The sequence below is a fragment of the Pseudomonas sp. B329 genome, from assembly GCF_023127835.1.
Taxonomy (GTDB): Bacteria; Pseudomonadota; Gammaproteobacteria; order Pseudomonadales; family Pseudomonadaceae; genus Aquipseudomonas; species Aquipseudomonas synxantha_A.
In genome coordinates this window covers 1-57,671 of sequence record NZ_SPKP01000021.1, presented here as the reverse complement: position 1 = coordinate 57,671, position 57,671 = coordinate 1, and the positions used below count along the sequence as shown (strand labels likewise).

Here is a 57,671-nt window from a genome sequence, read left to right as displayed (position 1 = left end):
CCGGCCACCATCATGACCGACCCGGCCATGGCCGATGCGACGTACATCGAGCCGATCAAATGGCAGACCGTTGCCAAGATCATCGAGAAAGAGCGTCCGGACGCGCTGCTGCCAACCATGGGCGGCCAGACTGCATTGAACTGCGCCCTGGACCTGGAGCGCGAAGGCGTCCTGGAAAAGTTCGGCGTAGAGATGATCGGTGCCAATGCCGACACCATCGACAAGGCTGAAGATCGTTCGCGTTTCGACAAGGCCATGAAGTCCATCGGCCTGGCGTGCCCGCGTTCCGGTATCGCCCACAGCATGGAAGAAGCCAATGCGGTCCTTGAGACCCTGGGCTTCCCGTGCATTATCCGTCCGTCCTTCACCATGGGCGGCACCGGTGGCGGCATTGCCTACAACCGTGAAGAGTTCGAAGAAATCTGCGCGCGTGGCCTGGACCTGTCGCCGACCAAAGAGCTGCTGATCGACGAATCGCTGATCGGTTGGAAAGAATACGAGATGGAGGTGGTCCGCGATAAAAAGGACAACTGCATCATCGTCTGCTCCATCGAAAACTTCGATCCGATGGGCGTGCACACCGGTGACTCGATCACCGTAGCTCCGGCGCAGACCCTGACCGACAAGGAATACCAGATCCTGCGTAACGCCTCCCTGGCGGTACTGCGCGAGATCGGCGTTGAAACCGGCGGTTCCAACGTTCAGTTCGGCATCTGTCCGGACACCGGCCGCATGGTCGTGATCGAGATGAACCCGCGTGTATCGCGTTCTTCGGCGCTGGCCTCGAAAGCTACCGGCTTCCCGATTGCGCGCATCGCTGCCAAGCTGGCTATCGGCTACACCTTGGACGAGCTGCAAAACGAAATCACCGGCGGCGCTATGCCGGCGTCTTTCGAGCCGTCTATCGACTACGTTGTGACCAAGCTGCCACGCTTTGCCTTCGAGAAGTTCGCCAAGGCTGATGCACGCCTGACCACCCAGATGAAGTCGGTCGGCGAAGTCATGGCGATCGGCCGCACGTTCCAGGAATCCCTGCAGAAAGCCCTGCGCGGCCTGGAAGTCGGTGTTTGCGGCCTGGACGAGAAGCTCGACCTGAGCAATCCGGAAAGCATGAGCATCCTCAAGCGCGAGCTGACCGTGCCGGGTGCCGAGCGTATCTGGTACGTGGCTGACGCCTTCCGTGCCGGCCTGAGCGTCGAAGATATCTTCGGCATGAACATGATCGATCCGTGGTTCCTGGTGCAGATCGAAGATCTGATCAAGGAAGAAGAGAAGGTCAAAACTCTGGGCCTGTCGTCTATCGACCGCGACCTGATGTTCCGCCTCAAGCGCAAAGGCTTCTCCGACCAGCGTCTGGCCAAGCTGCTGGGTGTGACCGAGAAGAACCTGCGTACTCATCGCCACAAGCTGGATATCTTTCCGGTCTACAAGCGCGTTGACACCTGCGCCGCAGAGTTCGCCACCGACACTGCCTACATGTACTCCACCTATGAGGAAGAGTGCGAAGCCGCGCCGTCGGATCGCGACAAGATCATCATCCTGGGCGGCGGTCCGAACCGTATCGGCCAGGGTATCGAGTTCGACTATTGCTGCGTACACGCCGCCCTCGCCCTGCGCGAAGACGGGTACGAGACCATCATGGTCAACTGCAACCCGGAAACCGTTTCCACCGACTACGACACCTCCGACCGTCTGTACTTCGAGCCGGTAACGCTGGAAGACGTATTGGAAATCTGCCGCGTCGAGAAGCCTAAGGGCGTGATCGTCCAATACGGCGGCCAGACCCCGCTGAAACTGGCGCGTGCCCTGGAAGCTGCCGGCGTGCCGATCATCGGTACCAGCCCGGACGCTATCGACCGTGCCGAAGACCGTGAGCGCTTCCAGCAGATGGTTGAGCGCCTGAACCTGCGTCAGCCGCCAAACGCTACTGTGCGCAGCGAAGACGAAGCCATCCGTGCAGCCAGCAAGATCGGCTACCCGCTGGTGGTGCGCCCGTCCTACGTACTGGGCGGTCGCGCGATGGAAATCGTCTACGAAGAAGACGAACTCAAGCGCTACCTGCGTGATGCGGTGAAAGTGTCCAACGACAGCCCGGTGCTGCTGGACCACTTCCTCAACTGCGCCATCGAAATGGACGTGGATGCGGTATGCGACGGTACTGACGTAGTGATCGGCGCGATCATGCAGCACATCGAGCAGGCCGGCGTTCACTCCGGTGACTCCGCGTGCTCGCTGCCGCCGTACTCGCTGCCGGCGCACATCCAGGACGAGATGCGCGAACAGGTCAAGAAAATGGCCCTCGAGCTGGGTGTGGTCGGCCTGATGAACGTTCAGTTGGCGCTGCAAGGCGAAGACATCTACGTCATTGAAGTCAACCCGCGTGCCTCGCGTACCGTGCCGTTTGTATCCAAGTGCATCGGTGTGTCCCTGGCCATGATCGCTGCCCGTGTGATGGCCGGTAAGACCTTGAAGGAAATCGGCTTTACCAAGGAAATCATTCCAAACTTCTACAGCGTGAAAGAGGCGGTGTTCCCATTCGCCAAATTCCCTGGTGTGGACCCGATCCTGGGCCCAGAGATGAAGTCCACCGGTGAAGTGATGGGCGTGGGCGATACCTTCGGTGAAGCGTTCGCCAAGGCCCAGATGGGTGCCAGCGAAGTGCTGCCGACCGGCGGTACTGCATTTATCAGCGTGCGTGATGACGACAAGCCACTGGTTGCGGGCGTGGCCCGTGATCTGATCAACTTGGGCTTTGAAGTTGTCGCGACTGCCGGGACCGCCAAGCTGATCGAGGCTGCGGGCTTGAAAGTACGTCGCGTGAACAAGGTGACGGAAGGCCGTCCGCATGTGGTCGACATGATCAAGAATGACGAAGTCACGCTGATCATCAACACCACCGAAGGTCGTCAGTCGATCGCGGATTCCTACTCCATTCGTCGTAATGCCTTGCAGCACAAGATCTACTGCACCACCACCATTGCTGCTGGCGAAGCTATCTGCGAAGCGCTCAAGTTCGGTCCGGAAAAGACCGTGCGTCGCTTGCAGGATCTACACGCAGGATTGAAGGCATGATCAAATACCCAATGACCGTCCAGGGCGCCAAGGCCCTGGAAGAGGAGCACGCCCATCTGACCAAGGTTGTACGTCCGAAGCTGAGCCAGGACATCGGTACGGCCCGCGAGCTGGGTGACTTGAAGGAAAACGCCGAATACCACGCTGCTCGTGAGCAGCAGGGTATGGTCGAGGCGCGGATTCGTGATATCGAGGGCCGCATGCAGAATGCGGTGATCATTGATGTCACGACCATCCCGCATACCGGCAAGGTGATTTTCGGCACGACCGTGGAAATCGCCAACGTCGAGACTGACGAAAGCGTGACTTACCAGATCGTGGGTGAGGATGAGGCTGATTTCAAGCAAGGCAAGATCTCTGTCGGCTCGCCGATCGCTCGCGCCTTGATTGCCAAGGAAGAGGGTGACGTCGTTGCCGTGAAAACGCCGAGCGGCGTCATCGAGTACGAGATTGTCGAAGTCCGCCACATCTGAAAGACGGCGCCCGCTACGTGCGGGCGCCATGCTTTGGCAGCTCTCTCAGATGCTTTGGGTGGGCGGCCTGTGGCTTTTGCATATGGGTGTATTACCGGTGCTGGGCCTTATTGGTCTGGCACCGTTGCTGATCGATGAGATCGACAAATTGCTTAGCGCGCTGCTGGTGGGTTTTGCGGCGGCGTGTGTGTTGCTCCAGGCTTTAGTGCTGGTCAAGGCTGAGGGCTTTGAGAGTTTATGGCGGGACATTCGCGGGCAACTGCTGTTGATGTCGCTGTATGCGTGCGCGATGTTTTGCGTGGTGTATATTTGGCTGCCGCAAGCGTTGCGCTGGCAGTTATTCAGCTATCTTGTGCTAGGGTTTTCCGGTTTGGTGCTGGTCATGCAGCCGGCGCCGGGGTGGAGTGGCAGGGCGCGCGAAGCACGCCCGTGACCCTTTTCATCATTTGAAGCGATGAACGTTCGACAGTTGCTTGTTGACGCTGAAGTTCTTGCGATACAGCAGCGCCATTTTGCCGATGACCTGAACCAGGTCCGCTTTGCCCACCTTGCACAGTTCTGCAACGGCGGCCAAACGCGCTTCGCGATCAAGGATATTGACCTTGATCTTGATCAGTTCGTGATCGTTCAGTGCGCGTTCAAATTCGGCTAAAACACCTTCAGTCAACCCGTTGTCTGCCACAATCAGAACTGGTTTCAGATGGTGGCCAATGGATTTGTACTGTTTCTTCTGCTCTTGAGTGAGCGGCATAATCTGACCCCTGCGTCTGATCTTGTAAAAAGCGGCGGCCAGTTTACCCGAGCGAGTCCGGGACCGCCCAGTTAATCACGACCCGTTTTATTTTTCGAGGTGGCCCGTGGCCCGTTCCAAAACCAGCCTTAAGTGGCTACAAGAACATTTCAATGATCCTTACGTCAAAAAGGCGCAAAAGGACGGCTACCGTTCCCGGGCCAGCTACAAGCTGCTGGAGATCCAGGACAAGGATAAACTGATCCGTCCGGGCATGAGCGTTATCGATCTCGGCGCGGCCCCCGGTGGCTGGTCCCAGGTGACCAGTCGTCTGATTGGTGGGCAAGGCCGATTGATCGCTTCCGACATCCTCGAGATGGACAGCATCCCGGACGTGACCTTTGTTCACGGCGACTTTACCGAAGACAAGGTATTGGCCGAGATCCTGGAGGCTGTGGGAAATTCGCAGGTAGACCTTGTGATTTCCGACATGGCCCCCAATATGAGTGGATTACCGGCTGTTGATATGCCGCGTGCCATGTTCCTGTGTGAGCTGGCGCTGGATTTGGCAGGTCGGGTGTTGCGTCCGGGTGGCGATTTCCTGGTGAAGGTCTTCCAGGGCGAAGGTTTCGACGAGTACCACAAGAACATTCGCAAGTTGTTCGACAAGGTGCAGACCCGTAAACCGGACTCTTCCCGTGACCGGTCCAGGGAGCAGTATCTGCTGTGCCGTGGCTACCGCGGTGTTGAAGGCGCAGCGAGCGAAGAGCGTTTTTGAGAAATTCGAGGAGGGCGATAGGTTTTTTTATATCGCTTTCGTCACGAAGCTTTACGAATATTGTGTAGTCAAAGTTTCACAAAGGGTTACAGACGGCGCCTGCCAGAGTTGTAGGTAATGTAGTAAGTTAGGCCGGTGAATATCATGCGAAGCGCGCGCCAGTAGCGGAGCTTGCTTCAGAGGGTAGTTAATTGAACGATATGGCAAAGAATCTGATCCTGTGGTTGATCATCGCGGCTGTCCTGGTGACGGTGATGAACAACTTCTCCAGCCCTAACGAGCCGCAGACCCTCAACTATTCCGACTTCATCCAGCAAGTTAAGGATGGCAAGGTCGAGCGCGTAGCGGTTGATGGCTACGTGATTACCGGTAAGCGCAACGACGGCGACAGCTTCAAGACCATTCGTCCGGCAATCCAGGACAACGGTCTGATCGGTGACCTGGTGGATAACCACGTGGTTGTCGAAGGCAAGCAGCCTGAACAGCAAAGCATCTGGACTCAGCTCCTGGTGGCAAGCTTCCCGATCCTGGTGATTATCGCCGTGTTCATGTTCTTCATGCGCCAGATGCAAGGTGGTGCGGGAGGCAAGGGCGGGCCGATGAGCTTTGGCAAGAGCAAGGCGCGCCTGCTCTCCGAGGACCAGGTCAAGACTACCCTGGCTGACGTTGCAGGTTGCGATGAAGCCAAGGAAGAAGTGGGTGAGTTGGTCGAGTTCCTGCGTGATCCGGGCAAGTTCCAGCGCCTTGGTGGTCGTATTCCTCGCGGCGTGTTGATGGTAGGTCCGCCAGGTACCGGTAAAACCTTGCTGGCCAAGGCGATTGCCGGCGAAGCCAAGGTGCCTTTCTTCACTATTTCCGGTTCTGACTTCGTCGAGATGTTCGTCGGTGTGGGCGCCAGCCGTGTTCGCGATATGTTCGAACAGGCCAAGAAGCATGCGCCGTGCATCATCTTCATCGATGAGATCGATGCCGTTGGTCGCCATCGTGGCGCTGGCATGGGTGGTGGTCATGATGAACGTGAGCAGACCCTCAACCAGTTGCTGGTAGAGATGGATGGTTTCGAGATGAATGACGGCATTATCGTCATCGCCGCGACCAACCGTCCGGACGTACTGGACCCGGCGTTGCTGCGCCCGGGCCGTTTCGACCGTCAGGTCGTGGTTGGCCTGCCGGATATCCGCGGTCGTGAACAGATTTTGAAAGTACACATGCGCAAGGTGCCAATGGGTGACGACGTGGCTCCGGCTGTGATTGCCCGTGGTACGCCTGGCTTCTCCGGTGCCGACCTGGCCAACCTGGTCAACGAGGCTTCGTTGTTTGCTGCCCGTACCGGCAAGCGCATTGTTGAAATGAAAGAGTTCGAATTGGCAAAAGACAAGATCATGATGGGCGCTGAGCGCAAATCCATGGTCATGTCCGAGAAAGAGAAGCAGAACACGGCTTATCACGAAGCCGGTCACGCCATTGTTGGTCGCGTTGTGCCTGAGCATGACCCGGTCTACAAGGTGTCGATCATTCCTCGTGGCCGTGCGCTGGGTGTGACCATGTTCCTGCCGGAAGAGGATCGCTACAGCCTCTCCAAGCGTGCATTGATCAGCCAGATCTGTTCGCTGTATGGCGGGCGGATTGCCGAGGAGATGACCCTGGGCTTCGATGGCGTCACCACAGGTGCTTCCAATGACATCATGCGTGCCAGCCAGATTGCACGAAATATGGTGACCAAGTGGGGCTTGTCGGAAAAACTCGGTCCTTTGATGTATGCAGAGGAAGAGGGTGAGGTGTTCCTCGGTCGTGGTGGTGGCGGTCAAAGTGCCAGCTTCTCCGGTGAGACTGCCAAGCTGATCGACTCCGAAGTTCGCAGCATCATTGACCAGTGTTATGGCACGGCCAAGCAGATCCTCACCGATAACCGCGACAAGCTTGATGCCATGGCTGATGCGCTGATGAAGTACGAGACCATTGATGCCGATCAGATCGACGACATCATGGCCGGTCGCACACCGCGTGAGCCTCGCGATTGGGAAGGTGGTTCAGGTACTTCGGGTACCCCACCCGTCGTTCAGAACGAACGCCCTGAGACCCCGATCGGCGGCCCGGCAGCTGACCACTAAGGTTTGAAATGACTTCTGCTTTGTCCTCTACCCGGTTGCCTTGCGGCAACCGGGTTCTTGATTTGGCCCATACGCATGTCATGGGTATTCTCAATGTAACTCCTGATTCCTTTTCCGATGGTGGCCGTTTCAGCCAGCTGGATGCCGCGTTGCGTCATGCCGAGGCGATGGTGGCTGCCGGCGCGACCTTGATTGATGTGGGCGGCGAGTCCACTCGGCCTGGGGCTCGTGTGGTATCCCCGTTGGAAGAGCTTGAGCGGGTAGCGCCCATTGTCGAGCGTATCGCCCGTGAGCTGGATGTGATCATTTCTGTGGACACTTCAACTCCCGCGGTAATGCGTGAAACCGCGCGTCTGGGGGCGGGGCTCATCAATGATGTGCGTTCGTTGCGGCGTGACGGTGCTCTCGATGCAGCTGCAGCGACCGGCCTGCCGGTGTGCCTGATGCACATGCTGGGTGAGCCCGGTAACATGCAGGACAGTCCTCACTACGACAACCTGGTCGGTGAGGTCACTGGGTTCCTGGCAGACAGGATCGCTCAGTGTGTCGAGGTGGGCATCGCGTGCGAAAAGATCATCCTTGACCCGGGGTTTGGCTTTGCCAAGACCCTGCAACATAATTTAAGCCTGTTCAAGCATATGGAGGCGCTGCATGCCCTTGGTCGGCCGCTGCTGGTCGGTGTGTCGCGCAAGAGCATGATAGGGCTGGCCTTGAATCGCCCGGTGGGTGAGCGCTTGTACGGCGGCCTCGCCCTTGCAGCGCTTGCCGTGACCAAGGGCGCTCGTATTTTGCGTGTGCATGATGTCGCCGAGACGGTGGATGTGGTGCGCATGATTGCCGCTGTAGAATCAGCCGAATAAGAATGATGGAGCACTTATGACTAAAAAATACTTTGGCACCGACGGCATCCGTGGTCGGGTTGGCGAGTTTCCGATTACCCCTGATTTCATGCTCAAGTTGGGTTGGGCGGCAGGCATGGCGTTCCGCAGCATGGGGGCGTGCCGGATCCTGGTTGGCAAGGACACCCGTATTTCGGGTTATATGTTTGAATCCGCGCTTGAGGCAGGCTTATCTGCTGCCGGCGCCGACGTAATGCTGTTGGGGCCCATGCCGACGCCAGCGATCGCTTACCTGACGCGTACCTTTCACGCTGAAGCCGGTATTGTGATCAGTGCGTCGCACAACCCGCATGACGACAATGGCATCAAGTTCTTCTCGGGGCAGGGCACCAAGTTGCCTGACGAGATCGAGTTGATGATCGAAGAGCTGCTGGATGCGCCGATGACGGTGGTCGAATCCAGCAAGCTGGGCAAGGTGTCGCGTATCAATGATGCGTCCGGCCGTTATATCGAATTCTGCAAAAGCAGCGTGCCGAGCAGTACCAATTTTGCCGGGCTGAAGATCGTTGTCGATTGCGCCCATGGTGCGACCTACAAGGTAGCGCCAAGTGTTTTCAAGGAGCTGGGAGCGCAGGTCACTGTACTATCGGCTCAGCCTAACGGCTTGAACATCAACGACAACTGCGGCTCCACGCATATGGAGCAACTGCAGGCGGCGGTTCTGGCCGAACATGCGGACCTGGGTATCGCGTTCGATGGCGACGGTGATCGTGTGCTGATGGTGGATCACACCGGCATGATTGTGGATGGTGATGATTTGCTGTTCATCATTGCCCGTGATCTGCATGAGCGTAACAAGCTGCAGGGCGGCGTCGTGGGTACCCTCATGAGCAACCTGGGGCTTGAGTTGGCATTGGCGGAGTTGGGTATTCCGTTTATCCGCGCCAATGTCGGCGACCGTTATGTGATCGCCGAGCTTCTGGAGCGTAACTGGCTGGTAGGCGGCGAGAACTCGGGACACGTCGTATGCTTCCAGCATACGACTACGGGCGACGCCATCATCGCTGCGCTGCAGGTGCTTCTGGCCTTGCGTCGTCGTGACGAGAGCCTGGCGCAGGCGCGTCAGGCCCTGCGCAAGTGTCCGCAGGTGCTGCTCAATGTGCGTTTTGCCGGTGGTGAAAATCCGATCGAGCACCCTGCCGTCAAAGAGGCTTGTGAGCGTGTTACCCAGGCAATGGCTGGGCGTGGGCGTGTGTTGTTGCGCAAGTCGGGCACTGAGCCTCTGGTGCGTGTCATGGTCGAAGGCGAGGACGAAACCCAGGTTCGCGGCCATGCCGAAGACCTGGCAAAACTGGTAACTGAAGTTTGCGCCTGAATTCGGCTTGCCAGTGATGGTGTGGTTGGGTAACATCTGCGCCCACTTTGACCGACGGGGTACAGCATGCGTCGCACTATGGTAGCTGGTAACTGGAAGATGCACGGTACCCGCGCCAGTGTCGCTGAGCTGATCAATGGCCTTCGTCACTTGGCCTTGCCTAGCGGTGTTGATGTCGCGGTTTTCCCACCTTGCTTGCATATCAACCAAGTGGTTGATGGCTTGAAGGGCAAGTCGATCCAGGTCGGCGCGCAGAATTCTGCGGTGGAGCCCATGCAAGGCGCATTGACCGGTGAGATTTCGCCGAGTCAGTTGGTTGATGCGGGTTGTGCCTATGTACTCGTTGGGCACTCCGAGCGCCGTCAGATGATGGGCGAGCGGGATGCGACGCTCAATCGCAAGTTCGCCGCGGCACAGGCTTGTGGCTTGGTTCCGGTGTTGTGCATAGGGGAGACCCTTGAGCAGCGCGAATCGGGCAAGACTCTTGAAGTTGTCTCGCGTCAGCTGGGCAGCATCATCGAGGAGCTGGGTGTTGGTGCGTTTGCAAAGGCGGTTATTGCTTACGAGCCGGTCTGGGCCATTGGCACCGGACTGACTGCTACACCGCAACAGGCGCAGGATGTGCATGCAGCCATCCGCGCGCAGTTGGCGGCAGAGAATTCTGAAGTCGCGCAAGGTGTGCGGCTTCTATACGGCGGCAGCGTGAAGGCGGCCAATGCGGTCGAACTGTTCGGCATGCCGGATATCGATGGGGGGCTCATTGGTGGAGCTTCCCTGAATGCAGATGAGTTCGGTGCGATCTGTCGCGCCGCGGGAAACTGAAAAAATGCTGGAAACAGTCGTAGTCGTTTTTCATCTGTTGGCTGCCCTGAGCGTAGTTGCTCTGGTTTTGTTGCAACAGGGTAAAGGTGCGGATGCTGGTGCGTCTTTCGGTGCAGGTGCTTCAAATACTGTGTTCGGAAGCCAAGGTTCCTCTACCTTTCTTAGTAAGTTTACTGCTATACTTGCCGCAGGTTTCTTCATAACCAGCTTAGGGTTAGGTTACTTTGCTAAAGAGAAAGCTCATGTGCTGACTCAGGTAGGTTTGCCAAACCCAGCAGTGTTGGAAGTTCCAAAAGCAAAACCGGCTTCTGATGATGTCCCGGTGCTTCAAGAGCAAAAGTCGGCTACTCCAGCGACTGACGTACCTCCAGCTCAAGAGCAGAAGTAAGAAGGGTTGTAAGCGCTGTATTGCCGAGGTGGTGGAATTGGTAGACACGCAACCTTGAGGTGGTTGTGCCCATAGGGTGTAGGGGTTCGAGTCCCCTTCTCGGTACCAATTATCAGGAGAGCCCGCTGTTGCGGGCTTTCTTGTAGGTGGAAGGTTACATTGACCCTGTAAGGGATCGGTCGTATACTTCCGCCCCAGCTTTGTCGCGGGGTGGAGCAGTCTGGTAGCTCGTCGGGCTCATAACCCGAAGGTCGTCGGTTCAAATCCGGCCCCCGCAACCAGTTTTAGCGGAGCCCCTTTTAAGGGGCTTTTTGTTAGCTGGACACTTTCAACGCCGCTGTTCGACGGCGTTTCAAGGATGGGCGTTTCGCCCATTTTTTTATTTTGCACAGCATGCACATACATGCACGAGGGGGTTCAGGTGTCGAGCAAGCTAGAAGAGTTGCAGGCCTTGCTGGCCCCGGTGGTCGTGGCCCTAGGCTATGAATGCTGGGGTATTGAGTTTTCGGCTCAAGGTCGCCACTCAATGTTGCGCGTTTATATCGATAAAGAGGGCGGCGTGCTGGTGGACGATTGTGCCATTGTCAGCCGTCAGATCAGCGGTGTGCTGGATGTTGAAGATCCGATTTCCGTTGAGTACACCCTTGAAGTTTCCTCGCCAGGCATGGAACGCCCACTGTTCACTATTGATCAGTTTGCAAAATTTGCCGGTGAACAAGTGAAGATCAAGCTGCGTTCGCCCTTCGAAGGGCGACGCAACTTTCAGGGCCTTCTGCGCGGTGTAGAAGAACAGGATGTCGTGGTGCAGGTAGAAGACCATGAGTTCCTGTTGCCGATCGATATGATCGACAAGGCCAACATTATTCCCAGTTTTGACTGAGACGCGGATCCCGCGGATCCAATGGCTTGCGAAAGGCGAGGCGTACGATGAGCAAAGAAGTACTGCTGGTTGTTGAGTCGGTATCCAATGAAAAGGGCGTACCGGCAAACGTGATTTTTGAAGCGCTGGAGCTGGCCCTGGCCACTGCTACCAAAAAGCGTTTTGAAGACGAAGTTGATCTGCGTGTGGAAATCAACCGCCACACCGGTGCCTATGAGACTTTCCGTCGCTGGACGGTCGTCGAAGAAGCCGATCTTGATGATCCGGCCATCGAAACCTGGCCGAGCAAGGTTGCGCAAACGCACCCGGGCGCCCAGGTCGGTGATGTCGTCGAAGAAAAGATCGAATCGATCGAATTCGGCCGTATTGCTGCACAGACCGCCAAGCAGGTCATCGTGCAGAAGGTTCGTGAAGCCGAGCGCGCTCAAGTCGTTGACGCTTATCGCGAGCGCCTGGGTGAAATCATCTCCGGCACCGTGAAAAAAGTTACCCGCGACAATGTGATCGTCGACCTGGGCAACAACGCCGAAGCGTTGCTGGCCCGCGAAGACATCATCTCTCGCGAAACCTTCCGTGTCGGCGTGCGTCTGCGTGCGCTGCTCAAGGAAATCCGCACCGAGAACCGCGGTCCTCAGCTGATCCTGTCGCGTACCGCGCCGGAAATGCTGATCGAGCTGTTCCGCATCGAAGTGCCGGAAATTGCCGAAGGTCTGATCGAAGTCATGGCTGCGTCCCGCGATCCGGGTTCGCGTGCCAAGATCGCGGTTCGCTCCAAGGACAAACGCATCGACCCGCAAGGCGCTTGCATCGGTATGCGCGGTTCGCGCGTCCAGGCAGTGTCGGGCGAATTGGGCGGTGAGCGTGTGGATATCGTCCTGTGGGACGATAACCCGGCGCAGTTCGTGATCAACGCCATGTCGCCGGCTGAAGTGGCGGCAATTATCGTTGACGAAGATGCCCATGCAATGGACATCGCCGTTGGCGCAGACAATCTGGCTCAGGCCATTGGTCGTGGTGGTCAGAACGTGCGTCTGGCCAGCCAACTGACCGGCTGGACCCTGAACGTGATGACCGAATCGGACATCCAGGCTAAGCAGCAAGCTGAAACCGGTGACATCCTGCGCAACTTCATCGAAGAGTTGGAAGTCGATGAAGACCTGGCACAGGTACTGGTAGATGAAGGCTTCACCAGCCTGGAAGAGATTGCCTACGTACCGTTGGAAGAAATGCTCAACATCGACGGCTTTGACGAAGACACCGTCAACGAGCTTCGCGCTCGGGCCAAGGATCGTTTGTTGACTAAAGCCATCGCTACTGAGGAAAAGCTGGCAGACGCCCATCCGGCCGAAGACCTGCTCTCGCTTGAGGGTATGGACAAGGATTTGGCGATGGAACTGGCGGTGCGCGGCGTAATTACCCGCGAAGACCTGGCCGAGCAGTCTATTGACGATCTGCTCGACATCGACGGCATTGACGAAGATCGTGCCGGCAAGTTGATCATGGCCGCCCGAGCCCATTGGTTCGAGTAATTAGGCGCGGCCTGAGGAGAGAAGTGCATGACGCAAGTCACGGTGAAACAACTGGCCGATGAGGTCAAAACACCGGTAGAGCGCCTGTTGCAGCAGATGCGTGAGGCAGGTCTGCCGCACACCGCCGCCGATGAAGGTGTGAGCGATAGTGAGAAGCAGTCTTTGCTGACTCACTTGAAGAGCAGCCACAAGGCGAAAGTGGAAGAACCGCGCAAGATTACATTGCAGCGCAAAACCACCAGCACCCTGCGTGTTGCGGGTAGCAAGAGCATCAGCGTAGAAGTACGCAAGAAGAAAGTCTTCGTACAGCGCAGCCCGGAAGAAATCGAAGCCGAGCGCAAACGCGAGCTGGATGAACGTCGCGCAGTAGAAAATGCTGCTCGCCAGAAGGCTGAAGAAGAAGCCAAGCGTCGCGCCGAAGAAGAAGCGCGTCGCCAGCCTGCTGCTGCGCAACCTGCCAACACTGAAGCGGTTGCCGCTCCTGTTGAAGCTGTGCGTGAGGCCGCCCCGATTGCTGCTGCGCCTGCTCCTGCAGCTGACGCCCGCAAGCGCGACGAACCTCGTCGTCCGGACAAACCACGTGCCGACGATAACAATCGTCGCGGTGGTGGTGGCGATGGCGAGCGCAAAAACGCTCCGCATCGTGCCTCGGTCAAAGAGAAAGCGCCTGCTCCACGCGTTGCCCCACGTACTACCGACGAAGAAAGCGATGGCTTCCGTCGCGGTGGTCGCGGCAAGGCCAAGCTGAAAAAACGCAACGCCCACGGTTTCCAGAGCCCAACCGGCCCTGTCGTGCGTGAAGTGAAGATCGGCGAGACCATCACTGTGGGCGATCTGGCCCAGCAGATGTCGGTCAAGGCTGCTGAAATCATCAAGTTCATGTTCAAGCTGGGCACCCCGGCCACCATCAACCAGGTACTGGATCAGGAAACTGCCCAGTTGGTTGCTGAAGAGCTGGGCCACAAAGTGACCCTGGTCAGCGACACCGCCCTGGAAGATTCCCTGGCCGAGTCCCTGAAGTTTGAAGGCGAGGCAGTTTCCCGTGCACCGGTTGTGACCGTAATGGGCCACGTTGACCACGGTAAAACTTCCCTGCTCGACTACATCCGTCGTGCCAAGGTTGCCGCAGGCGAAGCCGGTGGTATTACCCAGCACATCGGTGCATACCACGTTGAAACCGAACGCGGCATGGTCACCTTCCTCGACACTCCAGGTCACGCCGCGTTTACCGCAATGCGTGCCCGTGGTGCCAAGGCGACCGACATCGTGATCCTGGTGGTTGCAGCGGACGACGGCGTAATGCCGCAGACCATTGAAGCTGTCCAGCACGCCAAGGCTGCCGGTGTTCCTCTGGTTGTAGCCGTGAACAAAATCGACAAGCCCGGCGCCGATCTCGATCGCATCCGTAGCGAACTGTCGGTTCACGGCGTGACATCCGAGGAATGGGGTGGCGAGACGCCATTCGTATCGGTCTCGGCGAAAATGGGTACCGGCGTTGACGAACTGCTCGAAGCGGTCCTGTTGCAAGCTGAAGTCCTGGAATTGACCGCTACGCCTTCGGCTCCTGGCCGTGGTGTAGTGGTTGAATCGCGCCTCGACAAGGGCCGTGGCCCGGTCGCGACCGTGCTGGTTCAAGACGGTACCCTGCGCCAAGGCGACATGGTGCTGGTCGGTTCGAACTACGGCCGTGTACGTGCCATGCTCGACGAGAACGGCAAGCCAATCAAGGAAGCAGGTCCTGCTATCCCGGTCGAGATCCTCGGCCTGGACGGTACGCCGGACGCTGGCGACGAGATGAGCGTAGTTGCCGACGAGAAGAAAGCCCGTGAAGTGGCTCTGTTCCGTCAAGGCAAGTTCCGCGAAGTTAAGCTGGCCCGTGCTCACGCCGGCAAGCTGGAAAACATCTTCGAGAACATGGGCCAGGAAGAGAAGAAGACGCTTAACATCGTCCTCAAATCCGACGTCCGTGGTTCCCTCGAAGCGTTGAACGGCGCCTTGAACGGCCTGGGTAACGACGAAGTGCAAGTGCGTGTTGTCGGTGGCGGTGTCGGTGGTATCACCGAGTCCGACGCCAACCTGGCACTGGCTTCCAGCGCTGTACTGTTCGGCTTCAACGTGCGTGCCGATGCTGGCGCTCGCAAGATCGTCGAGCAGGAAGGTCTGGACATGCGTTACTACAACGTCATCTACGACATCATCGAAGACGTCAAGAAAGCCCTTACCGGTATGCTTGGCAGCGATGTCCGGGAGAACATCCTGGGTATCGCCGAGGTGCGTGACGTGTTCCGCTCGCCGAAATTCGGCGCGATCGCCGGTTGCATGGTTGTCGAAGGCACCGTGTACCGTAACCGTCCGATCCGTGTACTGCGTGAAGACATCGTTATCTTCGAAGGCGAGCTGGAATCCCTGCGCCGCTTCAAGGATGACGCTGCCGAAGTACGTGCCGGCATGGAATGCGGTATCGGCGTCAAGAGCTACAACGACGTCAAGGTTGGCGACAAGATCGAAGTCTTCGAGAAGGTTCAGGTTGCTCGCAGCCTCTAACTCGCGCACTTCAGGAGCCACACAGCGCGTGGGCATGTATTTGCCCCGCGCCGTGTCCGGACTCTAAACGCAACGCCCGGTCTGGCTTTTGTCAGGCCGGGCGTTTGCCGCTTTCAGACCCCACGGGTTTCACCGTGTGGCAGTAACAGGTAACAAGACATGGCAAAAGAATACAGCCGTACCCAGCGTATCGGCGATCAGATGCAGCGTGAGCTGGCTCAACTGATCCGTCGCGAAGTCAAAGACCCCCGCGTTGGCCTGGTCACCATCACCGCCGTTGAAGTGAGCCGTGACGTGGGTCATGCCAAAATCTTCATCACCGTGATGGGGCAGGACAACAGCGAAGAAATCGCGCAAAGCATCAAGGTGCTCAACTCCGCCGCAGGTTTCCTGCGGATGCAGTTGGCCCGCGAAATGAAGCTGCGCAGCGTTCCGCAGTTGCACTTCCATTACGACGAAAGCGTCGTGCGTGGCGCGCACCTCTCGGCCTTGATCGAGCGCGCCGTGGCTGAAGACAGTCAGCATCCGTCCACACCTGAAGACGCCAAGGAGTAAGCGGTGGCTCAGGTCAAACGTATCCGTCGCAACGTCAGTGGCATCATTCTGCTCGACAAGCCCATTGGTTTTACCTCCAATGCGGCGCTGCAGAAGGTCCGCTGGCTGCTTAACGCCGAGAAGGCGGGACACACCGGCAGCCTGGATCCACTGGCCACCGGCGTTCTGCCGTTGTGCTTTGGTGAGGCCACCAAGTTCTCGCAGTACCTGCTTGATTCGGACAAGGGTTATGAAACCCTCATGCAACTGGGCAAGACAACCACCACGGCAGACGCCGAAGGTGATGTTTTGCAGGTTCGCGACGTGACCGTTGGTCGTGCGGATATCGAAGCTGCATTACCTGCTTTTCGTGGGCAAATCAGTCAGATACCGCCGATGTACTCGGCGCTCAAGCGGGATGGGCAACCTCTTTATAAGCTGGCACGTGCGGGCGAAGTGGTGGAGCGCGAACCGCGTTCTGTTACTATTGCCCGGCTGGAACTGCTCGCCTGTGAAGGTGACACTGCTCGATTGGCGGTGGACTGCAGCAAAGGCACCTATATCCGTACCCTCGTGGAAGATATTGGTGAGAAGCTGGGCTGCGGTGCTTATGTAGCTGAACTGCGACGTACCCAGGCAGGCCCTTTCACCCTGGCCCAGACGGTCACGCTGGAAGAGCTGGAAGCGGTGCACGCCGAAGGCGGCAACGAAGCGGTTGATCGCTTCCTGATGCCCTCGGACAGTGGTTTGCTGGATTGGCCATTGCTGCACTTCTCGGAGCACAGCGCGTTCTACTGGCTCAACGGCCAGCCGGTACGCGCCCCGGATGCCCCGAAGTTCGGCATGGTGCGAGTACAGGATCATAACGGTCGCTTTATCGGTATCGGTGAAGTGAGCGAAGACGGGCGCATCGCGCCGCGTCGACTGATTCGGTCAGAATGACCGAACGAGGGTGGCTGTTAATAGGCATGGTCACTTCTCATTTATAGATACGGGGGTATGCCCTCGGCCTATTGAGATCACCCCTTGGGTGGTTTCCTGAAAAAAGGATTGCCTCATGGCTCTCGACGTTCAAGAAAAAGCACAAATCGTAGCTGACTATCAGCAAGCTGTTGGTGACACTGGTTCGCCAGAAGTGCAAGTTGCACTGCTGACCCACAACATCAACAAACTGCAAGGTCACTTCAAGGCCAACGGTAAAGACCACCACTCCCGTCGTGGTCTGATCCGCATGGTAAACCAGCGCCGTAAGCTGCTGGACTACCTGAAAGGCAAGGATCTGGGTCGTTATCAGACTCTGATCGGTCGCCTGGGTCTGCGTCGCTAATCAGCGATTGCGCTAGAGGTTGGTTGTCTGCCGTGTGCCAGTGGGATTCCCGCTGGCCCATGGTAGGCTCCCAGCCTCAAGTTTTATCTGGATACACGTTTTACCCTGGACGAGGGTCGGGCCGATTCCCGACATTGCCCAAGAATTTCGCAAGAAGACAAGTTCCCCCAAGAGCCACAAAGAAGGTAGGACACCGTGAACCCGGTTATCAAAAAATTCCAGTTCGGTCAGTCGACCGTTACCCTCGAGACAGGCCGTATCGCCCGTCAAGCCTCCGGCGCAGTGCTGGTTACCGTTGACGACGACGTTACCGTACTGGTGACCGTGGTTGGCGCCAAGACCGCTGACCCGAGCAAGGGCTTCTTCCCTCTGTCCGTTCACTACCAGGAAAAGACTTACGCTGCCGGTAAGATCCCTGGCGGTTTCTTCAAGCGCGAAGGCCGTCCTTCCGAGAAAGAAACCCTGACATCCCGACTGATCGACCGTCCGATCCGTCCGCTGTTCCCAGAAGGCTTCATGAACGAAGTGCAGGTTGTCTGCACCGTCGTTTCCACCAGCAAAAAGACCGATCCGGACATCGCTGCGATGATCGGTACTTCGGCTGCGCTGGCGATCTCGGGCATTCCGTTCGATGGTCCTATCGGTGCCGCTCGCGTTGCTTTCCATGAAAGCACCGGTTACCTGCTGAACCCATCTTACGAGCAGCAGAAAGCTTCGAGCCTGGACATGGTCGTTGCCGGTACCTCCGAAGCCGTATTGATGGTTGAGTCGGAAGCCAAAGAGCTGACCGAAGACCAGATGCTGGGCGCCGTACTGTTTGCTCACGACGAGTTCCAGGTGGTAATCAACGCGGTCAAGGAATTGGCTGCCGAAGCTGCCAAGCCAACCTGGACCTGGGCTGCTGCCCCGGAAGCCACCGACCTGCTGGGCGCTATCCGCTCCGAGTTCGGCGCTGCCATCTCCGACGCCTACACCATCACCGTCAAGGCCGACCGTTACGCTCGCCTGGGCGAGTTGAAGGACCAGGTTGTCGCCAAGTTGTCCGGTGAAGAAGGCCAGCCTTCTGCCAGCGACGTCAAGGCTGCATTCGGCGAAATCGAATACCGCACCGTTCGCGAAAACATCGTTAACGGCAAGCCACGTATCGACGGTCGCGACACTCGCACCGTGCGCCCGCTGAACATCGAAGTCGGCGTGCTGCCCAAGACTCACGGTTCGGCGCTGTTCACCCGTGGTGAAACCCAGGCCCTGGTAGTCGCGACTCTGGGTACTGCCCGTGACGCACAACTGCTGGACACCCTGGAAGGCGAGAAAAAAGACCCGTTCATGCTGCACTACAACTTCCCTCCGTTCTCGGTGGGCGAGTGTGGCCGCATGGGTGGTGCTGGTCGTCGTGAAATCGGTCACGGCCGTCTGGCCCGTCGTTCGATTGCTGCGATGCTGCCGGCTGCCGATGTGTTCCCGTACACCATCCGTGTCGTATCGGAAATCACTGAGTCCAACGGTTCCAGCTCGATGGCTTCCGTTTGCGGTGCTTCCCTGGCGCTGATGGACGCTGGTGTGCCGATGAAGGCGCCGGTTGCCGGTATCGCCATGGGCCTGGTTAAAGAAGGCGAGAAGTTCGCCATCCTGACCGACATCCTGGGCGACGAAGACCACCTGGGCGACATGGACTTCAAAGTAGCCGGTACCGCTAAAGGCGTAACCGCGCTGCAGATGGACATCAAGATCAAGGGCATCACTGAAGAGATCATGGAAATCGCTCTGGGCCAAGCCCTGGAAGCGCGCCTGAACATCCTCGGCCAGATGAACCAGATCATTGGCCAGTCGCGTACCGAACTGTCGGAAAACGCTCCGACCATGATCGCGATGAAAATCGACACCGACAAAATCCGTGATGTTATCGGTAAAGGCGGCGCGACCATCCGTGCGATCTGTGAAGAAACCAAGGCTTCGATCGACATCGAAGACGACGGCTCGATCAAGATCTTCGGCGAAACCAAGGAAGCGGCTGAAGCTGCACGCCAACGCGTCCTGGGCATCACCGCTGAGGCCGAGATCGGCAAGATCTACGTCGGCAAGGTTGAGCGCATCGTCGACTTCGGCGCATTCGTCAACATCCTGCCGGGCAAAGACGGTCTGGTTCACATCTCCATGCTGAGCGACGCTCGTGTTGAGAAAGTGACCGACATTCTCAAAGAAGGCCAGGAAGTGGAAGTGCTGGTACTGGACGTGGACAACCGCGGCCGTATCAAGCTGTCCATCAAGGACGTAGCAGCAGCCAAGGCTTCGGGCGTTTAATCACCCCGCGTTCTAGCTGAAAAAAAGGGACTCTTCGGAGTCCCTTTTTTGTGGGAGAAGGAAATTCCCCTAAAATCAGTTGTTTAGTCGCCTGCAAAAACCGCAACTTGCACGCAGGCACGACCTGCTTCATGCAACTTGCACGATTTCGAAAATCGCTCTGTTTTTTAACTTGTTGTTTTATAAAGATTTTGTCCTGTTATCCCACTTGGCACGCCGCCTGCACTATCCCTGTTAGCGCTGCAGCATGAAGGTTTACGTCTGCAGACTTTTAATAAAACAGGAGTTATTCGTATGAAGAAGTTCGCTCTCGCTACTGCTACCGCTCTGACCCTGGCGATGGGTGCTAACGTAGCCTTTGCTCAGACTTCCCAAGCCCCTATGACTTTGGCGGCCGGTGAAGCGACCAAGGCTAAGGAAAGCGTTTCGGATACTTGGATCACCACTAAAGTCAAAGCCGACCTGCTGACCGAAAAAGGCATTCCGGGTTCGGACATCAAGGTTGAGACCAACAAAGGTGTGGTTTCCCTGTCCTCCGACGTAGCAGTCTCGGATTCGCAGAAAGCCACTGCTGTAGCCATCACCAAGAAAATCAAAGGTGTGAATGCTGTTTCGGCTGACGGTCTGCTGGCTGGCGGCGCTGTCAAAGCTGACGGCATCGACAAAACCAAAGGTGCGGCACACGACGCCAAAGAAACCACCAGCGACACTTGGATCACTACCAAAGTGAAGGCTGACCTGGTTACCGAGAAGGGCATTCCTGGCACTGACATCAAGGTTGAGACCAACAAGGGCGTAGTGTCCCTGTCGTCTCCGACTGCTGTGACTGCATCGCAGAAAGAAACTGCGGTTGCCATCACCAAGAAAATCAAAGGCGTTAAAGCTGTATCGGCCGACGGCCTGAAAGCAGAGTAACGTTAAAGGTTTCGTTTGAACGATATAGCGGCGGCTTAGGGTGAGCTAGTTATCCACCCGATGCACCTCTGGAGTTCATGCGACCGACCACACGGATGTGGTCATTACAGGCCCCGGCACTTGTGTCGGGGCCTGTTCTATTTTGGGGTTGAAACAAAACTGCCAGCCAACCCCCCAAAAAAATGTGGGAGCTGGCTTGCCAGCGATGTTGGCACCTCAGTCATTCAGTTGCACCGAGGTGATGCTATCGCAGGCAAGCCAGCTCCCACATTAGGATAGGCGTTGCTCAGAAGTTACTCGGCATCCAGATGCATTGGGGTGATGACCCGACCATCTTTCTCCGCCTGCCCCAGTTGCGCATCAATGAAGTACACCCGCTCATCTTCCAACTGGCCCTTGTCCACCAAGTAATCCTTGATGGTACTGGCGCGCTCCTGGCCCAGTTGGCGCAGCAGCACATCACTGCCGCTCCAGAACTTGATCACACCCTCTTTGAGCTTCGCCGAGCGCTCATCGCTGCCAAGGTTTTTCCATTCGGCGGGAGGTTGCTGTTTAAGACGGGTGCGGTAGATACCTTCCAGCAACGGTGCTTTTTCTTTCTCGGGCACTTCAAGCAACGAAGCTTGGGCCGGGACTTTGTCGCCACGGCGCTGGAGGATCTTGTAGTAGTTGTACTGGTATTCACGTTCCAGCCGCTGCGCCGCCAGGAACGGCCCATCGCTGCTGGCAGCAGCCGTGCCTTCGATTTCCAGGCGCAGGGTAGGGCGCTCTTTCAGTGCCTTGGCCAAGGTGTTCAGCGCGCCCTCGGCATCTTTGTTCAGCTCACTGGAGCCGGCGGCGAACGAAACATTACCCAGGTCTTCAGAGCCGCCACCCGTCACCAGCCCGCCAATAAACTTGAAGGGCGCGGTCGCTGCGCGGACGACGAGGTTACGCAGGGTCTGCCACACAATCGGCATCACGCTGAATTGCGGGTTGTTCAGGTCGCCACTGACCGGCAGTTCGATCGAGATCTTGCCGTCGCTGTCCTTGAGCAGGGCGATGGCCAGGCGAATCGGCAAGTCCACCGCATCGGAGCTGTCGACTTTCTCACCCAGTTGCAACTGTTCGACCACCACTTTGTTTTCGGCCTTCAACTGGCCCTTGGTGATCACGTAGTGCAAGTCGAGATTCAGCCGGCCCTTGCGGATACGGAAGCCTGCGAACTTGCCCGAGTAAGGTGTCAAGTTGGTCAACTCGACACGTTTGAAGCTGGTCGCGATATCCAGGGCTGCCATCGGATCAAACGGGTTCACGCTGCCCTTGATGGTCACTGGGGCGTAACGGTCTACCTTACCCTTGATATCGACGCTGGCCGGTTTGGCCTGGCGACTATCGATGGTGCCAATCTGGCCGTTGAGCTGTTGAATCGCGGTGGCGAAGTTGGGCGTGAGGCTGAAGTCGGCAAAGTTGGCCGAACCATCGTTAATTGCGATCTGCCCGATGTGGATGCCCAAGGGCTTGTCTTTGCTGGCCGCCGGCTTGGCGGCTGATTTGGCACCACTGTCGGCAGGCTGGGGAATCAGCAAGTCATCGATGTTGGTGGTGCGATCGTCGTTGATCATGAAGCGCGCATACGGCTGCAGCAGGTTGACCTTGTCGATCGACAGGCTCTGACCGTGCTGATAGTTCACACCCTCCAGTACCAGGCGCTGCCACTTGAGGAAGTCGCGGGTCTTGAGGGTGTCCAGGGTATGCAACTGATCGACCTGAGCGCGGCCGGTGATTTGCAGGGCCAACGGCTCGGTGCTCTTGAGGTTCACATCCAGGTTGCCGCCCAACATGCCGCTGCGCAGTTCCAGGCGAATAAACGGGCTGATATACGACTGGGCCACCCGCAGGTCGATGTCCTGGGTATTCACTTTCAGCTTGGCGCTGACCGGGTTGAGGTTAACCTCGCCGGTTGCCTGGATCTTGCCTTGCTTGCCCACGCCACTATCGACCTTCAAGGTGAAGGGGCTTTGGTTGAGGCTGTCGAAGTTCTGCATGTCGACATTCAACGGGCCCAGTTCCAGCGCCACCGCAGGTTTGGCCTGGCGGTCGGCCAGGTGTACCTGATAGTTACGCAGTTGCACATCCTTGAGCATCACTTGCCAGGGTTTGCTTGGCGCTGCCGGTTGGGCTTCAGGTGCGTCGGCGTCGGCGTCGGCGTTGGCCGGTGCCGGTGTTGGCTTGCTTGGCTGGCTGGCGAACAGTTTCTGCCAGTCGAGTTGGCCATCGGCTTCAAGAGCGGCCCAGGTTTCCAGCTTGTTGCTGCGGATTTTGCCGACGACTACCTGCTGCTTGGCCAGGTCTACCGTAGTTTCGCTGACATCCAGGCGTTCCAGGCGTACCAATGGCCGGCCATCCGGCGCCTTGATCGCGAAGGGCGCAATGCTGGCGGCGGTGTTGGTCAGGTTCAGCTCGGTCTCTTTGGCCAGGCTGAACTTATAGTCGGTGCTGAAGTTAAGCACGCCGTCTTCCAGCACCAGCGGCAAGGCGTCACGTACATACGGCCACCAAGCTTTCATCTTGCCGTCGGTGACCTTCAAGGTACCTTCGGAGGTGATCGGTACCAGGCTGACATTACCTTTCCAGTCGATCTGCCCGCCGTCAGGGCCAGCGGCCACCAGGGTCATGTCGGCGTTGTCTTCGGGCAAGGTGCTGAGGTTTTTCAGCTCGAAGTCGAGTTTGTCGTAGAGGAATTCGATAGGTTCGCTGGGGCGCAGGTCTCGGAAATGCAGATTGCCGCCCGCCAGTTTGATGCTGTCGATACGCAGCGGGAACGGTTTGGCATCGGGATCTGCGGGAGTCGGTTCGCTCGGCGGCAGTTTGAACAACTGCGCCAGGTTCAACTGGCCGGATTTGTCGAACAACAGTTCGGTCTTGGGCTGGTCCAGTTGCACATCAGCCAGGTGCAGGGCGCGGGTCCAGAGACTGTCGGCCTGCAGGTTGGCGTAAAAGCGCTGGAAGCCCACTTGTTCTTTGCCCGGCTCACCGATCTTCAGGCCCCACAGCGTGAGTTCCAGGCTGAACGGGTTGAGCTCGATGCGCTCGATTCGCGCCGGCACCGTGGCGTAATTCGCCAACTGTTGGTTGGCAATGCGAAGAGCGATGCCGGGTAAAATCAAAAAGCCCAGCAAGCTGTACAAAGCCAGGGCGGTCAACAAGGCGCCTGCGGCGCGGATCAATCCTTTGGGCATGGGTGACGCCATCTGTGTCGAACGAGAGTGCCTTGGAGTATGGCACGGTAATTCGGTTCCGAAGAACAGTGGCTGCTGGGAAACTTCCTACAAATGCAGGATCAAGGTCTTTAACGGAGGCTGCTGATCTGTGGAAGGAAAGTCTGCCCCGGGTGTCATGACCTGCCAGTCGCGCACTGGGCGGCCGGCTTTTTCTGCGCAACGCAGCACCTGTTCACGCCAGTCATCCATGCTGACTTTCGCCAGGTTGTTACAACAGATCAGTACCCCATTGTCAGCGGTGGTCAGCAGCGCGGGCTTGAGCAAGCTCTGATAGTCGCGCAGCAGGTCGACGGTGCCGAACGCGCTCTTGGCCCAGGCGGGCGGATCAAGCAGGACCAGGTCGTACTGGCGCTGCTCCAGGCGCGGATAGCTCGGCAGCTTTTGGCCGCGACGCTGGGTGATCGGCAGGCCCGCCAGTTGGCGAATGGCCGGGAAGTAATCGGACTGTACGAACTCCATGCTCGGCAATTGTGGGTTGAGCAGGCCGTTTTCACAGCCAACCGCCAGGTTGCCCTCGGCAAAGTCCAGGTTGCACACTTCGCGTGCGCCGCCGGCGGCCGCGCTCAAGCCCACGCCGCAGGTGTAGGCGAACAGGTTCAGCACGCTTTTGCCGGCGCTGTGATCCTTCACCCAACCACGGGTGTTACGCAGGTCGAGGAACAGTAACGGGTCCTGCCCGGCATGGCGCCCCCGCACACGGTAGCTGAGGCCCCACTCGTGGCCGACCAGGTCTTCGAGCGCCGCAGGCTCTGCGCGGTATACCGTGTCTTCACGATCGATACGCGAGTTGCCTCGGGCACGGTCGTTGTACACCAGCAGCAATTCCAGGCCCATGTATTGGTTGATCAGTTGATGCAGGTCCAGAAGGTCTGCGCTGTCCAGCGACTGATGGAAGCTCTGCACCAGCAATTGCGGGCCGTAGCGGTCGATGGTCAAGCCGCCGGCGCCTTCCTGGCTGCCGTGGAACAGCCGGTAGCAGTCTGTACCCTGGGCGTGCAGTTCGTTGATCAGGTCTTGGCGGTGATCGAGGGCGGCGCGCAGCGCCTGATTCAGGGGGGTCATGAAGCGCGCCTTGCTTGCAGAAAAATAAGAAAATCGGGGCGCGGAGTTTAACAGTTAACCCCGGCCTGCACAGGCCGGGGATTATCCTGAGCGCTATCGGTTCAGGCGTTTGTCGATCAACCCGTCTACGACGCTTGGGTCAGCCAGGGTTGAGGTATCGCCCAGGCTGTCCAGTTCGTTGCAGGCGATCTTGCGCAAGATGCGCCGCATGATCTTTCCGGAGCGGGTTTTCGGCAAGGCAGGCGCCCACTGGATCAGTTCCGGTTTGGCAAAGCTGCCAATTTCCTTGCTGACCAGGTCCAGCAAGTGCTTTTTCAGCGTATCGCTGGGCTCGACGCCGTTCATTGGCGTTACAAAGGCATAGATGCCCTGGCCCTTGACGTCATGGGGATAGCCGACCACAGCGGCTTCAGCGACCTGGTCATGCAGCACCAGGGCGCTTTCGACCTCGGCGGTGCCGATGCGATGGCCGGACACGTTGATCACATCATCGATGCGACCGGTGATCCAGTAGTCGCCGTCTTCATCGCGGCGTGCGCCGTCGCCGGTGAAGTAGTAGCCGGGATAGGGCTTGAAGTAAGTGTCGATCATGCGCTGCGGGTCGCCGTAGACGCTGCGAATCTGCCCCGGCCAGCTGGCCTTGATCGCCAGCACGCCACTGCCGGCGCCGCTGATTTCCTTGCCCTGCTCATCGAGCAGCACCGGTTGTACGCCGAACATCGGCTGTGTCGCGCAGCCCGGCTTGATGCGCTGGGCGCTGACCAGCGGGCTGAGCATGATGCCGCCGGTTTCGGTTTGCCACCAGGTATCGACGATGGGGCAGCGCTGTTCGCCCACCGCATTGAAGTACCAGTCCCAGGCCTCCGGGTTGATCGGCTCACCGACACTGCCCAGCAGGCGCAGGCTGGCGCGGGAGGTGCTCTCCAATGGGCCGTGGCCTTCACGCATCAGGGCGCGCAAAGCGGTGGGCGCGGTGTAGAAAATATTCACCTGATGTTTATCGATCACCTGCCAGAAGCGCGAGCTGTCCGGATAACTCGGCACGCCCTCGAACATCAGCGAAGTGGCGCCATTGGCCAGCGGACCGTAGACGATGTAGCTATGCCCGGTAACCCAGCCCACATCGGCGGTGCACCAGAACACTTCGCCCTCTTGGTAGTCGAGTACGTACTTGAAGGTCATCGCCGCTTGCAGCAGGTAGCCGCCAGTGGTGTGCAGCACGCCCTTGGGTTTGCCGGTGCTGCCGGAGGTGTAGAGGATGAACAGCGGATCCTCGGCGTCCATCGGCTCGGGTGGGCAGTTGTCGCTGGCGGCGTCCAGGGCCGCTTGATACTTGAGGTCGCGGCCCTCGTTCCAGTTCACGCTGGCTCCGGTGCGCTCGACCACCAGCACCGTGCTGACGTTCGGGCAACTGGCCAGGGCTTTATCGACATTCTGTTTCAGCGCCACGGGCTTGCCGCCGCGCACGCCTTCGTCGGCGGTTATCACGGTGCGGCAGTCGGCATCGAGAATACGGTCACGCAGGGCGTCAGGCGAAAACCCGCCAAACACCACCGAGTGCACCGCGCCAATTCGCGTGCAGGCCAGCATGGCGTAGGCCGCTTCCGGGATCATCGGCATGTAGATGCACACGCGGTCGCCTTTTTTCACGCCACGGTTTTTCAGCACATTGGCCAGGCGGCTGACGTTTTGATGCAGTTGGCGGTAAGTGATCGTGGAGGATTTTGACGGATCGTCGCCCTCCCAGATGAAGGCCGGCTGATCGGCGCGTTGCGCCAGGTGACGGTCAATGCAGTTGTAGCTGACGTTCAGTTGGCCGCCGGCAAACCATTGGGCGGCACCGGTATTGATGTCTGACTGCTGGACGGTGTGCCACGGTGTTATCCAGTCCAGAAAGCCCTTGGCCTGTTCGGCCCAGAAGGTCTCTGGCTGCTCGATGGATTGGCGATAGAGGCGCTGATAGTCTTCTTGACTGAGTTGCGCAGCCCGGCGGACGGCATCGGCGGTGGGAAACGTGCTGATATCGAACATGAGCGATCCTTATTCTTGTTTTTGCGACAAGTGATAAAGATGCACCCTGTGGTGGGAGGGTTCAAGGCCAACGTCCAAACAGACGTTGGCCTTGAGTGATCAGCATCAGCCGCGGTGACGACCGCGGAAGTAGTTGATCAGGCCCTGGGTCGAAGCGTCCTCGGCTGAGGTTTCTTCGGCGCCCGTCAGGCGGTTGTAAACGCCTTTGCCCAGTTCCTTGCCCAGTTCAACGCCCCATTGGTCAAAAGCGTTGATGCCCCAGACCACGCTCTGCACGAACACCTTGTGCTCATACATCGCCACCAGCGCGCCGAGGCGACGAGGGCTGATGCGTTCGACCACGAGGGTGTTGCTCGGACGGTTGCCCGGGATCACCTTGTGCGGTGCCAGCTTCTGCACTTCCGCTTCCGGCAGGCCCTTTTCACGCAGCTCGGCTTCGGCTTCGCCGCGGGTCTTGCCGAGCATCAGTGCCTGGCTCTGGGACAGGCAGTTGGCGTATAACCACTGGTGGTGATCGGAGACCGGGTTGAAGCTGACGATCGGCACGATGAAGTCGGCCGGGATCAGTTGCGTCCCTTGGTGCAGCAGCTGGTGGTAAGCGTGCTGCCCGTTGCAGCCTACGCCGCCCCAGATCACCGGGCCTGTATCGGTGGACACTGGCGTGCCGTCCTGGCGGACGCTCTTGCCGTTGGATTCCATGTCCAGCTGTTGCAAATGCTTGGTGATGTTACGCAGGTAATGGTCGTACGGCAGGATCGCATGGCTCTGCGCGCCCCAGAAGTTGCCGTACCACACGCCCAGCAAACCCAGCAGCACAGGCATGTTGGCTTCGAACGGCGCGTTCAGGAAGTGCTGGTCCATGGTGTAGGCACCCGACAGCAGTTCCTTGAAGTTGGACATGCCGATGGCCAGGGCGATTGGCAAGCCAATCGCCGACCACAGCGAGTAACGCCCACCTACCCAATCCCACATCGGGAAGATGTTCTCTTCACGAATACCAAAGGCTACGGCCGCCGCGTTGTTGCTCGAAACGGCGATGAAGTGGCGATACAGCTCAGCTTCCGAACCACCCTGGGCCAGGTACCAGGCGCGGGCGGCCTGGGCGTTCTTCAGGGTTTCAAGGGTGTTGAAGGATTTGGACGACACAATGAACAGCGTGGTCTCGGCGCGCAGCTTCATGGTCAGCTCGTGGAACTCGCTGCCGTCGATATTCGCCAGGTAGTGGCAACGCACGCCTTTGTGGGCGTAGGACAACAGCGCTTCGGAGACCAGTTCCGGACCGAGGAACGAACCACCGATGCCGATGTTCACCACGTCGGTGATCGGCTTTTCGGTGTAGCCACGCCACAGGCCGTCGTGGATGCGGCCGACCAGGTCAGTAATCTGGTTCAGCACCTTGTGCACGTCCGGCATGATGTTCACGCCGTTGACCGACAGCTTGTCACCCACCGGGCGGCGCAGGGCGGTATGCAGCGCCGGGCGGCCTTCGGAAGAGTTGACGGGCTCGCCCGCGTACAGCGCATCAATCGCGCCTTTAAGGTTCACTTCCTTGGCCAGGTCCACCAGCAGGTCGCGGGTTTCGCTGGTGATCAGGTTTTTCGAATAATCGAGGAAAAGTCCGCAGCTGCTCAAGGTAAATTGGGAAAAGCGCTGAGGGTCGGCATTGAACGCTTCGCGCATGCTGAAATCCTGCATGGCTTGGCGATGTTGAACAAGCGCTTGCCAGGCGGGCAGAGCGGTAACGTCATGAGGGGTGCGGTAGTACGCCATCGCTGCGGGTTTCCTTTTATTACAGGGACTGCCTTTAGGACACTTAAAAGCCCGGAACATCCATTCTTGTCTCAACGACTGGGTTCCAGACAGCGCTAACCATAGCGCAGGGCGATTACATTAAACCTAGCGTGTGGATATGTCTTGGCTTTGTCTGCGCTGTGGCCGGTACTTTTTTATACCGGCACAGCCGTCGGGGCAACAGGTGGAGGGTAAAGTGGGGTCAGGCGAGGTTCAGGTGCAGGTTATCGATCAGGCGTGTGGCGCCCAGATAAGCGGCGACCAGGATCACCACATCCCGATCTTCAGCCGTGGCCGGGCGCAGATGTACGCCTTGGCGCACTTCCAGGTAGTCCATGCGTAGCCCTGCGGCTTCAATCTGCCGGATTTGCTCGGCGCGAAGCTTGGCGAAATCATGATCACCGTCTTGGATGGCCGTGGCGATCTGGCTGAGGGCGCGGTACAGCACCGGCGCGACCGCACGTTGCTCCTCGGTGAGGTAACCGTTGCGTGATGACAGCGCGAGGCCGTCCGCTGCACGCACGGTGGGTTCGCCGATGATCTGGATCGGCATGTTCAGATCGCGGACCATGGCGCGAATGACCGCCAACTGCTGGTAGTCCTTCTGGCCAAATACGGCCATGTCGGGCTGGACCATGTTGAACAACTTGCTGACCACCGTGGCCACGCCTTCGAAATGCCCTGGGCGGCTGGCGCCGCACAAGCCTTCGGACAGTTGTGGCACGCTGACGCGGGTCTGGCCGTTCATGCCATCGGGGTACATTTCCTCGACAGTGGGGGCGAACAGCAGGTTGCAGCCCGCCTGCAGGAGTTTTTCCTGGTCGGCGGCCAAGGTGCGCGGGTATTTATCCAGATCTTCGCCGGCACCGAATTGCAGTGGGTTGACGAAGATGCTCGCCACCACGAAATCCGCCTGCTGCGCGGCCTTGGTCACCAGGGTGGCATGGCCGCTATGCAGGTTGCCCATGGTAGGCACAAAGCCGATGCGTTTGCCGGCGCTGCGGGCGTGGGTCACGGCAGCCCGCAGTTCGCGGACGGTTTTAACGGTGTTCATGCCGAGAATCCGTGTTCAGCGCCTGGGAAAGTCACATTCTTGACTGCGCTGACGTAAGCGCTCAGGGCTGCGTGGATGCTGTCCTGGCCGGCCATGAAGTTCTTCACGAACTTGGGTACGTGACCGCTAATCGACAGGCCGAGCATGTCGTGCAGGACCAGCACCTGACCATCGGTGGCGGAGCCGGCGCCAATGCCGATTACCGGCACTTTGACGGCCTGGGTGATTTCTGCGGCCAGTTCGCTGGGGACGCACTCCAGCACAATCATCGCGGCACCGGCTTGTTCCAGGGCGATGGCATCGGCGCGCATCTGGCGCGCCTGGGCTTCATTGCGACCCTGTACCTTGTAGCCGCCGAGGATGTTCACCGACTGCGGGGTCAGGCCCATGTGTGCACATACCGGTACACCGCGTTCAGCCAGCAGCCGGATCGACTCGGCCAGCCACACGGCGCCTTCGACTTTGACCATATGTGCGCCGGCCTGCATCAGCTTGCCGGCGTTCTGGAAGGTTTGCTCAAGCGTGGCGTACCCCATGAACGGCAGGTCGGCGATGATCAAGGCGCCGTCGTTGCCACGCTTGACGCTGGCGGTGTGGTAGGCCAGTTCATCCGTGGTCACGGGCAGGGTGCTGTCATTCCCTTGAAGAACCATGCCCAGGGAGTCGCCCACTAACAACACTTCAACCCCGGCCTGGCAACAGGCGTTGGCGAAGGTGGCGTCATAGCAGGTCAGCATGGTGATTTTTTCACCCTTGAGCTTGAGGCTCTGCAAGGTGGTCAGGGTAATGTCTGGCATGAAAAGGGTCCTCGTTCAGGCGCTTGGAAACAGCGAGTAACGCGCGTGAGTCTTCGTTTATACAGGCGCACTGTCTTGAAAGCAGTGCTTATAAGGCCTGGATTGCGCCCTGTAGCGCCGGGTTGGCGGCAGCGGGACGCCTATAGTCGTGAGGAGGACACGGGAAGTCAATTGGATGTGTTACCGCATTGTTACGATGGCGGTGTTACCGCTGTTACTGACGCCATTGCGCAACTTGTGCGCGGTTTACGGCAGCGCAGATCAGATGTGGGAGCTGGCTTGCCTGCGATGGCATCCACGCAGTGTGGCTGATACACCGAGTCGCTTGTATCGTAGGCAAGCCAGCTCCCACATTGACCGAGTCATTCTTGCGGTAAGCGTTCCAGGCCGACGAATGGGCAGGCTGTGAGCAGGGCGCTCAAGCGTTGGCCGTCAGGCAGTTGCAGGTCGGTTGACGCCAATTCAGCCAGCGGATACAGCACAAAGGCACGCAGATGCATCTGGTAGTGCGGCACCTTGAGGCGCGGTTCGTCGATCAGGCGATCACCGAACAGCAAGATATCCAGATCCAGTGTACGTGGGCCCCAGCGCTCAAGACGTTCGCGGCCCTGGTCATTCTCGATGGCTTGCAGCGCGTCGAGCAGGTCCAACGGCGCCAGGCTGCTGTCCAGTGCCGCAACCGCGTTGGTGTAGCGCGGTTGGCCCGGGAGCAGGGAGTCACTTTGATAAAAGGCAGACACACTGGCGAGGTGGGTGCCAGGCAGTTGCGCCAGCGCCTCGATCGCGCTGCGCAATTGCTGTTGCGGGGCAGCCAGGTTGCTGCCCATGCCGATGTAGATACGTTCCACGTTTATTCGCCCGCGGCGCCCGAGGCATCGGCACTGCTGCGTTTACGCTTGCTGCCGCTGCGGCGACGCTTTTTCGGCCCTTCACCGGCACCATCGCCTTTGCTGCCAAGCTCACGAATCATTTCGCGACGCTGGCTGTCATTGGCATCCTGATAGTCAGTCCACCATTCGCCCAGGCCATCGGTCTGCTCACCGGCGCTTTCGCGCAGCAGCAGGAAGTCGTAGCCGGCACGGAAGCGTGGGTTGTCCAGCAGCAGGTCAGCACGCTTACCGCTGCGACGCGGCAAACGTTCCTGCATGTCCCAGATTTCGCGGATCGGCATGGTGAAGCGTTTCGGGATGGCGATGCGTTGGCACTGCTCGGCGATCAGTTCGTGGGCGGCTTCCTGCATGGCCGGGATTGGCGGCATGCCACGGTCCTGCAGGCGCAGTACGCGCTTGGGCAACGCTGGCCACAGCAGGGCGGCAAACAGGAATGCCGGCGTTACCGGTTTGTTCTGCTTGATGCGCAGGTCGGTGTTGACCAACGCTTCGCTGATCAGCGTGTGGGTGTACGTCGGGTTGTATTCCAGCGCCTCGGCACTGGCCGGGAACAGCGGGTCGAACAACTGCAGGTCGACGAGCATTTCGAAGGTGTCGGCGGCATACCCCGAGAGGAACAACTTGAGCACCTCTTCGAACAGGCGTGCCGAGGGGATTTCCCGCAGCATGGGCGCCAGCTCGCGAATCGGCGCGGCAGTGTGCTTCTCGATACCGAAGTTGAGTTTGGCCGCGAACCGCACGGCGCGCAGCATACGCACCGGATCTTCCTGATAGCGCTGGGTCGGGTCACCGATCAGGCGGATCAGGTTATTGCGAATGTCGTGTACGCCATTGGCGTAATCGAGGATGCGCTCGCTGACCGGATCGTAATAAAGGGCATTGATGGTGAAGTCGCGACGTTGCGCGTCCTCCTCCAGGGTGCCGTAGACGTTATCACGCAGGATGCGCCCGCTCTCGTTGCGGGAAGACTGATTGGTGTCTTCCTCTTCATCGTTTTGCGGGTGACCGGCGCGGAAGGTCGCGACCTCAATGATTTCGCGACCAAAATGGATATGCACCAGCTTGAAGCGCCGGCCGATGATTCGTGCGTTACGAAACTCGGCGCGCACTTGTTCAGGCGTGGCACTGGTGGCTACGTCGAAATCCTTGGGCGTGATATTGAGCAGCATGTCGCGTACGCAACCACCCACCAGGTAAGCCTGGTAGCCGGCGTTCTGCAAACGTTCGACGATGTTCACTGCATAACGGCTGAATTGAGCGCGCTGCAACGAATGCTGGCTGCTGTTGAGCACTTCAGGCGTGCTGCGTTTGTGTTGCGTACGACGCAAGGGAGAACGGAATGACTGGAACAACTTCTTCAGCATGGGATGCACTGTTTGAAGGAATGTTCGGCCATAACGAAGAATGACCGCATGATGGGCGGGGATTCTAGCATTTAGTCAGGGGATGGTGTAGGAACAAGCTACAGGCATTGCGCCATAAGCGTTTTGGAGTCAAATCCCGGAAACTACAAGGGGAGCCGAAGCTCCCCCAGAAGTAGTTGCGTGCTCTATTTTTATTATTGATTTCGGGCTTCTTGTTTTTGTTGATCGCCCTCGCCATGAAGCTTCACCTTCATGACACTCCCAATCGAGAGTCAAGAGCAAACGGATTGCTTTGGTCGCTGTGTTGCTGATCTACGATCCAACCAGTTCAGGCTCTGCCTTAGGGCAGTTTTTGTTGTTCTCGGCCTGGTTGCGGGGCAAGCCCCAAATGCAACGCCTCTCCAAAAGAATCAGTTAGCTGCGCCTCCGCCGTGTTGTTTTTGTTATGCGTGAGTCGATTCGTCTTATTTTTATTGTCTTGTACATAGCTTGTTATTGTTTTTGTACTAAGCACATAGCAGGGTGCGTGCCAACTTTTGTGCCGGCCAGCAAAATCAGGGGGTTGAGGTGGTTTTGCAGTTTTCGAGGGCAAAAAAAAGCCGGGGCTTCGTTACCGTAAGCCCCGGCTTTTGTTACGTGAAAAGTCAGCGGTAACAGTTTTTTCACATCAACAGGTGTTACCCATAGGGGCGCACCCTCAGCTCTCGCTGGCAACCCCGGTCTTGCGCCGCGGAATGCCCAGGCGCTGGCGCCGCTCCCACAGGCACTTGCGACTCACACCCAGTTTGCGGGCCAGTTCGGTCTCGGTCATATGGTCCTGATGTTCCAGGACGAAATGCTGGAAGTAGTCTTCCAGTGACAAATCCTCCGTCGGCTCATGACTGGTATTGCTACCGCCGCCCTGTTGTGGGGCCAGGCCGATGAAGTCATCGTCTTCCAGGTCACTGAGCTCGATATCGATGCCCAAAAGCTCGGCGGAAATCTCCGGGCTTTCCGACAGGATCACCGCGCGCTCCACGGCGTTCTCCAATTCCCGCACGTTACCCGGCCACGAGTAATGCCGGATTGCCTGCTCGGCGTCCGCGGCAAACTTCAGGTCGGTACGGTTGATGCGTGCGCTCTGGCGTAACAGGAACGCACTGGCGATCTCGTTGACGTCGGCGCCGCGCTCGCGCAGGGCCGGCAATTTGAGGGCGATCACGTGCAGGCGGTAATACAAGTCTTCACGGAACTGGCCGATCTTGGCCAGGCTCTTGAGGTCACGGTGCGTCGCTGCAATAAGCCGCACATCAACCTTTTGCGATTGCACCGAACCGACTCGGCGAATCTCGCCTTCCTGCAACACCCGCAACAAGCGCGCCTGGGCTTCCAGTGGCAGTTCGCCGATTTCATCGAGGAACAAGGTTCCGCCGTCCGCCGCTTCAACCAGGCCAGCACGCCCGGCGCTGGCGCCGGTGAACGCGCCTTTCTCGTGACCGAACAGTTCGGACTCGATCAGCGATTCAGGGATTGCCGCGCAGTTCACCGAGATCATCGGTGCCTTGGCGCGCTTGGACAGGTTGTGCAGGGCGCGGGCAACCAGCTCCTTGCCGGTGCCCGACTCGCCCTGGATCAATACATTGGAATCGGTCGGCGCCACTTTGCGGATCTTGCTGTACAGATCCTGCATCGGCGGGCAGGAGCCGATGATGCCGATCTCGCCATTGCTGTTGTCCACACCGGGCTTGTCGGCGCCGTTGGTCGCTTTGCCGACTGGACGCTGTTCGGCAGGCGCGCTGCTGGCCGACTGACGGTCACGCAGGATGCGGGCCACGGCTTGGAGCATCTCATCGTGATCGAAAGGCTTGGCGATATAGTCCACCGCGCCCATCTTCATCGAGTCGACCGCCGAGCGCAGGCTGGCGTAGCTGGTCATGATCAGCACCGGGGTGCCTTGGCCCAGCTTGATCAGCTCGGTGCCCGGAGCTCCAGGCAGGCGCAGGTCGCTGACAATCAGGTCGAACGTGGGGATGCTGAACCGCTCCTGGGCTTCCTGCACCGAGCCGGCTTCGCTGACCTGGTACTGATTTCGTTCAAGCAGGCGACGCAAGGCAGAGCGGATAATGGTTTCGTCTTCGACGATCAAAATGTGCGGCATTGATTCAATTCTCTCGACGGTCTCAGTTCACAGCGGACGTCGCTTCGACATGACGCGGCAAGGTCACCCGGATACGGGTGCCGCGTTGGCTTTCGGTGTCAGCCGGGCTGTCGATGGTGATTTGTCCATAATGCTCTTCAACGATGGAATAGACCAGTGCAAGGCCCAGACCGGTACCTTCACCGGGGTCCTTGGTGGTGAAGAAGGGTTCGAACAATCGGTCCATGATGTTCTGTGGGATGCCGCTGCCTTCGTCCTCCACGATCAGGTCGACCGTGTGCTCGAAAGCCTCGCTCTTGACGCGTACAGCGCTGCCGGCCGGCGATGCATCGCGTGCGTTGGACAGCAGGTTGATCAGCACTTGGGCCAGGCGTTGCGAGTCGCCATCGACCCAATGTTCCGGATCACACAGATTAAAGAACTGTACTTCGAAATTGCGCCGATTCAAGGCCAGAAGTCCAATGGCGTCCTGCGCGACCTCGGCCAGACACACCGCTTCGTCCTGGTTTTGATGCGCGCCGGAGTGGGCGAAGCTCATCAGCGACTGCACGATGCGCGAAACGCGCTTGGTCTGTTCAAGGATCTGCCCGCTGATTTCAGTGATTTCACCGTCTTCCTCGCGCTCTTCGCGCAGGTTCTGCGCCAGGCAGGCGATACCGGTGATCGGGTTGCCGATTTCGTGGGCCACGCCGGCTGCGAGACGACCAATACTGGCCAGGCGCTCGGAATGCACAAGCTTGTCTTCGAGCATCTGCGTGTCGGTGAGGTCTTCCACCAGCAAAACCAGGCCGCTGTTACCGGGGGCCAGGGGCTCATCAATGGCGGCTTTGTGCAGGTTGAGCCAGCGGGTCTGGCCGTCGAGGGCCAGGTGCTGCTTGTGCAAGTGCTCGTCGGGCAGGTTGATAAACCCCTGAAGCAGTTCTTTCCACGGATCGGCCAGGGTATTGAGGCGCGAACCCACTACCCGCTGCGCGGCGATGCCGGTGAGTTCTTCCATGGCCTTGTTCCACATCAGGATTTCCTGGTCCTTGGCCAGGGAACAGACACCCATCGGCAGTTCCTGCAAGGTCTGGCGGTGGTAACGGCGCAAGGCATCGAGTTCGGCGGCCAGGCCGGTGAGGCGTGAGTGGTAATCCTCCAGCCGGCTTTCGATGAAATGGATGTCTTCGGTCACGTAGTTTTCGCCGCCCGCCTTGTAGGGCAGGAAGGTTTCGACCATGTCCTGGGACACGCTGGGGCCCATCAGGCCGGAGAGGTTGGCCTCGATACGGTCACGCAGACGGCGCAGGGCATAGGGGCGACGCTCGTCGAACGGCAGGTAGAGGTCACGCAGCGCTTGCTCGACCTCCTTTTGCGCCGCCTTGGCGCCCAGAGGCTTGGCCAGTTGCGTGGCAAACTCCTGGGGCGAGGCTGCGTGCAGTTCGCGGCGTTGCGGGCGACGCACGTTGTCCACTGCGCAGGCTTCGGCGGCGCTGGTTTCTTCGGCACTGGCGTTGGTGAACAATGAGATCAGGGTAAACATCAGTACGTTGGCGGCCAGCGAGGCAATGGCCGCCATGTGCCAACTGGTGTCGTCGAGCACGTAAATCATGTTCAGCAACGGGATGTAGAAGCCCTGCAAGTTGCCGACCAGTGGTAGCAACATGGTGACGATCCACACCAGGATCCCCGCCAGCAGCCCTGCGATAAAACCACGGCGGTTGGCGGTCGGCCAGTACAGCACCGACAACACCCCCGGCAGGAACTGCAAGGTGGCGACAAACGCGACAATGCCAAGGTTGGCCAGGTCTTGCCCGGCGCCGAGCAGCAGGTAGAACCCGTAGCCGGCGGTAATGATCGCAACGATCAGCGCGCGGCGGGTCCATTTCAACCAGCGGTAGATATTGCCCTCAGCCGGCGGCTGGTACAGCGGCAGCACCAAGTGGTTGAGTGCCATGCCCGATAGCGCCAGCGTGGTGACAATGATCAATCCACTGGCCGCCGACAAACCGCCGACATACGCCAGCAGTGCCAACGCCGGGCTGTTGGCGGCAATGCCGATGCCCAGGGTGAAATACTCAGGGTTGGTGGTGGCCCCCAGTTTCAGGCCGGCCCACAGGATCAACGGCACCGCCAGGCTCATCAGTAACAGGAACAGCGGCAAACCCCAGCTCGCACTCACCAGTGAGCGTGGGTTGAGGTTTTCGGTGAAGGTCATGTGGTACATGTGCGGCATTACGATCGCCGAGGCGAAGAACACCAACAGCAGCGTGCGCCATGGGCCTTCCTGCAAGGGTGTGTGCAGGGCGGCGAGGGCAGTCTGGTTTTGCAGCAGCCACAGCTCCAGCTGTTGCGGGCCGTCGAACACGCCGTAGAGCGCATACAGGCCGACGCCGCCGATGGCGATCAGCTTGATGACCGACTCAAAGGCAATTGCGAACACCAAACCTTCGTGTTTCTCGCGGGTAGCAATATGGCGCGAGCCGAAGAAAATTGTGAACAGGCTGATCAGTGCACAGAAAGCCAGGGCAACACGGTGTTGCACGGGTTCGCGGGTCAGGATGCTGATGGAGTCTGCCACTGCTTGAATCTGCAGGGCCAGCAACGGCAGTACGCCGATCAGCATGAAAATCGTGGTCAGCGCACCGGCCCAGGTACTGCGAAAGCGGAAGGCAAACAGGTCCGCCAGGGATGATAACTGGTAGGTACGAGTGATTTTCAGGATCGGGTACAGCAACACCGGCGCCAGCAGGAATGCACCGGACACCCCCAGGTAACTGGACAGAAAGCCGTAGCCGTACTGATAGGCCAGGCCCACCGTACCGTAGAACGCCCAGGCGCTGGCGTACACGCCCAGGGACAAGGTGTAGGTCAGCGGATGGCGAATGATCGCCCGCGGAATCATTCCGCGCTCACTGATCCAGGCCACGCCGAACAAAGCAGCCAGGTAGGCGGCGCTGATCAGCAGCATCTGGGTGAGGCTAAAGCTCATCGGCATCTTTTTGGCTCTGCAGGATGAAGGTCACGACGATCAGGATCAGCCATAGCAGATAAGGGCGATACCAGGCGCCCGTGGCGTCGATCCACCAATCCATGATGGCGGGGGAGAACAGGTAGATCCCGACGACCAGCAACAGGACCAATCGATAGATGTACATATTGGCCTCTGATTAAAAATCTGCGGCGATGGTAACGGATGGCGGGCAACCTGCAAGCGCCTTCAACTCAATTGCGCTTCGGCCAGCGTGAGTGTGCGCGGGATCTGCGTAGCGTCCCAGTGCGCAATGCCCCAATCCAGCAGTTCCCGTGGGCTTGCGTAAAGCAGTTCGTTACCGGTTGGCTGGCCGAGGGCGCGCAGTGCGCGAAGCAGCAAGGGCGTGGCCTGGTCGGCGGTCAACGGTGGGGAGCGGTAGGATTTTCCCAGTTTGTTGCCGTCCGGCTGCACAATCAGTGGTACATGCAGGTAACGTGGCTGGCGCAGGCCGAGCAGCTCTTGCAAGTAAAGCTGGCGCGGCGTGGAGTCCAGCAGGTCGGCGCCGCGCACGATATCGGTAACCCCTTGCCAGGCATCGTCGAGGACCACGGCCAACTGATAGGCGTAGAGGCCGTCGCGGCGCCGGATGATGAAGTCGCCGGCGTCGCGGCCCAGATGCTGTCGGAACTCGCCCTGCACGCGGTCGGTAAAGTGGTATTCCAGTTCAGGCACACGCAGACGGATGGCAGCATCCTGCTGGTCGTGGCCGGCATTGCGGCACAAGCCTGGGTAAATCCCGTTGTAGGGTTCCAGTTGCTTGCGCGAGCATGTGCAGGCATAGGCCAGGCCATGGTTGAACAGGTCATTCAGCACTTTGGCGTAGGCGTCATGCCGCTCGCTCTGCCGAACCAGCTCGCCATCCCATTCAAAGCCGTAGCTTTGCAGGGCATGCAGGATCGCTGCCTGGGCGCCGGGCTCTTCACGGGGAGGGTCAAGGTCTTCCATGCGCATCAACCAGCGGCCATGTTGGGCGCGTGCGTCGAGGTAGGAGGCGAGGGCAGCAACCAGGGAGCCGAAGTGCAAATGGCCGCTGGGCGTGGGGGCGAAACGCCCGATATAGGTAGAGGCTGTCATGGGCGGATACTACTGCAAAACCGGTAAACGCCAGAAACAAAAATGGGGCGTTTGCACGCCCCATTCGTTCAGCTCGGCAAGGTTACTTGCCGACCTGTTTTTCCTTGATTTCAGCCAAGGTCTTGCAGTCTACGCACAGGTCCGCAGTCGGGCGGGCTTCGAGGCGGCGAATACCGATCTCGACGCCGCAGGATTCGCACCAGCCATACTCTTCGTCTTCGATCAATTGCAGGGTCTTGTCGATCTTCTTGATCAACTTGCGTTCGCGATCACGAGCGCGCAGTTCAAGGGCGAATTCCTCTTCCTGGCTGGCACGGTCTGCCGGGTCCGGGAAGTTGGCTGCTTCGTCCTTCATATGGTCAACCGTGCGGTCGACTTCCTGCATCAAGTCCTGCTTCCACTGCTTCAGGATTTTGGAGAAGTGCTCGCGCATGGGCTTGCCCATGTATTCCTCGCCCTTGGATTCAACGTAGGGCTGGAAACCGCTGATGCTCTGTTGCTTTGCTTGGGTGGACATGAATAGACCGCCTCTCACTCTTCTAATCCATTGCGCAGGATTGCAACGTCACCGACACCTGCCGGCCCTGCGGCTGCAAGCGGGCGAACTTACCAGATAGATTCAGGGTGCGCTACTCCCGGTTGTCGAGCTCCAGGGCAAAGGGGTTGCAAACTGCAGCAGCCCGCCATGACTGGGTATGTATCGCCTCGAATGTTGATTTTAGCTGTTTTACGAGCGTGCGCAGGGTGCACTTGCAGCCCCAATCAGGCAATAGAGCATGTTTTACCGCGAGGGTTCGGTAGAATCCTGATTTTGTCCTCACCGTTAAGGAAGGCTAATGGCTCAGCCCTACAGTGCGCGCAGTCGCGCCATCGAACCTTTTCATGTCATGGCGTTGCTGGCACGCGCCAATGAGCTGCAGGCTGCCGGCCACGACGTGATCCATCTGGAAATCGGCGAACCGGACTTTACCACCGCCGAGCCGATCATCCAGGCCGGCCAGGCTGCGCTGGCCAACGGCAAGACGCGCTACACGGCGGCCCGTGGGGTGCCCGAGTTGCGCGAGGCCATCAGCGGGTTTTACCAGCAGCGCTACGGCTTGAGTGTCGATCCCGAGCGTATCTTGATTACGCCCGGTGGCTCCGGCGCGTTGCTGTTGGCCAGCAGCTTGCTGGTCGACCCTGGCAAGCACTGGCTGCTGGCTGATCCAGGCTACCCCTGCAATCGACACTTTCTGCGGCTGGTAGAGGGCGCGGCGCAATTGGTGCCGGTGGGGCCTGAGGTCCGCTATCAGTTGACCGCCGATCTGGTCGCCAGGCATTGGGACCAGGACAGCGTGGGCGCGCTGGTTGCGTCACCGGCCAACCCTACCGGCACAGTCCTCACGAGGGACGAACTGGCAGGCTTGTCGAGTGCAGTCAAAGCGCGTAACGGCCACTTGGTAGTGGACGAGATCTACCACGGCCTTACCTACGGCACCGATGCCGCCAGCGTGCTGGAAGTCGACGATGACGCCTTCGTCTTGAATAGTTTTTCGAAGTATTTCGGCATGACCGGATGGCGCCTCGGTTGGCTGATAGCGCCTCCTGCTGCGATCAGCGAATTGGAAAAACTGGCGCAGAACCTCTACATCAGTGCGCCGAGCATGGCCCAGTACGCTGCCTTGGCCTGTTTTACCCCGCAGACTCTGAGCATTCTTGAAGAGCGCCGCGCCGAATTCGGCCGGCGTCGTGACTTTCTGCTGCCGGCGCTGCGCGAGCTTGGATTCGGTATCGCCGTGGAGCCGGAAGGGGCGTTTTATTTGTATGCCGATATCAGCGCGTTCGGCGGCGATGCCTTCGCGTTCTGCCGTCACTTTCTGGAGACCGAGCACGTGGCTTTTACACCCGGGCTGGATTTCGGTCGTTATCAAGCGGGCCACCATGTGCGTTTTGCCTACACGCAAAATATTGACCGGCTGCAAGAAGCGGTGGAGCGCATCGCTCGTGGCCTGCGGAGCTGGCAAGGCTGATGCGCTTTTATCCTCCTCTTGAAGAAGGGCGGCTGATCCGCCGCTACAAGCGTTTTCTCACCGATATCGAAACCGTTACCGGCGAGTTGCTTACCATTCATTGCCCGAACACCGGCTCGATGCTCAATTGCATGGTCGAAGGTGGCCAGGTCTGGTTCAGTCGTTCCTCGGACCCCAAGCGCAAGTTGCCAGGCACCTGGGAAATTGCCGAAACGCCCCAGGGTCGGCTGGCGTGCGTCAACACCGCGCGGGCCAATCAGTTGGTTGAAGAGGCGCTGCTGGCTGGCGTGATCACTGAACTCAATGGCTTTACGGCGCTCAAGCGTGAAGTGCCGTACGGTCAGGAGAAGAGCCGCATTGACTTTCGCCTGGATTACCCACAGGGCGCCGCCTTCGTGGAGGTCAAAAGCGTCACCCTGGGTTTTGACGCAACCTCGGTGGCGGCTTTTCCTGATGCAGTGACGCAGCGCGGCGCCAAGCACTTGCGCGAACTGGCTCACCTGGCGCGTGAAGGCGTGCGGGCGGTGCAGTTGTATTGCGTGAATTTGTCGGGCATCGATGCGGTTCGCCCAGCGGTGGAAATTGATGCCGGTTACGCTGCGGCGTTACGCGAGGCCAAGGCCGCGGGTGTCGAGGTGCTGGCTTACGGCGTGCGGGTCACACCGCAAGAGATGTATGTCGAGCGTCGACTGAAGGTGTTGTTGGGCGACTAGAGTTCTACCCACAAGCCTTGTTCATCCTCATGGCCGGGCAGGGCGGTGAGACTCTGGCCTGCGCACGGGCCGGCGATGCACTCGCCGCTCTCGATCAGGAACAGGGCGCCATGGGTGGCGCATTGGATCAGGCTGGCGCTGGCGTCGAGGAAACGGTCGGGCTGCCATTCCAGCGGGATGCCGCGATGGGGGCAGCGGTTGCGATAGAAGTAGGCAATGCCATCCCGGCGCACGGCCAGCAGTTTATGGCCATCGATATCAAAACCGCGGCTGCTGTTGGGTGCGAGGTCGCTTGAGGGGCAGAGAAACTTCATTTCAATCCTTAAGTGCCTTGACGTTCAAATGCAAACAATTATCAAATGGCCGCTTCGCCCGTCAGCTGACTGGGTGCTTAATACGATGTCCGGCAGCAATGTTCTGTCACATTGATGAGTGCCTGAATGGCCCTGCCCTAGGAAGGAAACCCTGTTATGCGCCTGAGTACCAGCGCTATTGCGCTTGTTGCCTCATTACTGGTCAACCACGGGGCACACGCCTCTGAACTGCCACAACGCTGGGTCAGTGCTGGAGGGGCGCTATCGGAATGGGTGACGGCTTTGGGCGGCGAATCGAAATTGGTCGGGGTCGACACCACCAGCCAGCATCCGCAGTCGCTCAAGGCGTTGCCGAGCATTGGCTACCAGCGGCAGCTGTCCGCTGAAGGCATTCTCAGCCTGCGCCCGCAAATCCTTGTGGGCACTGAGGAAATGGGGCCGCCGCCGGTACTGGCGCAGATTCGCAATGCCGGCGTGCAGGTCGAGATGTTTTCGGCCCAGCCGGATCTGCCGACATTGAAGGGCAACCTTGAACACTTGGGAAAACTGCTGGGCAGTGAGACCCGGGCAGACGCACTGTTTGCCAAATACGGGCAGGCGCTGGAGCAGCAAAAAAGCTGGGTGACCAAGGCCCAGGCGGCGCAAAAGGCTCCGGGCGTGCTGTTGTTGCTGGGCCATGCCGGTGGCAAGCCGCTGATCGCGGGCAAGGACACGGCCGCCGATTGGATATTGCAGCAGGCGGGCGGACGTAACCTGGCCACGCACTCGGGCTATAAGCCCTTTTCAGTCGAGTCTTTGGCGGGGTTGAGCCCTGATGTGCTGGTGTTTGCCGATCGCGCGCTGACCGGTGATGCGGCGCGCGCTGCCTTGTTCAAGGAAAACCCGATTCTCGCGTCGACACCGGCAGCCAAGCGTGGGCGAGTGTTTGAACTGGATCCGACCTTGCTGGTGGGTGGCCTGGGGCCGCGATTGCCAGAAAACCTGGTGAAACTGTCCGCTGGTTTTTATCCGTCCCAGGCTAAATCGGCTCCATGACCACTCTGCTTAAGCCCAAGACACTGTTTATTGGCCTGTCGCTGCTGTGTGTGTTGGCGATCTGGCTTTCATTGGCCCTCGGACCGGTCAGCTTGCCGTTGATTGATACGCTCAGAGCCGCGTTAAGGCTATTGGGCGTGCCGATTGAGGCGGCGGGGTTGGAGCAGGCTGAATTGATTCTGGGGCAGATTCGCCTGCCGCGGACCCTTTTGGGGCTGGCCGTCGGCGGTGTCCTTGCGTTGTCGGGCGTGGCGATGCAGGGATTGTTTCGCAACCCGCTGGCCGATCCTGGGTTGGTGGGTGTGTCCAGCGGTGCGGCGTTGGGGGCAGCGGTGGCGATTGTCGGCGGTTCGTTCTTCGGTGGGCTGCCGGATGCGTTCGGTCCCTATTTGTTGTCGCTGTGCGCATTTCTGGGGGGGCTGGGCGTTACCGCACTGGTCTACCGGTTGGGGCGTCGCAATGGCCAGACCAATGTCGCGACGATGCTGCTTGCCGGTATCGCGCTGACGGCACTGGCCAGCTCAACGGTGGGGCTGTTTACCTATCTGGCCGACGATGCCACCTTGCGCACCCTGACGTTCTGGAACCTGGGTAGCCTCAATGGCGCGAGCTATTCGCGGTTGTGGCCCTTGCTGTTGGTAAGCGCGGGCGTGGCGCTGTGGTTGCCGCGCCGGGCGAAAGCGCTGAACGCATTGCTGCTGGGTGAGTCGGAGGCCAATCATCTGGGCATTGATGTTGAGGGGCTCAAGCGCGAGTTGGTGTTCTGCACAGCCCTGGGCGTTGGTGCAGCCGTGGCGGCTGCGGGCATGATTGGTTTTGTCGGTTTGGTGGTGCCACATCTGGTGCGGCTGCTGGCGGGGCCGGATCATCGGGTGCTGTTACCGGCGTCAGTGCTGGCGGGCGCGAGCCTGCTGTTGTTTGCCGATCTGGTGGCGCGCTTGGCGTTGGCGCCGGCGGAACTGCCGATCGGTATTGTCACTGCATTTATCGGTGCGCCATTTTTCCTCTATTTATTGTTACGAGGGCGCGCCTGATGCTGCGGGTAGAAGCGTTGCAGATTCGGCGCGGTGGTAAAACCGTGTTGTCCGATGTCACCTTGGACCTGCTGCCGGGCGAAGTGCTGGGCGTGCTGGGGCCCAATGGTGCGGGCAAAAGTACCTTGCTCGGAGCGCTGTGCGGGGAGTTGTCGCCTGATGAGGGCAAGATCTGGTTGGACCAGCAAGAATTGAAGAGTCTGGGAGGGGCGCAACGTGCCCAGCGTCTGGCGGTGTTGCCACAGACGTCCACCCTGGACTTCGCCTTTCGTGTCGAAGAGGTGGTGGGCATGGGGCGCTTGCCTCATCAGACCGGGCGAGTGCGCGACGATCAAATCGTCCGCGCGGCGCTGCACGCGGCCGACGTGGGCCACCTGAGTGGCCGCAGTTACCTGGCCTTGTCGGGCGGCGAGCGACAAAGGGTGCACTTGGCGCGGGTGTTGGCGCAGTTATGGCCAGGTGAGGCGGGGCAAACGTTGTTGTTGGACGAGCCAACGTCGATGCTTGATCCCCTGCACCAGCACACCACCTTGCAGGCGATTCGCAGCTTTGCCGACAAGGGGGCTGCGGTGCTGGTGATCCTGCATGACTTGAACCTGGCGGCGCGTTACTGCGACCGGATCCTGCTGCTGGAAGGCGGGCGCCCCCATGCTCTGGATAGGCCCGCAACAGTCCTGCAACCTGAGCCACTCAAGGCTGTATTTGGTCTGGATGTGCTGGTACAACCGCATCCGGAGCGGGGACATCCGCTGATCATTGCGCGCTGAAGTCAGTAATTTGCAGGCAAAAAAAGACCCGGCAAGAGCCGGGTCAAATAACCGTGATTAGCCTGATGAGGAGATAATCTGAGAGTCCGAACCAATGGTCTTTCAGTTATCGGCTGATCTCGCGACCAGTTGTGATAATCATAACGATTCTCATTTGAGAGTCAACTATTGTTTTATCTGCTCATCCAGTTTTTCTCAAATGCTCGTTTGTAATGCCTGTAAACATTGGGCTTGAGGGCCGATCTAGTTTTTCTGCCGCGCTGACAGGGCATCCAACTGGCGGTTCAGCGCCTCCTTGCGTTCAGAGGGGAGGTCGTTCCAGTGCACATCCATCAATGCGCCTTCAATGGCGTACAGCAGAACTTTCGAGGCTCGGAAGCCGCGAGTCCGTACGGCTCGGTAAGCATCGACCGCGCCCAGGCGGCGCAAGTCAGACGCGCTGTGGATACCCACCGCATGCAGCCACTGCGCTGATGTCTTGCCGAGGTTTTTCAGGTGTTGCAGCTCATCGTTCATCAAGCCTCCTTGCGACGGCCGAATGGTGCGGTGGGTATCGTGACCAGGCAGCCTGAAAATGAGTGTAGCGCTCAGTAGGAAAAACGCAGTTCTTTGGGCAGGAACGGCTGAAAAGCTTATAAGAATGTGGCGATGCTTTAGCTGACGGGCAGGCGTGAAACGCCCGGCACGCTTGAGGCGAAGCCGGGGTTCAGAAGGTGGATTACTTGGTGCGGTAGCGTAGGCGAGTGCCGAAGTTGACTGACATCAGGATCTCGTCAGCCGTGAGCTCGGGTGGGAAGTAAGTGCCGGAAATCTGCGCGTGGGCCAGGCTCGCGCCTTCCATCGAGCAGTCGCGTAAATCCAGGCCGCGCAAGTCGGCAGAGCGAAAATAGGCGTCGGTGAAGTCAACGCCTGCGGCGTTCAGATCTCGCAGGTCCAGCCCTCGGAAGTCGCCACCGCGCATATCGATGGTGCCGTCTTGAGGGCGCTGCTGGTTGAAGCCGCGGATGTCATCCTTGTGCAGGAGCGCATAGAGCGGGGTATCAAGAAGCTTGGGCTGACTCACGATAGCGACTCCTGTTAGGTGGTGATGTCATTATAGTGGCTATATTGCCGGGTCGTGCGCCATGTGGGCGACACGACCAGGAAATATTGCTTACAAGCCCGGGAGGCGCTGGCGAATATGCGCGACCAACGCATCCAGCGTTCCGCTTTCATTGGTTTCCACGCGCTTGCTCAGCAACAGCTCTTGCGCCGTCAACGGCTCACGACTGGCTTGCTGCTCTTGGATAACGCTTAGCGTTGCGTCGGACGGATCGTTTTGATCCGCCTGACGTTGTGCCAGCCAACTGCTGATAACCGCTTGAGGTGCGTTGCAATCGAGGATCAGGAATGGCGCGCCGGTGGCTTCGGCGATCTGGGCTGCCGCATCACGTTGAGCGCGTTTCAAGAAGGTCGCATCCAGCACCACCGGGTAACCTGCGCGTAGTACGGTCTCGGCAATTTCGTTCAAGCGTGTATAGGTGGCAATGCTGGCGTCCTGATTGTAGATGCCGGCCTGTGGCGCGTTTTCGACCTGCTGCTCGCCAAACAGACGCTTTCGCTCCACATCCGAACGCAGGCGTACGGCGCCCAGGGCCTCGACCAGGCGCATGGCTACATGGCTCTTGCCTACCGCTGAAACACCATGGGTGATTGCCAGAAAGCGCGACGGAATGGTGCTGTAGCTTTCCGCCAGGTTGGCGTAGTTGCGGTACTGGCGCAGGGTAGTGGCGCGCTGCACCGGGCTTGCCTCGCTCGGCATGCTGAACAGCGCAACCTTTGCACGTACCAGCGCACGGTAGGCTTTATAGAAATTCAGCACTTCCAGGCCTTGATAGTCGCCGGTCAGTTCCAGGTACTGGCTGATGAAGCGGCGCGCCAGAGACTTGAGCCCACGGTCTTCAAGGTCCATGGCGAGGAAGGCGGTATCGGCGTACACATCGGTAAAGCGGAAAGGCTCGTTGAACTCGATGCAGTCGAAGATCACGACGTGGCCGTCAATCAGGGTGGCGTTGCCCAGATGGATGTCACCGTGGCATTCGCGAGTGAAACCATTGAGCTTGCGTTGTTCCAGCAGCGGCTTGAGGCGCTCGAAGCTGCTTTCGGCCCAGGCTTGCAGGGCCTCAAGTTGAGTCAGGTCAGCTTTGTCGCTGAGGAATGGGCGAATCTGGTCGAAGTTCTGGCGTACCGGCGCCATGACTTCATCCGGCGTGCCGGCCGGGTGCTCTTGCGGGACCTTGGGGGCAGTGAGGTGAAAGTGCGCAATCTGACTGGCCATCTCGTCGATGTGGGCGTTGGTCAGTTCGCTGTTGGCTTGCAGGGTGCTGAGCATCTGGCTTTGCGGGAACTGGCGCATTTTCAGTGCGTACTCGATGACCGGGCCGTCGCCGCCCAACTGCGGCGCGTCGGCCGTGCCGGTAATCGGCAACACTTCAAGATACAAATCTTTGGTCAAGCGCTGGTTGAGACGCAGCTCCTCATTGCAGAAGTGGCCACGTTTTTCCAGATCGGTGAAATCCAGAAATCCGAAGTTCATCGGTTTCTTCAATTTGTAAGCATAGGGACCTGTCAGAACCACCCAGGAAATATGGGTCTCGATGACTTGAAATGCTTCAACCGGATGAGGGTATAAAGCCGGGTTTTGCAGGGCAGCGATCAGGGACTGGCTCACGGGCGATCCTTCAAAGTCTGGGAGAAATCATCGTGGCCATTATGGCTGCTGATGCCAGTCGTGCAAACCGCTGTCCGGCTCATGTTGATCATCAATAAAGTGCGTATAATCCGCCGCCATGACTCGAACCCGATCTCCCCGTTCCCGTAAAAAACCTCCTTCCCGCAGCTTGCGCCCCTGGTTGGGCTGGGCGCTCAAGCTGGGCCTGGTTGGCCTTGTGGTGGTCGCCGGCTTTGCGGTGTACCTCGATGCCGTGGTGCAGGAAAAATTCTCTGGCAAGCGCTGGACGATTCCGGCCAAGGTGTATGCACGCCCGCTGGAACTGTTCTCCGGGCAGAAGCTGAGCAAGGAGGACTTCCTTACCGAGCTCGACGCACTGGGCTATCGCCGCGAACCTGTGAGCAATGGCCCCGGCGCCGCAGCCGTCAGCGGCAACACCGTCGACCTGAACACCCGTGGGTTCCAGTTCTACGAAGGCCTGGAAAAAGCTCAGCCGGTACGCGTGCGTTTCTCCGGCGATTATGTGGCTGAACTGTCCTCGCTCAATGGCTCCAAGCTGCCGGTAGTGCGCCTGGAACCGTTGATGATTGGCGGTATTTATCCGAAAAACCTAGAAGATCGCATCCTGATCAAGCTTGATCAGGTACCGCCTTATTTGCTGGAAACCCTGGTGGCGGTCGAAGACCGCGATTTCTACAGCCATTGGGGCGTCTCGCCGAAGTCGATTGCCCGCGCTGTCTGGGTCAACACCTCCGGTGGCAAGATGACCCAGGGCGGCAGTACGCTCACGCAACAATTGGTCAAGAACTTCTACCTGACCAACGAGCGCAGCCTCACCCGTAAACTCACCGAAGCCATGATGGCGATGTTGCTGGAGCTGCATTACAGCAAGCAGGAAATCCTTGAGGCGTACCTCAACGAGGTATTCGTCGGTCAGGATGGCCAGCGCGCGGTGCACGGTTTCGGTTTGGCCAGCCAGTTTTTCTTTGGGCAACCGTTATCCGAGTTGAAGTTGCATCAGGTCGCGCTGCTGGTGGGCATGGTCAAGGGGCCGTCCTATTACAATCCGCGTCGCAACCCGGAGCGTGCGCTCGAACGTCGCAATCTGGTACTCGATGTATTGGAGCAGCAGGGTGTCGCGACGGCTGAACAAGTGGCCGCCGCGAAGAAAATGCCGTTGGGTGTGACCACTCGCGGCAAGTTGGCCGATAGCTCGTTCCCCGGCTTTATCGATCTGGTCAAGCGCCAGTTGCGTGAAGACTACCGCGACGAAGACTTGACCGAAGAGGGCTTGCGGATTTTCACCAGCTTCGACCCGATCCTGCAGATGAAGGCCGAGGCGTCCGTCAACGACACCTTCAAACGCCTGACCGGCCGTAAAGGCTCGGATGAAGTCGAAGCCGCCATGGTCGTGACCAACCCGGAAACCGGTGAAGTCCAGGCCATGATCGGCAGCCGCCAGGCCAGTTTCGCCGGCTTCAACCGCGCACTGGACGCCGTGCGGCCGATTGGCTCGCTGGTCAAGCCTGCGGTCTACTTGAGTGCGTTGGAAAAACCCAGCAAGTACACGCTGACCAGTTGGCTGTCGGATGACCCGTTGTCGGTCAAAGGCGCGAATGGCCAGGTATGGACACCGAAGAACTTCGATCGCCGTTCCCACGGCACGGTGTTCCTGTATCAGGGGCTGGCGCATTCCTACAATATTTCCACCTCGCGCCTGGGGCTTGAGGTCGGCGTGCCAAATGTCCTGAAAACCATCGCGCGACTGGGGGTGGAGCGTGAGTTCCCGGCATTCCCGTCCATGCTTCTGGGCGCTGCGGCCATGACCCCGATGGAAGTGGCGACCATGTACCAGACCCTCGCCAACGGTGGCTTCAATACACCGATGCGCGGGATCCGCAGTGTGCTGACCGCCGAAGGCGAACCGCTCAAGCGCTACCCGTTCCAGATCCAGCAGCGTTTTGACGCGGGCTCTATCTACCTGATCCAGAACGCCATGCAGCGTGTGATGCGTGAGGGTACAGGGCGCTCGGTGTACAGCGTGCTGCCGTCGAACCTGACGCTGGCGGGCAAGACCGGTACCAGTAACGACTCGCGTGACAGCTGGTTTGCGGGTTTCGGCCAGGATGTATTGGCCGTGGTGTGGCTGGGGCGTGACGATAACGGCAAGACGCCGTTCACCGGTGCGACCGGCGCGCTGCAGGTATGGACCAGTTTCATGCGCAAGGCTGACCCGTTGCCGCTCAACATGCCCCAGCCGGACAATATCGTGCAGGCCTGGATTGATCCGCACACCGGCCAGGGCTCTGATGCCAACTGTCCGGGGGCGGTGCAGATGCCGTATATTCGCGGCAGCGAACCACCACCCGGCCCTGCGTGCGGTGGCAGTGCCCCTGCTGACGCGGATTCGGTGATGGATTGGGTCAAGGGCTGGATGAATTAAGCAAAGAGGGTTTCAAGTGAACAAGTTGTGGATTCCAGCAATTACGGCTCTGGCTTTGCTCGGCGGTTGCTCCAGCGTGCAGCGCGGCTCCATCCCTGTGGTGGACTCAAGCACGTCCGTCTCCAATAACGACCGCATTTCGGCCAATGGCGGCTTCCGTCAGACGGTAGTCAAGCGGCCTGCCCAGGCTGCAACCCAAGCAATTCCCCAGGACTCCGGCGTCGTGGTGATGGTGCCTGGCAGTGGTGCTGCAACCTCGGCGCCTATCAGCGCCGAGCCATGGACCCCAGGCCCTAGCACTTCCGGGCCGGTTAACGCCACGCCGATTCAAACCGCGCCGGTCAACCAGGGCACCTATAACATGCCTTCGACGCCGAGCGGTATTCCGTCATCGTCCAATGCGGGCGGGTTGTCGGCTGACGAACAACTCGATGGCCCGGTGCTGGCGCTGCTCACCACCGCTCAGCAGCAGCAGGCGGGTGGCGATTTGAATGGCGCCTCGTCGAGCCTTGAACGTGCCCAGCGCGTGGCGCCGCGTGAGCCACAAGTGCTGTATCGCCTGGCCCAGGTGCGCATGGCCCAGGGCGATGCGCCCCAGGCGGAGCAATTCGCTCGCCGTGGCCTGAGCCTGGCCAATGGCCGCCCAGACCTGCAAGCCAGCCTTTGGGCCTTGATCGGTGATGCGCGTGCCGCCCAGGGCGATGCAGCGGGTGCCGCCCAGGCGCGACAGAAAGCCAAGGTCAGCCTCTGATGGATGCACGTTTCCCAGCGATCGCCGAACAGCTATTGCTGATCGAGCGAGAACTGCGCGTGCAGGGCTGGTGGGATGAAGAGTCCCCCGGTGCTGAAGCGCTCAGCAGTGTCGAACCCTTTTCAGTCGATACCCTGGACTTCCACCAGTGGCTGCAATGGATCTTCCTGGTACGCATGAAGCAGATCCTTGAACAGGACCTGCCCTTGCCGAATGCATCGGGGATCCTGGAAATGGCCGAGATGGTCTATGCCGACCGACCGCGGGAGAGCCTCGGCTTGCGTAACGCGCTGAAAAAGTTCGATCAATTGATCGTCGACGCTCGTTAATTGCCTGACTGCCGGGTTTTCCGGCAGTCTTGCGCACATTTCTACCGCTTGACGACATTCAGGCGAGTTTTATCCCTCCTCAAAGCCCTTTCTTCTACGTTCTCATGCGCTTAGTTGGAAAAAAGCGCAATTATTGCTTGACTTGAAGGGCCTGAAACAGAAGAATCCAAAGTCCGCTGTATCGGGACTGCCAGAAGCAGGCCCGCTCAGCAGATCATGAGGCGCACACCCGCGCCGACCTGTAACACCCGCAACGCGTTACCTCGCGCTGGGTGGGAAAAGCCCGCAACACTTGGGACGATCCCAATACTTGCTCAGTCAGTGCTGACGTAGTCGGCGACCACCGTCGCTCATGCTCTGTTGAGAAGTAAACCTATTAAGACCCGTCGGTTTTTAACGGACGGTATTCTGGCGTTTTAGAGGTGAACAACGTGGAGCTTTTATCTGGCGGTGAGATGCTCGTCCGCTTTTTGCGTGACGAAGGCGTCGACTATATCTACGGGTACCCAGGTGGTGCTCTGCTGCATGTCTACGACGCACTGTTCAAGGAACCGGCTGTTACCCACATCCTGGTTCGCCACGAACAGGCCGCGACCCATATGGCTGACGGTTACGCCCGTGCCACCGGTAAAGCCGGCGTGGTACTGGTAACGTCTGGCCCAGGCGCAACCAATGCCATTACCGGTATTGCGACTGCGTATATGGACTCCATCCCGATGGTGATCATTTCTGGCCAGGTGCCAAGCACCATGGTCGGCACCGACGCTTTCCAGGAAACCGACATGATCGGTATTTCCCGCCCGATCGTGAAACACAGCTTCATGATCAAGCACGCGTCGGAAATCCCGGAAGTCATGAAGAAGGCGTTCTACCTCGCACAGTCCGGTCGTCCGGGCCCTGTGGTGGTGGATATCCCGAAAGACATGACCAACCCGGCCGAAAAATTCGAATACATCTTCCCCAAGAAAGCCAAGCTGCGTTCCTACAGCCCGGCCGTCCGCGGGCACTCGGGGCAAATCCGCAAGGCGGCAGAAATGCTCCTGGCAGCCAAGCGCCCCGTGTTGTACTCCGGCGGTGGCGTGATTCTGGGCGGCGGTTCCGCTCCGCTGACCGAACTGGCCAAGCTGCTCAACCTGCCGGTGACCAACACCCTGATGGGCCTCGGCGCATTCCCGGGTACGGACCGCCAGTTCGTCGGTATGCTCGGTATGCACGGCAGCTACACCGCCAACCTGACCATGCACCACGCTGACGTGATCCTGGCCGTGGGCGCGCGGTTCGATGACCGTGTGATCAATGGTGCGAGCAAGTTCTGCCCGAATGCCAAGATCATCCATATCGACATCGACCCGGCGTCCATCTCCAAGACCATCAAGGCCGATGTGCCGATCGTGGGGCCGGTGGAGAGCGTGTTGACCGAAATGGTCGCAGCGCTCAAGGACATCGGCGAGGCACCGAACAAGGAGTCCGTTGCCAGCTGGTGGAAGCAGATTGACGAATGGCGTGGTGATCGCGGCCTGTTCCCTTATGACAAGGGCGACGGCAGCATCATCAAGCCACAAACCGTGATCGAAACCCTGTGCGAAGTGACCAAGGGCGACGCCTTTGTAACCTCCGACGTGGGCCAGCACCAGATGTTCGCGGCGCAGTACTACAAGTTCGACAAGCCTAACCGCTGGATCAACTCCGGTGGCCTGGGCACGATGGGCTTTGGTTTCCCTGCGGCCATGGGTGTGAAACTGAGCTTCCCGGATGCCGACGTTGCCTGCGTCACCGGCGAAGGCAGCATCCAGATGAACATCCAGGAGCTGTCGACGTGCCTGCAATATGGTCTTCCAGTGAAGATCGTCTGCTTGAACAACGGCGTGCTCGGCATGGTTCGTCAATGGCAGGACATGAGCTACGGTAGCCGTCACTCCCACTCCTACATGGAATCGTTGCCGGATTTCATCAAGTTGGTTGAAGCCTATGGCCACGTCGGCATTCGCATCACTGATTTGAAAGATCTGAAGCCGAAGATGGAAGAAGCGTTCGCCATGAAAGACCGCCTGGTGTTCATCGATATTCAGGTCGATACCAGCGAGCACGTCTATCCGATGCAAATCAAAGACGGCTCCATGCGCGACATGTGGCTGAACAAGACGGAGCGTACTTAATCATGCGGCATATTATCTCCCTGCTTCTGGAGAACGAGCCCGGCGCCTTGTCCCGTGTTGTCGGCCTGTTTTCGCAACGCAACTACAACATCGAAAGCCTGACCGTGGCGCCGACCGAAGACCCGACCCTGTCGCGCCTGACGTTGACCACTGTTGGCCACGATGAGGTGATCGAGCAGATCACCAAGAACCTCAACAAGCTGATCGAAGTGGTCAAGCTGGTCGACCTGTCGGAAAGCGCCCACATCGAGCGCGAACTGATGCTCGTCAAGGTCAAGGCCACGGGTGCCCAGCGTGCCGAGATCAAGCGCACTACCGATATTTATCGCGGGCAGATCGTCGATGTGAGCGCCAGCGTTTATACCGTTCAACTGACCGGTACAAGCGACAAGCTGGACAGCTTCATCCAGTCGATCGGGACAGCCTCGATTCTGGAAACCGTACGCAGTGGTGTCACCGGGATTGCCCGTGGCGACAAAGTACTCAGCATCTAACCCAAATTAGCGAATGGCCTTACGGCCTGGATATATAGAGGAACCTCATGAAAGTTTATTACGATAAAGATTGTGACCTGTCGATCATCCAGGGCAAGAAAGTCGCCATCATCGGCTACGGTTCCCAGGGCCACGCACAAGCGTGCAACCTGAAAGATTCCGGCGTGGACGTCACCGTTGGCCTGCGCAAAGGTTCGGCTACTGTTGCCAAGGCTGAAGCCCACGGCCTGAAAGTGACCGACGTTGCTTCCGCCGTAGCGGCTGCCGACCTGGTCATGATCCTGACCCCGGACGAGTTCCAGTCCTCGCTGTACAAGAACGAAATCGAGCCGAACATCAAGAAGGGCGCCACCCTGGCCTTCTCCCACGGCTTCGCGATTCACTACAACCAGGTTGTGCCGCGCGCTGACCTCGACGTGATCATGATCGCGCCGAAAGCCCCGGGCCACACCGTGCGTTCCGAGTTCGTCAAAGGCGGTGGTATCCCTGACCTGATCGCGATCTACCAGGACGCGTCGGGCAACGCCAAAAACGTTGCACTGTCCTACGCTGCTGGCGTTGGTGGTGGTCGCACCGGCATTATCGAAACCACCTTCAAGGACGAGACTGAAACCGACCTGTTCGGCGAACAAGCCGTTCTGTGCGGCGGTACCGTTGAGCTGGTCAAAGCCGGTTTCGAAACCCTGGTTGAAGCTGGCTACGCGCCGGAAATGGCCTACTTCGAATGCCTGCACGAACTGAAGCTGATCGTTGACCTCATGTACGAAGGCGGTATCGCCAACATGAACTATTCGATCTCCAACAACGCCGAGTACGGTGAGTACGTGACTGGTCCGGAAGTGATCAACGCCGAGTCCCGCCAGGCCATGCGCAACGCCCTGAAACGTATTCAGGACGGCGAATACGCCAAAATGTTCATCAGCGAAGGCGCTACCGGCTACCCTTCGATGACCGCCAAGCGCCGTAACAACGCCGCTCACGGTATCGAAGTCATCGGCGAGCAACTGCGCTCCATGATGCCGTGGATCGGTGCCAACAAGATCGTCGACAAAGCCAAGAACTAAGTCGTACGCATCAAGGGAAAACGCGGCTTAGGCCGCGTTTTTTCGTTTGACGGGCCGGTTCTGGTATAAAGCTGCATCGTTTGCGGGCGAACACTCGCCGCAAGTATCTGTCGAATTTTTTCACACCGTTGCAAGGTAAAGTCCATGAGCGAACGTCCCGAAGAGCCAAACCAGGCTTCCGACGCCGAAAGCATGCTGCCGATCGATGAACATGTCGAAGAAGGGCATGACGCCGAAGGCCGTAAGGTCCGGCATCGTGGCATCTATCTTCTGCCCAATCTGTTTACGACGGCGAACCTGTTTGCCGGCTTTTATTCCATCATCAACTCCATGAGTGCCCAAAGTGCGCTGGCGGCAGGTGATGCGGCGAGTGCCAGCAAGTACTTTGGTTTTGCTGCCATCGCAATCTTCGTGGCCATGGTGCTCGACGGCCTGGATGGGCGCGTAGCGCGGATGACCAACACCCAAAGTGCTTTTGGCGCCGAGTACGACTCGCTGTCGGACATGGTTGCCTTTGGTGTCGCCCCTGCGCTGCTGGCTTTTGCTTGGGCATTGGGTGACATGGGCAAGGTCGGCTGGATGGTTGCCTTCATCTATGTCGCCGGTGCCGCGTTGCGACTGGCGCGTTTCAATACGCAGGTGGGCACTGCCGACAAGCGTTACTTCATCGGGCTTGCCAGCCCGGCAGCCGCCGGCGTCGTGGCGGGTATCGTCTGGGCGTTCAGTGATTACGGCATCCAGGGGTCGAAGATGTCGTTCCTGGTAGCGTTGATGGTTGCAGCGGCCGGGATGCTGATGGTCAGCAATATCAAGTACAACAGCTTCAAGGAGCTGGACCTCAAAGGGCGCGTGCCTTTCGTGGCGATCCTTGTGGTGGTGCTTGTGTTTGCAGTGGTGTTCAGTGATCCGCCGCGGATTCTGCTGCTGGCGTTCCTGGTTTACGCCGCGTCTGGTCCGATTCAGTATTTGCTGCATCTGCGCCGGGACAAAACATTGCCTTAATGTAATTTCCCCCATACTCCGCAGTCTATTGGTGCATCAGTTCTCCAATGCTGCGGAGTTGCCATGTTAATCAAACTACCCAAAGCGTCCGATTGCCATGAATCGGATGTCACGCCTGAATCCCTCTATTTCTCTCGTCGCAGTTTGCTCGGCGGTGCGCTGGCCGGTATTGCCGCCAGTAGCTTGCCGCGTTGGGCCAGTGCGGGCGATGCGGCGCGTTATGCCGATGTCGAAGCGGGCAGGGCGCCCAACTGGTTTGCCGAGAAGCTTCCTGGTACGAAATGGCAGGCGGTGACGGTCAAGGACGAGGCGATCACGCCGTTCAAGGATGCAACCCACTACAACAATTTTTATGAGTTCGGTACCGACAAGGGCGACCCGGCGGCGAATGCAGGTGCGCTCAAGACCGAGCCGTGGAGTGTTGTGATCGATGGTGAGGTGGCCAAGCCTGGGCGTTATGCCTTGGAAGACTTCATGAAACCCTATGAGCTGGAAGAACGGATCTATCGATTGCGCTGCGTTGAAGCCTGGTCGATGGTGATTCCGTGGATCGGTTTCCCGATCTCGGCCTTGCTCAAGCAGGTTGAACCTACCTCCAAAGCGAAGTACATCCGTTTTGAAACCCTCCAGGACCCGAAGAGCATGCCTGGGCAGCGCTCCAGTTTCGGCTTGATCGACTGGCCTTATGTAGAAGGGCTGCGTCTGGACGAAGCGATGAACCCGCTGGCGATTCTCGCCGTAGGTATGTATGGGCGCGAGCTGCCTAATCAGAATGGTGCGCCGTTGCGCTTGGTGGTGCCGTGGAAGTACGGCTTCAAAAGTGTCAAATCCATCGTGCGGATCAGCCTTGTCAGCGAGCAGCCGAAAACCACCTGGCAGAGCATTGCGGCTGATGAGTATGGGTTCTACGCAAATGTGAACCCTACGGTCGATCATCCGCGGTGGACCCAGGCGCGGGAGCGACGTCTACCCAGTGGCCTGTTCAGCCCGAACGTGCGCGATACGCAGATGTTCAATGGCTACGCGGATGAGGTCGCGTCTTTATATACAGGTCTCGATCTGCGGAAGAACTACTGATGCGCTTTCCAATCTGGCGCATTGGAGTCTTTATAGCTGCGGCGGTTTGGCCATTGCTCTGGTTGTATGAAGCATGGAGTTTTGCCCTGGGGCCTGATCCGGGCAAAGTGCTGGTCGATCGCTTGGGGCTGGGTACGTTGATCCTGCTGCTGATCACGCTCGGGATGACGCCGCTGCAGAAGTTGAGCGGTTGGGCAGGGTGGATCGCGGTACGCCGGCAGTTGGGGCTGTGGTGCTTCGCCTATGTAGTACTGCATTTGGCGGCATACTGCGTGTTCGTCCTTGGGCTCGATTGGTCGCAGCTCGGCGTAGAACTGCGCAAGCGGCCCTACATAATTGTGGGGGCGCTGGGGTTTATGGCTCTATTGGTGCTGGCTGTCACATCCAACCGCTATAGCCAGCGTCGATTGGGTAGCCGCTGGAAGAAGTTGCATCGCTTGACCTATGTGATCCTGGGCCTGGGTTTGCTGCACATGCTCTGGATAGTTCGGGCTGATCTGAAGGAATGGGCTGTCTACGCTTCCATTGGTGCACTGCTTCTTTTGTTGCGGGTGCCACCGGTGATGCGCCGAATCCCTCGCCTTATTGCTAAAAAGACACCTTCTGCCACAAAAGTGTAATTAACCCTTGACGGCAGATTCTGGAAGCCTATAATTCGCCCCACTTCCGGCGCAGTCGA

General features: G+C 58.9%; 49 protein-coding genes and 2 tRNA genes (1 of these 51 running past the window's edge). 33 read left to right on the top strand and 18 right to left on the bottom strand.

The window, feature by feature from the left end:
• The 3 genes in view from carB to E4P00_RS12630 are tightly spaced (at most 28 nt apart) and all read left to right on the top strand, a layout consistent with a single transcriptional unit that may run on beyond the window.
• A protein-coding gene (gene carB, locus E4P00_RS12640; protein ID WP_005791497.1) for a carbamoyl-phosphate synthase large subunit crosses the window boundary here: on the top strand, positions 1 to 3,072 show its 3' portion. It extends 150 nt beyond the left edge of the window; only the last 3,072 of its 3,222 coding nucleotides appear in the window; its start codon lies beyond the left edge, outside the window; its stop codon occupies positions 3,070 to 3,072.
• Positions 3,069 to 3,545: a transcription elongation factor GreA gene (gene greA, locus E4P00_RS12635; RefSeq protein ID WP_005791494.1), complete on the top strand. Its 477-nt coding sequence runs from the start codon at positions 3,069 to 3,071 to the stop codon at positions 3,543 to 3,545. The genes carB and greA overlap by 4 nt, the downstream gene beginning before the upstream one ends.
• Positions 3,546 to 3,573: 28 nt before the next feature.
• Positions 3,574 to 3,978, top strand: coding sequence for a hypothetical protein (locus E4P00_RS12630; RefSeq protein WP_005791492.1), 405 nt, complete (start codon positions 3,574 to 3,576; stop codon positions 3,976 to 3,978).
• Positions 3,979 to 3,987: 9 nt separating this feature from the next.
• Here the strand turns inward: E4P00_RS12630 and E4P00_RS12625 are convergent, their stop codons facing one another.
• Entirely contained in the window at positions 3,988 to 4,296 is a 309-nt protein-coding gene (locus E4P00_RS12625; protein WP_003176146.1) for a YhbY family RNA-binding protein, read from the bottom strand.
• Positions 4,297 to 4,402: 106 nt separating this feature from the next.
• On the opposite strand from E4P00_RS12625, the gene rlmE reads away from it, so the two are divergent.
• The 16 genes from rlmE (at position 4,403) to E4P00_RS12545 (ending at position 20,618) form a co-directional block, all read left to right on the top strand.
• On the top strand, positions 4,403 to 5,053 hold the full coding sequence (gene rlmE / locus E4P00_RS12620; RefSeq protein ID WP_003194199.1) for a 23S rRNA (uridine(2552)-2'-O)-methyltransferase RlmE: 651 nt from the start codon (positions 4,403 to 4,405) through the stop codon (positions 5,051 to 5,053).
• A 200-nt stretch (positions 5,054 to 5,253) separates the two neighbouring features.
• Positions 5,254 to 7,164: an ATP-dependent zinc metalloprotease FtsH gene (gene ftsH, locus E4P00_RS12615; protein ID WP_032803717.1), complete on the top strand. Its 1,911-nt coding sequence runs from the start codon at positions 5,254 to 5,256 to the stop codon at positions 7,162 to 7,164.
• 8 nt (positions 7,165 to 7,172) lie between these two features.
• Positions 7,173 to 8,024, top strand: a complete 852-nt coding sequence (gene folP / locus E4P00_RS12610; RefSeq protein ID WP_032879443.1) for a dihydropteroate synthase — start codon at positions 7,173 to 7,175, stop codon at positions 8,022 to 8,024.
• A gap of 16 nt (positions 8,025 to 8,040) precedes the next feature.
• Complete coding sequence (gene glmM / locus E4P00_RS12605; RefSeq protein WP_005791485.1) at positions 8,041 to 9,378, top strand: phosphoglucosamine mutase; 1,338 nt, start codon at positions 8,041 to 8,043, stop codon at positions 9,376 to 9,378.
• A 66-nt stretch (positions 9,379 to 9,444) separates the two neighbouring features.
• Positions 9,445 to 10,200 (top strand): triose-phosphate isomerase, encoded by a 756-nt coding sequence (tpiA, locus tag E4P00_RS12600; RefSeq protein WP_005791483.1) that lies wholly within the window; start codon positions 9,445 to 9,447, stop codon positions 10,198 to 10,200.
• Positions 10,201 to 10,204: 4 nt separating this feature from the next.
• On the top strand, positions 10,205 to 10,588 hold the full coding sequence (gene secG / locus E4P00_RS12595; protein ID WP_003194191.1) for a preprotein translocase subunit SecG: 384 nt from the start codon (positions 10,205 to 10,207) through the stop codon (positions 10,586 to 10,588).
• A 22-nt stretch (positions 10,589 to 10,610) separates the two neighbouring features.
• Positions 10,611 to 10,696 (top strand) — tRNA-Leu (locus E4P00_RS12590).
• Positions 10,697 to 10,792: 96 nt separating this feature from the next.
• Positions 10,793 to 10,869: transfer RNA gene (locus E4P00_RS12585), tRNA-Met, on the top strand.
• Positions 10,870 to 11,009: 140 nt separating this feature from the next.
• Complete coding sequence (gene rimP / locus E4P00_RS12580; RefSeq protein ID WP_003235029.1) at positions 11,010 to 11,468, top strand: ribosome maturation factor RimP; 459 nt, start codon at positions 11,010 to 11,012, stop codon at positions 11,466 to 11,468.
• 47 nt (positions 11,469 to 11,515) lie between these two features.
• A complete protein-coding gene (nusA, locus tag E4P00_RS12575) occupies positions 11,516 to 12,997 on the top strand; it encodes a transcription termination factor NusA (protein ID WP_005791481.1) in 1,482 nt (493 codons plus the stop codon).
• 27 nt (positions 12,998 to 13,024) lie between these two features.
• Entirely contained in the window at positions 13,025 to 15,541 is a 2,517-nt protein-coding gene (infB, locus tag E4P00_RS12570) for a translation initiation factor IF-2 (RefSeq protein ID WP_078822321.1), read from the top strand.
• A 159-nt stretch (positions 15,542 to 15,700) separates the two neighbouring features.
• A complete protein-coding gene (rbfA, locus tag E4P00_RS12565; RefSeq protein ID WP_003176137.1) occupies positions 15,701 to 16,096 on the top strand; it encodes a 30S ribosome-binding factor RbfA in 396 nt (131 codons plus the stop codon).
• 3 nt (positions 16,097 to 16,099) lie between these two features.
• Positions 16,100 to 17,017 (top strand): tRNA pseudouridine(55) synthase TruB, encoded by a 918-nt coding sequence (truB, locus tag E4P00_RS12560; RefSeq protein WP_005791476.1) that lies wholly within the window; start codon positions 16,100 to 16,102, stop codon positions 17,015 to 17,017.
• A gap of 115 nt (positions 17,018 to 17,132) precedes the next feature.
• Positions 17,133 to 17,402, top strand: coding sequence for a 30S ribosomal protein S15 (gene rpsO, locus E4P00_RS12555; RefSeq protein ID WP_003177875.1), 270 nt, complete (start codon positions 17,133 to 17,135; stop codon positions 17,400 to 17,402).
• Positions 17,403 to 17,597: 195 nt separating this feature from the next.
• Entirely contained in the window at positions 17,598 to 19,703 is a 2,106-nt protein-coding gene (gene pnp, locus E4P00_RS12550; RefSeq protein ID WP_005791474.1) for a polyribonucleotide nucleotidyltransferase, read from the top strand.
• Between the two features lie 294 nt (positions 19,704 to 19,997).
• A complete protein-coding gene (locus E4P00_RS12545; protein WP_032879445.1) occupies positions 19,998 to 20,618 on the top strand; it encodes a BON domain-containing protein in 621 nt (206 codons plus the stop codon).
• 293 nt (positions 20,619 to 20,911) lie between these two features.
• On the opposite strand, the gene E4P00_RS12540 is transcribed toward E4P00_RS12545, so the two are convergent.
• From E4P00_RS12540 to dksA, 13 genes are all read right to left on the bottom strand, one after another.
• Complete coding sequence (locus tag E4P00_RS12540; protein WP_216092108.1) at positions 20,912 to 23,839, bottom strand: DUF748 domain-containing protein; 2,928 nt, start codon at positions 23,837 to 23,839, stop codon at positions 20,912 to 20,914.
• Between the two features lie 87 nt (positions 23,840 to 23,926).
• Entirely contained in the window at positions 23,927 to 24,943 is a 1,017-nt protein-coding gene (locus tag E4P00_RS12535; protein ID WP_248131633.1) for a class I SAM-dependent methyltransferase, read from the bottom strand.
• Positions 24,944 to 25,036: 93 nt separating this feature from the next.
• Positions 25,037 to 26,974, bottom strand: a complete 1,938-nt coding sequence (gene acs / locus E4P00_RS12530) for an acetate--CoA ligase (protein WP_103734798.1) — start codon at positions 26,972 to 26,974, stop codon at positions 25,037 to 25,039.
• A 105-nt stretch (positions 26,975 to 27,079) separates the two neighbouring features.
• Positions 27,080 to 28,744 carry a glucose-6-phosphate isomerase gene (gene pgi, locus E4P00_RS12525; RefSeq protein ID WP_032879450.1) on the bottom strand — a complete coding sequence of 555 codons (1,665 nt, stop codon included), beginning with the start codon at positions 28,742 to 28,744 and terminating at the stop codon, positions 27,080 to 27,082.
• Between the two features lie 223 nt (positions 28,745 to 28,967).
• Positions 28,968 to 29,819 carry a pantoate--beta-alanine ligase gene (gene panC, locus E4P00_RS12520; protein WP_032879451.1) on the bottom strand — a complete coding sequence of 284 codons (852 nt, stop codon included), beginning with the start codon at positions 29,817 to 29,819 and terminating at the stop codon, positions 28,968 to 28,970.
• On the bottom strand, positions 29,816 to 30,616 hold the full coding sequence (gene panB / locus E4P00_RS12515) for a 3-methyl-2-oxobutanoate hydroxymethyltransferase (RefSeq protein WP_032879452.1): 801 nt from the start codon (positions 30,614 to 30,616) through the stop codon (positions 29,816 to 29,818). The genes panC and panB overlap by 4 nt, the downstream gene beginning before the upstream one ends.
• A 362-nt stretch (positions 30,617 to 30,978) precedes the next feature.
• Positions 30,979 to 31,464: a 2-amino-4-hydroxy-6-hydroxymethyldihydropteridine diphosphokinase gene (gene folK / locus E4P00_RS12510; RefSeq protein WP_248131631.1), complete on the bottom strand. Its 486-nt coding sequence runs from the start codon at positions 31,462 to 31,464 to the stop codon at positions 30,979 to 30,981.
• A gap of 2 nt (positions 31,465 to 31,466) precedes the next feature.
• Positions 31,467 to 32,870: a polynucleotide adenylyltransferase PcnB gene (locus E4P00_RS12505; RefSeq protein ID WP_032879455.1), complete on the bottom strand. Its 1,404-nt coding sequence runs from the start codon at positions 32,868 to 32,870 to the stop codon at positions 31,467 to 31,469.
• A gap of 697 nt (positions 32,871 to 33,567) precedes the next feature.
• The gene (locus tag E4P00_RS12500) at positions 33,568 to 35,007 is read right to left on the bottom strand and encodes a sigma-54 dependent transcriptional regulator (protein WP_032879456.1); all 1,440 of its coding nucleotides are present in this window, start codon (positions 35,005 to 35,007) and stop codon (positions 33,568 to 33,570) included.
• 22 nt (positions 35,008 to 35,029) lie between these two features.
• Entirely contained in the window at positions 35,030 to 37,984 is a 2,955-nt protein-coding gene (locus tag E4P00_RS12495) for a sensor histidine kinase (protein WP_005791453.1), read from the bottom strand.
• Entirely contained in the window at positions 37,968 to 38,144 is a 177-nt protein-coding gene (locus E4P00_RS12490) for a hypothetical protein (RefSeq protein WP_003176118.1), read from the bottom strand. Before E4P00_RS12490 ends, E4P00_RS12495 begins: the two co-directional genes overlap by 17 nt.
• A 62-nt stretch (positions 38,145 to 38,206) precedes the next feature.
• The gene (gluQRS, locus tag E4P00_RS12485) at positions 38,207 to 39,094 is read right to left on the bottom strand and encodes a tRNA glutamyl-Q(34) synthetase GluQRS (RefSeq protein ID WP_248131629.1); all 888 of its coding nucleotides are present in this window, start codon (positions 39,092 to 39,094) and stop codon (positions 38,207 to 38,209) included.
• A gap of 82 nt (positions 39,095 to 39,176) precedes the next feature.
• Positions 39,177 to 39,611 carry an RNA polymerase-binding protein DksA gene (gene dksA / locus E4P00_RS12480; RefSeq protein ID WP_005791430.1) on the bottom strand — a complete coding sequence of 145 codons (435 nt, stop codon included), beginning with the start codon at positions 39,609 to 39,611 and terminating at the stop codon, positions 39,177 to 39,179.
• A 319-nt stretch (positions 39,612 to 39,930) separates the two neighbouring features.
• On the opposite strand from dksA, the gene E4P00_RS12475 reads away from it, so the two are divergent.
• Together E4P00_RS12475 and sfsA are read left to right on the top strand one after the other, a co-directional pair.
• Positions 39,931 to 41,103, top strand: coding sequence for a pyridoxal phosphate-dependent aminotransferase (locus E4P00_RS12475; protein ID WP_005791428.1), 1,173 nt, complete (start codon positions 39,931 to 39,933; stop codon positions 41,101 to 41,103).
• The gene (sfsA, locus tag E4P00_RS12470) at positions 41,103 to 41,816 is read left to right on the top strand and encodes a DNA/RNA nuclease SfsA (protein ID WP_005791427.1); all 714 of its coding nucleotides are present in this window, start codon (positions 41,103 to 41,105) and stop codon (positions 41,814 to 41,816) included. Before E4P00_RS12475 ends, sfsA begins: the two co-directional genes overlap by 1 nt.
• Here sfsA and E4P00_RS12465 read toward each other — a convergent pair.
• Positions 41,813 to 42,130: a Rieske (2Fe-2S) protein gene (locus tag E4P00_RS12465; protein ID WP_005791425.1), complete on the bottom strand. Its 318-nt coding sequence runs from the start codon at positions 42,128 to 42,130 to the stop codon at positions 41,813 to 41,815. The two genes, sfsA and E4P00_RS12465, sit on opposite strands and share 4 nt — an antisense overlap.
• A gap of 156 nt (positions 42,131 to 42,286) precedes the next feature.
• Between E4P00_RS12465 and E4P00_RS12460 the strand changes: the two genes are divergently transcribed.
• Genes E4P00_RS12460 through E4P00_RS12450 form a run of 3 tightly spaced genes read left to right on the top strand, consistent with a single transcriptional unit; the run spans position 42,287 to position 44,966 of the window.
• Positions 42,287 to 43,165 carry an ABC transporter substrate-binding protein gene (locus E4P00_RS12460; protein ID WP_103734794.1) on the top strand — a complete coding sequence of 293 codons (879 nt, stop codon included), beginning with the start codon at positions 42,287 to 42,289 and terminating at the stop codon, positions 43,163 to 43,165.
• Between the two features lie 50 nt (positions 43,166 to 43,215).
• Positions 43,216 to 44,199: an iron ABC transporter permease gene (locus E4P00_RS12455; protein WP_177327434.1), complete on the top strand. Its 984-nt coding sequence runs from the start codon at positions 43,216 to 43,218 to the stop codon at positions 44,197 to 44,199.
• Entirely contained in the window at positions 44,199 to 44,966 is a 768-nt protein-coding gene (locus E4P00_RS12450; RefSeq protein WP_078822315.1) for a heme ABC transporter ATP-binding protein, read from the top strand. The genes E4P00_RS12455 and E4P00_RS12450 overlap by 1 nt, the downstream gene beginning before the upstream one ends.
• A 243-nt stretch (positions 44,967 to 45,209) precedes the next feature.
• Here the strand turns inward: E4P00_RS12450 and E4P00_RS12445 are convergent, their stop codons facing one another.
• From E4P00_RS12445 to E4P00_RS12435, 3 genes are all read right to left on the bottom strand, one after another.
• A complete protein-coding gene (locus E4P00_RS12445; protein WP_005791418.1) occupies positions 45,210 to 45,482 on the bottom strand; it encodes a TfoX/Sxy family protein in 273 nt (90 codons plus the stop codon).
• A 202-nt stretch (positions 45,483 to 45,684) separates the two neighbouring features.
• Complete coding sequence (locus E4P00_RS12440) at positions 45,685 to 46,029, bottom strand: pentapeptide repeat-containing protein (RefSeq protein WP_032879466.1); 345 nt, start codon at positions 46,027 to 46,029, stop codon at positions 45,685 to 45,687.
• A 90-nt stretch (positions 46,030 to 46,119) separates the two neighbouring features.
• Positions 46,120 to 47,676, bottom strand: coding sequence for a bifunctional aminoglycoside phosphotransferase/ATP-binding protein (locus tag E4P00_RS12435; protein ID WP_078822314.1), 1,557 nt, complete (start codon positions 47,674 to 47,676; stop codon positions 46,120 to 46,122).
• Positions 47,677 to 47,794: 118 nt separating this feature from the next.
• Between E4P00_RS12435 and mrcB the strand changes: the two genes are divergently transcribed.
• From mrcB to msrQ, 9 genes are all read left to right on the top strand, one after another.
• The gene (gene mrcB / locus E4P00_RS12430; protein WP_005791412.1) at positions 47,795 to 50,119 is read left to right on the top strand and encodes a penicillin-binding protein 1B; all 2,325 of its coding nucleotides are present in this window, start codon (positions 47,795 to 47,797) and stop codon (positions 50,117 to 50,119) included.
• Between the two features lie 16 nt (positions 50,120 to 50,135).
• Positions 50,136 to 50,870: a tetratricopeptide repeat protein gene (locus tag E4P00_RS12425; protein WP_005791411.1), complete on the top strand. Its 735-nt coding sequence runs from the start codon at positions 50,136 to 50,138 to the stop codon at positions 50,868 to 50,870.
• Positions 50,870 to 51,199: a YqcC family protein gene (locus E4P00_RS12420; RefSeq protein ID WP_032879470.1), complete on the top strand. Its 330-nt coding sequence runs from the start codon at positions 50,870 to 50,872 to the stop codon at positions 51,197 to 51,199. Before E4P00_RS12425 ends, E4P00_RS12420 begins: the two co-directional genes overlap by 1 nt.
• Before the next feature lie 431 nt (positions 51,200 to 51,630).
• Entirely contained in the window at positions 51,631 to 53,355 is a 1,725-nt protein-coding gene (locus E4P00_RS12415) for an acetolactate synthase 3 large subunit (protein ID WP_005791407.1), read from the top strand.
• Positions 53,356 to 53,357: 2 nt separating this feature from the next.
• A complete protein-coding gene (gene ilvN / locus E4P00_RS12410) occupies positions 53,358 to 53,849 on the top strand; it encodes an acetolactate synthase small subunit (RefSeq protein WP_003176102.1) in 492 nt (163 codons plus the stop codon).
• Positions 53,850 to 53,896: 47 nt separating this feature from the next.
• A complete protein-coding gene (ilvC, locus tag E4P00_RS12405) occupies positions 53,897 to 54,913 on the top strand; it encodes a ketol-acid reductoisomerase (protein ID WP_003194132.1) in 1,017 nt (338 codons plus the stop codon).
• 144 nt (positions 54,914 to 55,057) lie between these two features.
• Positions 55,058 to 55,915: a CDP-diacylglycerol--serine O-phosphatidyltransferase gene (gene pssA, locus E4P00_RS12400; protein WP_005791399.1), complete on the top strand. Its 858-nt coding sequence runs from the start codon at positions 55,058 to 55,060 to the stop codon at positions 55,913 to 55,915.
• A gap of 63 nt (positions 55,916 to 55,978) precedes the next feature.
• Positions 55,979 to 56,992, top strand: a complete 1,014-nt coding sequence (gene msrP, locus E4P00_RS12395) for a protein-methionine-sulfoxide reductase catalytic subunit MsrP (protein ID WP_032879471.1) — start codon at positions 55,979 to 55,981, stop codon at positions 56,990 to 56,992.
• On the top strand, positions 56,992 to 57,612 hold the full coding sequence (gene msrQ, locus E4P00_RS12390; RefSeq protein WP_032879472.1) for a protein-methionine-sulfoxide reductase heme-binding subunit MsrQ: 621 nt from the start codon (positions 56,992 to 56,994) through the stop codon (positions 57,610 to 57,612). Before msrP ends, msrQ begins: the two co-directional genes overlap by 1 nt.
• Positions 57,613 to 57,671: the final 59 nt, after the last annotated feature.

Bases quoted from the DNA above. Each gene is read 5' to 3' on its own strand.
- greA (WP_005791494.1), top strand. From the start codon at position 3,069: ATGATCAAATACCCAATGACCGTCCAGGGCGCCAAGGCCCTGGAAGAG.
- E4P00_RS12630 (WP_005791492.1), top strand. From the start codon at position 3,574: ATGCTTTGGCAGCTCTCTCAGATGCTTTGGGTGGGCGGCCTGTGGCTT.
- E4P00_RS12625 (WP_003176146.1), bottom strand. From the start codon at position 4,296: ATGCCGCTCACTCAAGAGCAGAAGAAACAGTACAAATCCATTGGCCAC.
- ftsH (WP_032803717.1), top strand. From the start codon at position 5,254: ATGGCAAAGAATCTGATCCTGTGGTTGATCATCGCGGCTGTCCTGGTG.
- folP (WP_032879443.1), top strand. From the start codon at position 7,173: ATGACTTCTGCTTTGTCCTCTACCCGGTTGCCTTGCGGCAACCGGGTT.
- glmM (WP_005791485.1), top strand. From the start codon at position 8,041: ATGACTAAAAAATACTTTGGCACCGACGGCATCCGTGGTCGGGTTGGC.
- tpiA (WP_005791483.1), top strand. From the start codon at position 9,445: ATGCGTCGCACTATGGTAGCTGGTAACTGGAAGATGCACGGTACCCGC.
- secG (WP_003194191.1), top strand. From the start codon at position 10,205: ATGCTGGAAACAGTCGTAGTCGTTTTTCATCTGTTGGCTGCCCTGAGC.
- nusA (WP_005791481.1), top strand. From the start codon at position 11,516: ATGAGCAAAGAAGTACTGCTGGTTGTTGAGTCGGTATCCAATGAAAAG.
- infB (WP_078822321.1), top strand. From the start codon at position 13,025: ATGACGCAAGTCACGGTGAAACAACTGGCCGATGAGGTCAAAACACCG.
- rbfA (WP_003176137.1), top strand. From the start codon at position 15,701: ATGGCAAAAGAATACAGCCGTACCCAGCGTATCGGCGATCAGATGCAG.
- rpsO (WP_003177875.1), top strand. From the start codon at position 17,133: ATGGCTCTCGACGTTCAAGAAAAAGCACAAATCGTAGCTGACTATCAG.
- E4P00_RS12545 (WP_032879445.1), top strand. From the start codon at position 19,998: ATGAAGAAGTTCGCTCTCGCTACTGCTACCGCTCTGACCCTGGCGATG.
- E4P00_RS12540 (WP_216092108.1), bottom strand. From the start codon at position 23,839: ATGCCCAAAGGATTGATCCGCGCCGCAGGCGCCTTGTTGACCGCCCTG.
- E4P00_RS12535 (WP_248131633.1), bottom strand. From the start codon at position 24,943: ATGACCCCCCTGAATCAGGCGCTGCGCGCCGCCCTCGATCACCGCCAA.
- acs (WP_103734798.1), bottom strand. From the start codon at position 26,974: ATGTTCGATATCAGCACGTTTCCCACCGCCGATGCCGTCCGCCGGGCT.
- pgi (WP_032879450.1), bottom strand. From the start codon at position 28,744: ATGGCGTACTACCGCACCCCTCATGACGTTACCGCTCTGCCCGCCTGG.
- panC (WP_032879451.1), bottom strand. From the start codon at position 29,819: ATGAACACCGTTAAAACCGTCCGCGAACTGCGGGCTGCCGTGACCCAC.
- panB (WP_032879452.1), bottom strand. From the start codon at position 30,616: ATGCCAGACATTACCCTGACCACCTTGCAGAGCCTCAAGCTCAAGGGT.
- E4P00_RS12505 (WP_032879455.1), bottom strand. From the start codon at position 32,870: ATGCTGAAGAAGTTGTTCCAGTCATTCCGTTCTCCCTTGCGTCGTACG.
- E4P00_RS12500 (WP_032879456.1), bottom strand. From the start codon at position 35,007: ATGCCGCACATTTTGATCGTCGAAGACGAAACCATTATCCGCTCTGCC.
- E4P00_RS12495 (WP_005791453.1), bottom strand. From the start codon at position 37,984: ATGCCGATGAGCTTTAGCCTCACCCAGATGCTGCTGATCAGCGCCGCC.
- E4P00_RS12490 (WP_003176118.1), bottom strand. From the start codon at position 38,144: ATGTACATCTATCGATTGGTCCTGTTGCTGGTCGTCGGGATCTACCTG.
- gluQRS (WP_248131629.1), bottom strand. From the start codon at position 39,094: ATGACAGCCTCTACCTATATCGGGCGTTTCGCCCCCACGCCCAGCGGC.
- dksA (WP_005791430.1), bottom strand. From the start codon at position 39,611: ATGTCCACCCAAGCAAAGCAACAGAGCATCAGCGGTTTCCAGCCCTAC.
- E4P00_RS12475 (WP_005791428.1), top strand. From the start codon at position 39,931: ATGGCTCAGCCCTACAGTGCGCGCAGTCGCGCCATCGAACCTTTTCAT.
- sfsA (WP_005791427.1), top strand. From the start codon at position 41,103: ATGCGCTTTTATCCTCCTCTTGAAGAAGGGCGGCTGATCCGCCGCTAC.
- E4P00_RS12465 (WP_005791425.1), bottom strand. From the start codon at position 42,130: ATGAAGTTTCTCTGCCCCTCAAGCGACCTCGCACCCAACAGCAGCCGC.
- E4P00_RS12460 (WP_103734794.1), top strand. From the start codon at position 42,287: ATGCGCCTGAGTACCAGCGCTATTGCGCTTGTTGCCTCATTACTGGTC.
- E4P00_RS12450 (WP_078822315.1), top strand. From the start codon at position 44,199: ATGCTGCGGGTAGAAGCGTTGCAGATTCGGCGCGGTGGTAAAACCGTG.
- E4P00_RS12445 (WP_005791418.1), bottom strand. From the start codon at position 45,482: ATGAACGATGAGCTGCAACACCTGAAAAACCTCGGCAAGACATCAGCG.
- mrcB (WP_005791412.1), top strand. From the start codon at position 47,795: ATGACTCGAACCCGATCTCCCCGTTCCCGTAAAAAACCTCCTTCCCGC.
- E4P00_RS12420 (WP_032879470.1), top strand. From the start codon at position 50,870: ATGGATGCACGTTTCCCAGCGATCGCCGAACAGCTATTGCTGATCGAG.
- ilvN (WP_003176102.1), top strand. From the start codon at position 53,358: ATGCGGCATATTATCTCCCTGCTTCTGGAGAACGAGCCCGGCGCCTTG.
- ilvC (WP_003194132.1), top strand. From the start codon at position 53,897: ATGAAAGTTTATTACGATAAAGATTGTGACCTGTCGATCATCCAGGGC.
- pssA (WP_005791399.1), top strand. From the start codon at position 55,058: ATGAGCGAACGTCCCGAAGAGCCAAACCAGGCTTCCGACGCCGAAAGC.
- msrP (WP_032879471.1), top strand. From the start codon at position 55,979: ATGTTAATCAAACTACCCAAAGCGTCCGATTGCCATGAATCGGATGTC.
- msrQ (WP_032879472.1), top strand. From the start codon at position 56,992: ATGCGCTTTCCAATCTGGCGCATTGGAGTCTTTATAGCTGCGGCGGTT.